Origin of the sequence: Microcoleus sp. LAD1_D5 (assembly GCF_036702115.1) — a bacterium.
Lineage (GTDB): Bacteria > Cyanobacteriota > Cyanobacteriia > Cyanobacteriales > Microcoleaceae > Microcoleus.
In genome coordinates this window covers 33957-76985 of sequence record NZ_JAUBSA010000027.1, presented here as the reverse complement: position 1 = coordinate 76985, position 43029 = coordinate 33957, and the positions used below count along the sequence as shown (strand labels likewise).

Here is a 43029-nt window from a genome sequence, read left to right as displayed (position 1 = left end):
CTTTTATCAACGGGGGATGAGGGCTGTAACTCAGATTAGGTCTAGCTCTTAGCTCTCTTTGTCACCCCCCCAGGTTTCATACCGTAAATCAGCAACGCCAAATACCTTTGTTGGGAACGGGCTTTTAACTCTTTCTTAATAATTGTCGAAAATATCAATTTTTATTGATGTCATAATTTTTTATACTCCGAGTTTTATTAAATAAGCTTAGGGCGTTTAAAAATCAAACAATTTTGGTCATACTTCGAGTCGTGATCCAGAGCCACAAGTTCCCATCCCTCCTCCCCCAAATGATTGACAAATAGATGCAGCGAGCCTTGTTTCCAATCTCGCTGTTCTTCACCGTTTACATATAAACTAATCAGCTTGTTTCCAAAAGGATACATATTCGCATCCACAAATAAATACTCCCACTTTTGCATAGCAATCCTTAATGTAGTTAGTTGGCAGTTGGCAGTTGGCAGTAGTTAGTAGTTATTGGTTATTTGTTGTTGGCTCTAATAACCAATGCTTTTCGGCGAAGATGCTTTTCGGCCCAATTCCCAATTACCAATTACCAATGCTTTTCGGCCCAATTCCCAATTCCCAATTCCCAATTCCCAATTCCCAATTCCCAATTCCCAGCAGTTACTGGACTGCAATTCTAGCCAAAGTAGCACCCCGGTAATAATGCAACAAAATCTGCTGGTAGCCGTATCCTTGTCTGGCCAAATTGTATGCCCCCCACTGACTCATTCCTACAGCATGGCCGAAACCTTTGCCAGCAACTTGAAAACCCGTAGGAGTTTGGCCACTGTTCCTTGGGTTCCGACCACCCCCATACTGAGGAATCACGGTAAACCGCGTACTCCTCAAATTTAAAACCCGGCGTAAATCTGCGCCTGTCATGACCCTAGAACCGCCATCTCCAACTACTTTCATCCTCAAAACGCTGCCGTAAGCGGTAGTCCGTTCTGGCTTCATCGAGATCACATTGCCCACGCCAGAAATCTTACTGCTGATTTGAGCCCGAGAAAAATTTTCTTTCCATTGGTAAACCGGCGCCCCTTGGTCGAAGTCAGGAACAGCACGCAGGTAAGGCAGAGGTTCCGTCCAAACATCCTCGACATTTTCAGTATGTCCCCCAGACGCAGAGTGGAAAGCGGCTAAAATAATTTGACCGTTGTAGGCCAGAACTTGACCAGCGGTTGCATCGACTGCGGAATAAGTGCCAGAAGATTCTGTTTGCAATCCTTTGTAAACCTGCGAATACTGAGTGCTGTCCACGTCGTAAAGGTCGGTTTCGCTTTTCAGGCGCTGGTGGATAGCGTAGGAACGGGCGGCGACTGCTTGGGCTTTCAAAGCCTCTTGAGGCCAATTGCCACTCATCTCGGCGCCGAGAACGCTGTAGAGATATTGTTCGATATTGACGTAGTTGATGGCAGTCAAGCCTCCTTTTTGGGGAACTAGAAGCGTGCGTCCCCGATACCAACGATCGCCAATCCAAACATAACCGTTCCCCGTCGGCTCGATCCAAACTTGATTGGCGGCCCAGCGACCGATCGCCACTGTTCCCGATCGAAATTGAGCTGACTGAGAACTGTTTGCCGACAGTTCGCCCAAATTACGCCCGCTACCGTCGCGGATTGCAGCCTTAGTAGAACTGCCGACTTTTACCTGACTTGCCCCGTCTTGTACCGCAACTCGCAAGATCAGCGCAGCCTGTGCTGGGGCTACCATTACCAGCCAAAACAACAGCGAAATCCCAAAGTAGCGTTTTTTTAATGTCGAAAAAACGGAAGCAAAAAATACTCCTGACTGCATTTGAAAATTTTCCTCCTGTGCTGTATGAGTTTAAGAATTTTTAAGGGAAGGCAAGGGAAAAAGGAAGGGGAACGGAAGAAACAAAACGTTAGAATTGGGTGGATCGCTCTGTACGCTTGTCAAAAATGATTTTAGCGAAGAGATGTTCCCAGGAACAGCGATTTATCCCGGTTCCTGCCTGCGACTATTTCCTGAATGGCGGATTGACCGCACTCTGGATATATGTAACATATTTTTTAACTTTAATTGAGGTGATTTGACTCTTGCAGATTACATTTCTCGGAACAAGCTCCGGCGTACCCACGCGATCGCGCAACGTTTCCAGCATCGCCCTCCGCTTGCCCCAGCGAGCGGAACTCTGGCTGTTTGACTGCGGCGAAGGAACTCAGCACCAGTTTCTCCGCAGCGACCTCAAAGTCAGCCAACTAAGCCGCATTTTCATCACTCACTTGCATGGCGACCACATTTTTGGCTTAATGGGTTTGCTGGCTAGCTGCGGTTTGGCGGGGAATGTCAAGCGCATCGACCTTTACGGGCCTCCGGGACTTGAAGAATATTTGCAAGCTGGTGTTCGCTATTCTCAAACTCATTTTTCTTACCCGGTTAAGGTACACAAAATTCACGAGGGAGTCATCTATGAAGATGACGAATATATTGTTAGCTGCGGCCCTTTGAAGCACCGAGTTACTGCTTTTGGTTATCGAGTAACTGAGAAAGACCGTCCGGGACATTTTGATGTTGAAAAAGCAAAGGCTGTGGGCATTCCTTCCGGGCCAGTTTACGGTCTATTAAAACAAGGAAAGACGGTAAAGTTAGAGGACGGGCGACAGTTTAAAGGTACTGATTTTTGTGGTCCGGATCAAATCGGGCGCAAGTTTGTTTATTGTACTGACACGGTTTTTTGTGAAGGGGCCGTGGAATTGGCGAAGGATGCTGATTTGTTGGTTCATGAAGCTACTTTTGCTCATCAAGATGCTCAAATGGCATTTGATCGCCTGCATTCAACTTCAACAATGGCGGCTCAAGTTGCTTTGATTGCTGGGGCGAAACAGTTAATTATGACGCATTTTAGCCCGCGTTATGCTCCCGGAAATGCGATCGTCCTGGATGATTTGCTCAAGGAAGCGCAGGCTATTTTTCCCAATACGAAAATGGCCTATGACTTTTTAACTTACGAAGTGCCCAGGCCTGTTTAAAACTAGGGTTAATCAGACCTGAGATTTGACAGCATTTTCAATAAGAGCGATCGGGCAAGGCTCTTGGGGCCCACTCCTACTCCCCACAAAAACACTGATTTCTTGTGGAACAGCCATCTTGCCTGTTACTGAAATTAGTGCAACAAAAACATTAATCTCTGATTTCTTGTGGAACAGGCATCTTGCCTCTTGCGGAAATTAATCCCACAAAAACATTAATCTCTTATGGAACAGGCAAGATGCCTGTTACGCCCTGCAATTGTCAGTAAGCACATATACCTGAGTTGTGATCGTGACCCACCTTCACCAAGTTCAATCCAAAATCTCAAATCCAAAATCGAGCGATCGCCCCCGACGACTCCTTCTTCTGAGCCAATGGTTGCTACAATCGGGGAGGGTATATGTTGTGGCTAACACTACAGCCCGTAACCCTGAAAGCTAATAGCTAAATTATTAAAAATCTGCCTCTCCTGCCATGTTTAAAAATCTGCTAGGCGATCCCAACGCGCGCAAACTGAGAAAATTTCAGCCTTGGGTAGCTGATATCAATATTTTGGAAGAAGACTTCCGCGCACTCTCAGACGACGGCCTCAGAGGGAAAACGGCCGAGTTTCAACAACGTCTGGCAAAAGCTAGCTCTCTCAACGAAGAAAAAGAGATCCTAGACGAAATCTTGCCGGAAGCTTTTGCAGTGGTGCGGGAAGCGGGACAGCGGGTTTTGGGACTGCGCCACTTTGATGTCCAACTCCTCGGCGGCATCATCCTCCACAAAGGCCAAATTGCCGAAATGAAAACCGGTGAGGGCAAAACTTTGGTGGCGACGCTGCCGGCTTACCTCAACGCCCTCAACGGTAAAGGCGTACACATCATCACCGTCAACGATTATCTCGCAAGGCGGGATGCGGAATGGATGGGACAGGTGCACCGCTTCCTGGGATTGACTGTGGGACTGATTCAGCAGGGCATGGATCAGGTGGAACGAAAGAAAAATTATAACTGCGATATTACCTACGCGACTAACAGCGAAGTCGGCTTTGATTATTTGCGCGACAACATGGCTACTGTCATGGAAGATGTAGTGCAGCGTCCTTTTAATTTCTGCGTGATTGACGAGGTTGACTCGGTGCTGATTGATGAAGCACGGACGCCTCTGATTATTTCCGGCCAGGTGGAACGCCCTAGTGAGAAGTACATCCGGGCGGCTGAGGTGGCTGCTTCCCTGAGAAAGGACAATGAAGAACATTACGAGGTTGACGAAAAAGCTCGGAATGTGCTGTTGACCGATGAAGGGTTTGGTGAAGCTGAGAATTTGTTGGGCGTTACGGATTTGTACGACCCGGCTGACCCTTGGGCGCATTACATTTTTAATGCGATTAAGGCGAAGGAATTGTTTATTAAGGATATTAACTACATCGTTAATCCCGATCGCGAAGTCGTGATTGTGGATGAGTTTACCGGCCGGGTGATGCCGGGAAGGCGCTGGAGTGACGGTTTGCACCAGGCGATCGAAGCCAAGGAACGGGCGGAAATTCAGCCGGAAACTCAAACGCTGGCGACGATTACTTATCAGAATTTCTTTTTGCTTTATCCGAAGCTGTCGGGGATGACTGGGACGGCAAAGACTGAGGAGACGGAGTTTGAGAAGATTTACAATCTGGAAGTAACACTGATTCCCACTAACCGGATTACCAGCCGTACTGACCTTTCGGATATGGTGTACAAGGCGGAGGCTGGGAAGTGGAATGCGATCGCCCAAGACTGCGCGGAAATGCACGAGATCGGTCGGCCGGTGCTGGTGGGCACTACGAGCGTGGAAAAGTCGGAGTTGCTGTCGCGGCTGCTGCTAGAACGGAAAATTCCTCACAATTTGCTTAATGCTAAACCGGAAAATGTGGAGCGGGAATCAGAAATTATCGCTCAAGCCGGACGCAAAGGTGCTGTGACGATCGCGACAAACATGGCGGGACGCGGTACTGATATTATTTTGGGCGGTAATTCTGAGTACATGGCGCGCCTGAAGTTGCGGGAGTATTTTATGCCCCGGATCGTGCAACCCGAGGATGAGGACGGATTTTCGGTGGTGCAAGTACCGGGTATTAGTGGTCGCCCCGCACCTCAAGGTTTTGCCCCGACTACGAAAAAGGTAAAGTCTTGGAAAGCTTCGGCGCAGATTTTCCCGACGCAGCTATCGAAAAATGCCGAGCAAATGCTCAAGGCGGCCGTGGAATTGGCGGTGAAAGAGTACGGGGAGCGATCGCTCTCGGAATTGCAAGCCGATGATATCGTGGCTATAGCTTCGGAAAAAGCACCGACAAAAGACCCGGTAATTCAAAAATTGCGGGAAGCTTACAATTTAACTCGCAGCGAGTACGATGCTTTTACCAGCACCGAACACGATGAAGTCGTGCAGCTGGGAGGGCTCCACGTCATCGGTACAGAACGCCACGAATCGCGCCGGATCGACAATCAGTTGCGCGGCCGGGCGGGACGCCAAGGAGACCCTGGTTCTACCCGGTTTTTCTTGAGTTTGGAAGACAATTTGCTGAGGATTTTTGGCGGCGAACGGGTGGCTGGTTTGATGAAGGCTTTCGGTGTTGAGGAAGATATGCCGATCGAATCTGGAATGCTAACTCGTTCCCTCGAAGGCGCTCAGAAAAAAGTCGAAACCTACTATTACGACATCCGCAAGCAGGTATTTGAATACGACGAAGTGATGAACAATCAGCGTCGAGCAATCTATGCAGAACGCCGCCGAGTATTGGAAGGTTTGGACTCCAAAGAACAGGTAATTAAGTATGCCGAACAGACGATGGACGACATCGTGGGAGCATACATAAATCCCGATTTACCTTCGGAAGAATGGGAACTCGACAAACTTGTGAGCAAGGTGAAAGAATTTGTTTATCTGCTCGCTGACATGACACCGGATCAGCTAGAAGATTTGTCAGTTGAGGAAATTAAAAGTTTCTTGCACGAACAAGTCCGCAATGCTTACGACATGAAAGAATCGGAAGTTAATGCAATCCGAGCTGAATTGATGCGAGATGCGGAACGGTTCTTTATTTTGCAGCAAATTGATACTTTGTGGCGGGAACACTTGCAACAAATGGATGCTTTGCGCGAGTCTGTAGGGCTGCGTGGTTACGGCCAGAAAGATCCGTTAATCGAGTACAAAACTGAAGGTTACGAGCTGTTTTTGGACATGATGACGGATATCCGCCGCAATGTGGTTTATTCGCTGTTCCAGTTCCAGCCGCAGCCGGCAATGCAAGTTTCGCCAGAGATGGTTTAAAAATAGTTAACAGTTGACAGTTGACTGCAACTGGTTGCCAGTCTTTTTCTGGGAACCAGTTGCACATTTGAGATTAAACCCAATCTTCTTGATCGCTTTTTTGTTTCCTGTAAACTTCACCTTTGGCGTGAATTTTACGAGTTTGTTCGTAAAGTGTTTCTTCCGTATGATTCCATTTTTGTAGGACTTTTTTTAAGTCGGATTGAATATCTCTAGCGCCGGGAAAGCCTCGGTAGCGAATTATTAATCTTGCTAATTCCGATAAATTGTAGTCGGTTGCTTCTCCTGCTAATAAAGTATTGACACTGGCTCGATCGCGCTTGTATTGCGGATGCTGCTGATCTTGAGTTTTTGCTACTGAATCCATACTATTTATGTTTCCCAATCATCTGAAAATCTTGCTACAAGCAACCGCCACCCAAAAGCGCGGACATAAATAACTATCATGAATAGAGTCTTAAATCCGCGCTTCATAAACGGTTTAATTCGGGTATCATAACTGTCAACTGTCAACTGTTTAAATTGTCGCTTCAGTCATCCCCAGAAATTTTTGTGTTTGTTCAGCAATACCAAATAGTCGATCGCCGTGACAAAAGATTTCCCAGGCGCGAATTCCCATAAAACCAATACCTGCCACCGCCAAGGGCATCGCTGCGGCACCTAAAAGCGCGGCAATGGGGGGAAATATCATGCACAGTGTTAAGAGAATGCCAGTAATAACACCGCCAGCAATGCCAGCTTTGGCGGTGGCAGTGGCGACTTGTTCGACTAACTCTGACTGCGTAATTTTGCCTTCAACGCACAATAGCGAGTTTTCTAAGATAGAAAATATTAACTCAATTACTGCTGCGGCGATCGCCCCTTTCATTGCAGCCCCAACGATTTCGGCAACTGCTGCTTTAAACGCTGCATCCGCTAAAACTTGCTTAGCGACTGCTAATTCTGCGGCAGTCATGTCTGCACCACCGCGAGCACGATTCACCCAAAAATATTCAAAAATCCCGTTAGCAGCTTCGCTTCCGCCTCCATTGACGTGCGCTTGGATGTGACTCCAATCTTTATCTTGACAGAAGTTGCGAATTGCTTCAGGGCCTTGGGCACGAATTTGGGCGGGTATGGATTCAAATACTTTTGCTGCTTCTTGAACGTTTCGGATGCCGTCACGTACCCCAGCCCTAGCAAATTTAAATTGCAAATTTGTTGGCAGGTTCTCAAAACGGATGTTATGTGCTATTTTAAAAGCTTCTTGAGTGGCGATCGCCCCGGCACTAACCATTGAACTTGGCGCTGATTGTACCCACGCCGTTAATACAGTTGCACTTTCCTCAAATTTTGCATCAATTTGGTTGCCTAAGTTTTGGATATCGGCAACAGTTTCTTGTACTTTAGCCGTGAGGAATTCGAGCGGATTATGGTTAATTTCCATGTGGTTCCAGCTTGCATCGTTAATGATTGAATTATTTTGACTATAACATTCCTCTTCAGTAAGTGTTATTGCTTACTGAATTGCTTCTCGCTTCTAAGTCAGGCTGTAAATTTAGAGCTTTTTTTTGATAAAATAAACCTTCATTGATTTGTCCTTGCTGTTCCAAACTTTTGCCTAAATTCCAATAAGCGACTGCTAAATCGGGTTGAAGAGCAATAGATTTTTGATAGTAAGTTATGGCGTCATCGAGCTGGCCTTGTTTGTAAAACATACTGCCCAAATTAACATAGGCTTCGACAAAATTAGGATCAGATTCGATCGCCTTGGAGTAGGCGCGAATCGCCGCGTCTATTTTGCCTTGGGCTTGCAGGATATTGCCTAGAGTTTTGTAGGCGGCGGCGAAATTGGGTTGCTGGCGAAGTGCTTGGTAACAGGAGGCGATCGCCTCTACATATTTCTGTTGCGTATAATAAATTTCTGCTATCTTGTTGAGTGCGATCGCACTATCCGCTTGAATGGCTAGTAATTTTTGATATTGAGCGATCGCATCCTCAAATTTTCCTGATTTCTGGAGGGTCTCGCCCGCTGACAAATACTGCTCTGCTAACTCGGAATTTACGGTCATAGATTTTACTTTAACAGCCGATACTACTTTACCACAAGTGTTAGTTAGCAACCACGATTTCGAGGGATATTCTGACTATTTGAGATTTTAAATTTGTTTATGTACCGGAAGGCGGAAAAAAATAGTATGATTATTTTGAACCAGCATCAACGCTAATTGCAGAGGAAATCTCATGGCATCACTAGCAGGAAAAGTGGCAATTGTGACTGGTGCATCGCGGGGAATTGGACGCGCGATAGCCCTCCGATTATCCCAAGAAGGCGCATCAGTTGTCGTCAACTACGCCAGAGGATCTGAGCAAGCAAAAGAAGTTGTGTCAGCGATTGAAGCAGCAGGCGGCAAAGCATTGGCCGTGCAAGCCGATGTCAGCAAAACCGCAGAAATTCGCGATTTGTTCGATCGCACTCTGGAAACCTATTCACAAGTCGATATTTTAGTCAATAATGCAGGAGTAATTCTTTACAAACCTGTAGCGGAAGTTACCGAAGCAGAGTTTGATAATCTTTTTGCAATTAACGTCAAAGGCACGTTTTTTGCTTGTCAAGAAGCTGCTAAACGCATGGCAGACGGAGGAAGAATTGTCAATTTTTCCAGTTCGACAACGGCGATGCTACTGCCAACTTACGGGGCTTACGTGGCGACAAAAGGCGCGGTGGAACAGCTAACTCGATCGCTGGCTAAGGAATTGGGCGATCGCCAAATTACAGTTAATGTGATTTCTCCGGGCCCAACGGATACAGAACTCTTTACAGTCGGCAAAACCGCCGAACAAATACAAAGATTTACTCAAATGGCTGCTTTGGGAAGACTCGGAAAAGTTGAAGATATTGCCGATGTGACGGCTTTTTTGTGCAGCGAACAAGCGCGGTGGATTACCGGACAAAATATCCGCGTTAACGGCGGGACTGCCTAAATATATACTTTAGTCAGCTTGGAGTGGATAAAAGTTTGTATACCAGCAGCGCTTTCAATCGCCGATTATAAGAATCCCCAACCACAATCTTTGATTTTGGTTGGGGATTCTTATAATTTTATAGCGCGGACAATCGAACAAATTAAGGAGACAGTCGCCACACCTTAATCGTGTCGTCAAAACTGCCACTGATCAGAGTTTTGTCTTGAGGATTAAAAGCCAAATCCACCCAGGTAGAATGACCCTTCAGCGTGTCCGCGATTTCGCCGGAACTCATGCGCCACAACTTGATAGTCCCGCTCAAATCGGCGCTGGCGAGTTTGTCTCCGTCGGGAGTGAAAGCCAAGGATTTAACCTTGTCGGAATGGCCGATCAAAGTCCGCAGCAAAAAACCGTTGGGCTGCCCGGAGTGATTATTTGCGCTGATATCCCACAGCTTCACCGTCTTGTCCCAACTGCCACTGGCGAGAGTTTGACCATCCGGGCTGATGGCCAGAGACCAAACCGCCTCGGAATGACCCCAAAGAGTTTCTTTCAATTCCCCAGTCTGCCAGTTCCACAGGTTGATCTTACCGTCGCTGCTGCCGATCGCCAAAGTTTCTCGATCAGGACTGAAAGCCACCGACTGCACCTCGTCAAAAACCCGATTGAGAGTTTCCAACTCGGCCCCGCCTTGGGCTTCCCACAGCTTCAAAGTTTTGTCCTTACCGACACTGGCCACAGTCCGGCTATCGGGACTGAAAACCACCGAGAACACGCCGTCTGTGTGTCCGTCCAAAGTCCGAATTAACTTGCCCGAATAGAAATTCCACAATTTAATCGTACCGTCAACGCCACCACTGGCGATCGTCCTGCCGTCGGGACTGACAGCCACCGACCACACCGGCCCCAAATGTCCTGCTAAAACCTTGAGCAGCTTGCCGTGACGCTTGTGCCGCAAGTGAATTGTGCCGTCGTTATTCCCGCTGACTATCACGCGGCCCTGGGGAGCAACTGCTACCGCCCAAACCGGGTTTTTGTCTTGATCCGCCAGAGTCCGCACTGCCGGCCGGGACTGCGATGCCTCACCGTTGAAATCCTGCATCGGGGGCGGATTGAACCGAATTTCGGGAATGCTAGAAACAGGCTCAGAAGAAGTGAAAGCCTGTGGTACTGGAGAGGGCAAGCGAGAACCCAGCACTACGGACAGCAGGGCAACCGCAGTTCCTCCCCACATGGCCAAAGTCCACTTGGGTTTGCTGAGAATCACGTCTACCGGTGCCGGGCCGTATTTCATGTCTGTGAGAATTGCCTCGGTCGATCGATAGCGTTTTGATGGTTCTCGCTGCACCATTTTATCCAAAATGCGGCCGAGTCGCGCCGAAACTGGTACTTTCAAATAATGTCTCCAAGTCCAACTTTCGGCTTTGATGTCAAACAAATCAAAGGGCGACATTCCTGTTAACAAGTGAATGCAAGTGACGCCCAAACTGTAGATGTCGCTGCTCTTAATCGCTTGACCTTTAATTTGTTCCGGGGCCGCGTATTCCGCAGAACCTGTCACCGTTTCTGTTTTGAGAGGCCCGCTATTAGCCGGAATTGCCGCGCCGAAATCGACTAAAACTAGCCCAGAGGCACTTTCTTGGGACACGGAATGTAAATCCTCTTTCCCTGCCAAAGCTGGGGATGCTTGGGGAGTTTTGCGGTGAATAATATTCGACGGTTTGATATCTCCGTGAATCAGTTGATTTTCGTGAACAAATTGCAGGACTGGCAACAATTCGCTCAGCAGATACCAAATTTGAATTTCTTTAACAACACCTTTTTCTGAAAACCGATCGGCTAAATTACGGCCTTCGATGTATTCTTGCACTAAATACTGGCAGCCTTCGAGTTCAAAAGATGCCAGCAGTTTCGGTATTTGCGGATGTTTCCCCAACTCGTCGAGAACTGAGGCTGAGCCGCGAAATGTCCGGTTTTGCTGTGTGCGACCGTCGGCGACGGCTGCGGGCGCGCAGAACTGTTGAATGACGCAGCGGGGTTGCGAAGGTTGGTCTTCATCGACTGCTAAGAAGGTGCGGCAAGTGAGACTTTTACCGAAGGTGTGAAAGACTCGGTAGCGACCTTTTAGCAGCAAATTCGACTCGCAACTTTTGCAGACTGTCGCGCGATCGAGATTTTGGGGATTCTGGCAATGGGGATTGGTGCAGTAACTCATTTGTCTTTCCGCTGGAGACCCCCGTCCGACATTATTGCTGGTGGGGGAGGAAAGCGGGGCGGTGCGTGCCGCTTCCTGTGGACAAATTAAATAATTGGAATCTTTGCTTGATCATAATTGTTTCCCAGATTTTCGCCACAATTGCTTCGGTCGATCGCGCGTAAATTATTGCTGACTTTCCTGCGAGCGAGGTTTAATAGGTCGATCGTACGGGCGGGCAGGATGCCCACCCCACAAGAAAATCATTCTAAAGAACAGGCCGGAAAGCCTGTTCTTTAGAATGGTGCAATATCTCAGTTGTTACCGAATTAAGCTATACTGTCATTGCGAATACTTGCAGTGCGATCGCACTGCAAGTATTCGCGAGGTCTTGCCAAATATCGGCGATTCTTTCTTCTATGGAGTGAATCTAAAATTTCCCATTTCCCATCTCAAATCGACTAACCGATTAAAACTTAGGCAAATTTTGCCAAACTAACTACTAACTTTTAACTATTACTTATGCCCTTAATTCGCGTACCCAAATCTTGGGAGATTCTCAACCCACAAATTACCCCAGAAACAGCCTTTATTAACCGCCGCCGCTTCATGACAAATTTAATTGGCGCCGGCGTGACAGCTTCGCTGCTGCCACTGACCGGCTGCCAAAGCAATGCTAGCTCAAAAACAGCTTTGGATCAAAGCTCAACCCAAGCATATTCGGAATTGAGCCGGAATCCCGCCTTTGCAAAAGTCGATCGAGCGATTACCGACGAAGCCTTAGCTACAAAATACAACAATTTTTACGAATACGGCGGCACAAAATCTATTTGGCAAGCCGCTCAAGCTTTGCCAACCGAAAACTGGAAAGTAGAAGTAGGCGGTTTAGTAAAAAATCCCCGCACTTATGATATTGACGACCTCTACAAAAAATTTCCTATCGAAGAACGAGTTTATCGATTTCGCTGTGTAGAAGCCTGGGCGATGGTAGTTCCTTGGGTCGGATTTCCCATGAAATTACTGATGGCTGATGTCGAACCGCAATCGAACGCTAAATTTGTTCGCTTCACCTCATTTTACGATCGCAAAATAACTCCCGGCCCCGGTTTGATGTCGCAATTTTATCCTTGGCCTTATACCGAAGGCCTGCGAATTGAAGAAATGGCGAACGATTTAGCATTTTTCGCCACAGGCTTGTATGGCAGAAAGCTACCAAAACAAAATGGTGCGCCGCTGCGGCAAGTGATTCCTTGGAAATACGGTTTTAAGGGCGCGAAGTCGATCGTCAAAATTGAATTTGTCGAACAACAGCCCGCCACTTTTTGGAATACAATCGGCCCCAACGAATACGCTTTTGAAGCAAATGTCGAACCAGACAAACCGCACCCCAGATGGTCGCAGGCCAGCGAACGCATAGTCGGCCCCGGTAACAGTTGGTCGTGGGAAACTCGCCCAACTTTGCCCTATAACGGTTACGGCGAATATGTGGCGGGTTTGTACAGTTAATTGACGGATTTCCCCTCGTTGATAGGCTCTGCCTAGGAACGCAGATCCGGAGGCTATGCTTCCCTATTTCTGCGAGGCAGAGCCTCGGATTCAGGCATTCCCAGGCAGAGCCTGCGAACGAAAAATTGAAATTACATCAGTCTTGATCTGCGTCCCTCAAACTCTTCAACTCTCTGCCAAACTCTTTCTAGCAAATCTGGTGCGCTAACATCAAACCATTCAATTTCAGGATACGCTCGAAACCAAGTCCGCTGTCTCTTCGCAAATTGCCTCGTGTGCAAAATTGTTAATTCTTTAGCTTCTTCAAGCTTAATGTCGCCCGCCAAATATTGTTTGATTTCCTGGTATCCCAGCGTGTTCAACAGTGGCAAGTCGCAGCCGTATTTTTTACACAAATATTCTACTTCAGCTATCCAACCGCGTTCTAGCATTTGTTCGGTGCGCTGTTTGATACGATCGACCAAAACATCGATCTCGCAATCCAACCCAATTTGTAAAATAGGATAATTGGGAGGATTTTCGCCCTGCTGTTCGGAAATAGGGCGACCGGTCGCATAAAATACTTCCAGTGCTCTTAAAGTTCTTACTGGGTCATTGAGGTGAATTTTCTCAGCGGCAGAGCGATCGACTTGCTGCAACATGGCGTAACATTGAGATTGTCCGAGTTCCGCAAGTTGCGATCGCAATTCGGGCATCGGTGCTACCCTCGGAATTTTTAAACCCCTGACTACAGACTTAATATATAAGCCCGTCCCACCAACCAACAACAGCGGCTTAGAAACAGGAAAATCAACCGCAGCAATGATTTTTTGAGCTTGCTGCTGGTAGTCTGCGAGTGTTAGAGTTTCGGTCGGATCGCAGATGTCAATTAAGTGATGCGGTACAGAAGTGCGATCGACCGCCGTGGGTTTTGCGGTTCCGATGTCAAATTCGCGGTACACTTGACGAGAGTCCGCACTCAGGATCGAGGATTGCAGTCGCCCCGCCAAAGCCAAAGCCACTCCCGACTTCCCCGTCGCCGTCGCCCCGCAAATCGTAATTAATCTAGGCATAAGCTGTCGCACATTTAAAAAGCATCTTTAATTTCCCGATAAAAACCGTCAAATCCCCGAATCCTCTCTTCCTCCGCTGATTGACGGCGCTACGCCTCGAAAATCCCAAAGCCATCTCAAAACTATTCCCCTCCGTCCCCCCGATAAATTTCCCTTCAGAAAGCCCTAGCATCGCCTTTAACGGTTTTGTGCTATAATTTTAGGAGTTTTCCTATTTTATAAGCTTTCGGGGCTTTAGGCCTCATTATTGGAGCTATTTTTGTATGACCAGCAGCTACAGCGCCGACCAAATTCAAGTTCTCGAAGGTCTCGAAGCAGTCCGCAAACGACCGGGGATGTACATCGGTACCACCGGCCCGCGAGGACTCCACCATTTAGTTTACGAGGTTGTTGACAACTCGATCGATGAGGCGCTGGCTGGCCACTGCACCCACATCGAGATTGACATCAACGCCGACGGTTCCGTTACCGTGACAGACGACGGACGGGGCATTCCGACTGGCATCGTTGCCAAGACTGGCAAATCGGGAATAGAAACAGTAATGACTGTACTCCACGCCGGCGGTAAATTTGGCGGTGGTGGCTACAAGGTTTCTGGAGGATTGCACGGTGTAGGTATTTCTGTTGTTAACGCGCTGTCCGAGTGGGTAGAAGTGACAGTTTGGCGCGACCAAAAAGAACATTTACAGCGCTACGAAAGAGGCAATCCAGTTACTGAACTTACTGCCAAGCCCAACAAAGGCACTCGCACTGGCACTTCAGTTTCTTTTTTGCCAGATACTCAAATATTTAGCACTGGTATTGAATTTGATTACACTATACTCGCTGGGCGCTTGCGAGAATTGGGTTACTTGAATGCGGGCGTGAAAATTACGTTTAGCGACCACCGTTTGGAACTGCTCAAAAGTAGCGAACCTCGCATCGAAACATACTGTTACGAGGGTGGAATCAAGGAATATATCGCCTACATGAACCGCGAAAAGCAGCCTCTGCACGAAGAAGTGATTTATGTGCAAGGCGAACGCAATAACGTGCAGATAGAAGTGGCTTTGCAGTGGTGCGTCGATGCTTTTAGCGACAACGTTCTAGGTTTTGCTAACAACATTCGGACGATCGACGGTGGCACGCACTTAGAAGGTTTGAAGGCTGTTTTGACGCGGACGATGAATTCGATCGCCCGCAAGCGCAACAAAATCAAAGAAAACGAGCCCAACCTCGCCGGCGAAAACGTTCGCGAAGGTTTGACAGCAGTGATTTCGGTCAAAGTCCCAGACCCGGAATTTGAAGGCCAAACTAAAACCAAGCTAGGCAATACAGAAGTTAGGGGAATTGTCGATTCCTTGGTTGGCGAAGTATTGACAGAATATTTAGAGTTTCGGCCCCAAGTAGCTGACGCTATTTTGGAAAAAGCAATTCAGGCATTTAAGGCCGCTGAAGCCGCCCGCCGTGCCCGCGATTTAGTGCGCCGAAAATCCGTCTTAGAATCGTCTCCTTTGCCGGGAAAATTAGCGGACTGTAGTTCCAGGGACCCCGCCCTGTCTGAGATCTACCTGGTGGAGGGGGATTCTGCAGGCGGATCGGCAAAACAAGGGCGCGATCGCCAATTCCAAGCAATCCTGCCTTTGCGCGGTAAAATTCTCAACATTGAGAAAACCGACGACGCCAAAATCTACAAAAATAACGAAATTCAGTCGTTAATTACAGCCCTGGGTTTGGGCATCAAAGGCGAAGAATTCGATCCGGGTCAATTGCGGTATCACCACATCGTAATTATGACGGACGCTGACGTAGATGGTGCTCACATCCGCACGCTGTTGCTGACTTTCTTCTACCGCTATCAGCGCGCACTTGTAGACCAAGGTTACATCTATATTGCTTGTCCTCCTCTCTATAAAGTGGAACGGGGACGCAATCATTACTACTGTTACAGCGATCGCGAAATGAACAATCTCATCCGCAATGAATTTCCGGCGAATGCTAACTACACCATTCAGCGGTTCAAAGGTTTGGGTGAAATGATGCCGACACAGTTGTGGGATACGACGATGAACCCAGAAACTCGCACGCTGAAACGAGTGGAGATTGAAGACGCTGCTGAGGCCGATCGCATCTTTACGATCTTAATGGGCGATCGTGTGGCCCCCCGCCGCGAATTCATCGAAACCTACGGCCCCAAACTCAACCTCCTCGACTTGGACATCTAAATTAATCCTTAGTCATTTGTCATTAGCTAACAGCTAATGGCTGAGGCCTAATGACTAAACTTTTGCGGCCCTGATGCCTTCTGCCCTTTCGGGCGATCGGGCATCAGGGCTGTTTAATTTCTCTAGGCTTTGTTATAAAAATTAATACAATCTCTCATCAAATCGATCTAAGGTAAATGCTTAGGTAAATTTTAGATTTTTGGCGCATCCATCAACTACCACAAAAATAGAAGGTTGGACAATATAGCATGAGCATCAATTTAGCGACCAAATTGCGTGAGGGAACGAAAAAGTCCCACACAATGGCAGAAAACGTCGGTTTTGTCAAGTGTTTTTTAAAAGGCGTTGTAGAAAAAACTTCTTACCGGAAGTTAGTAGGAAACCTCTACTTTGTCTACTCGGCAATGGAAGAGGAAATGGAACGCCAAAAGCAGCATCCGGTTGTTTCAAAAATTAACTTTCCTGAGTTGAATCGCAAACAAAGCTTAGAGCAAGATTTATTTTACTACTACGGTGCGAATTGGCGCGAACAAGTAGCCCCGTCACCAGCAGCTAAAGCCTACGTCCAGCGGATTCGCGAGATTTCGGCAACTGCACCGGAACTGTTAGTAGCTCACTCTTACACTCGCTACCTTGGCGATTTATCCGGCGGACAAATCCTGAAGGGAATTGCCCAACGGGGGATGAATCTTTCCGAGGGAGAAGGCACTGCTTTCTATGAATTCCAGGATATTCCTGATGAAAAAGAATTCAAAGCTAACTACCGTCAGGCAATGAATGAACTGCCGATTGACGAAGCCACAGCAGAGCGAATTGTTGACGAAGCTAATGCAGCTTTTGGCATGAACATGAAGATGTTCATGGAATTAGAAGGCAATTTGATTAAAGCTGTTGGTCAGATGCTTTTCAATACCCTGACGCGGAAGCGCGGCGGCGCCAGTACCGAATTGGCTACTGCTGATTGAGCCAACACCCATTGGCAATAATTTGAGCCTCGTTTAAGAGGAAAACTTTAAATCCTGGGGGTTTGATGGCTGCTTTGACAGTCACCAAAGCTCCGGGATTTTGCATGGCGGGCGATCGACTTTTTAACTCACAACTCAACAGTCACAACTCAACACTATCACCTTCCCACGCCACGATTAGGAGGCTCCTCGTCCGGGACAGGCAAAGAAGTTGGCCTTACTTGCCGCTCCAAATACTTGCTCAAAGCGTAAGCGATATCCCCGCGAGTCATCGGCTTCAAAGGATTAATCTTATTAGTTCCGAGTTCAACATTAACAAACCCTTCATAAAGTGCAGTAGCAATAGACTTTCTAGCCCAATTAGGAATTTCCCCTGCATCTGGATACTTAGCTAAAATCTCGGAAATGCTGGGGTCTGGAAACTGAAAAACCCCGTAAGCTTGAGCAAAAATCGCCAAAGCTTCAGCGCGAGTCACCCTTTGATTTGGGAAAAACATTCCGTCGCGATATCCACTCATCGTTCCCGTTTTCAAAACAGTTTGAATCGCAGTGTAAGCCCAGTAACTCTTCGGTACATCCGGCAATTCCCTATCCGGTTTCTGAGCGGTTTTCCGCCGTTCCAAACCAAAAGTTTTTACTAAAATCACCGCCAAATCAGCGCGACTGACAAGACCCTCAGCATTAAAATTGCCACTGGCATCTTTATTCATCAACCCTGCACTCACAACCCGGTCGATCGGGTCAATTATTTCTTGAGATTGAACCGCCATTGGGACTCCTTGCAGTAGGGCGATCGCCAAAAAAATACTCACTAACCTTTTCACGATTTTAATCCTTTCTCTCCCTACAACAATCATGAAAACAGCAGTAATATTTTTTCCGGTTCTATCGGTATAATTCTGTGGTTTCGGCGGTGCGCTAGATTGGGCGATTATATATCAAAATTAAAGATTTGCTTCCGGCAAAGCGCTCTGCATTTTACCCAGCCAATCAATCAAATTATCCAATTGCTTTTGGGCAGTCAAAACAGCCATACCTCGAATAGTAACCTTCCCCTTGCTGTAGACAAAACGAGCTTGCAAATGTTCCGGCAAATTAGCCTTAAGCAAATTCCAAGCAGGCTCCTCCATAGGTGTTTCCAACACAATGTGCTGCTTATTCTCCGGTTTGATCCGAGAAAAACCAATTTTTTTAGCGATTTGTTTGAGTTCGACCACACGGATAAGTTGCTGGGCTGGAAGAGGAATTGGCCCATAACGATCGCACCAATCAGCCTGAATCTGCTGTAACTCTTCTGGGTTATTAGCAGAAGCCACAGACCGATAAGCACTCATCTTTTGATCCAAATCTGCGATGTAATCAGCAGGAATAAACGCCGTCAAAGTGAGGTCGATTTGCGCGTCCTCCACTTTCGGAATTTCCTGACCCTTAATTTCCCGAATAGCCTCCTCTAACATTTCCGCATACAAATCAAAACCGATCGCCTCCATTTGACCCGACTGTTCAGTACCCAAAACATCACCCGAACCGCGAATTTCCATATCTCGGACAGCCAACTGATAGCCCGAACCCAACTGCGCGAACTCTTGAATTGCCCGCAGCCTCTGCCTTGCAGCATCAGAAAGTTGGTTCTGCTTGGGATAAAACAGCCAAGCATGAGCTTGAATCCCCGCGCGTCCCACCCGTCCCCGCAACTGGTAAAGCTGACCCAAACCAAACCGCTGCGCGTCTTCAATTAAAATGGTATTGACTCGCGGAATATCCAAACCCGACTCAATAATCGTCGTGCACACCAAAATATCGAAATCTGCCGCGCTGAAAGTCAGCATGATGGATTCTAGTTCCGACGCCTCCATTTGACCGTGGGCGATCGCAATTCTGGCAGACGGAACCATCTCCTGCAACTGAGCGGCCAACTCATCAATCCCCTCAATCCGGGGCACCACGTAAAACACCTGACCACCCCTGTCCAACTCTTGACGAATTGCCGATCGCACCGTTTCTGCGTTATAGGGAGCCAAATGCGTCTGAATCGGGCGCCTGCTGGGAGGCGGAGTCGCAATCAAACTCATCTCGCGAATCCCCGACAGCGACATATACAAAGTCCGGGGAATCGGCGTTGCTGTCAGAGTCAGAACATCTACCTCGGTTTTGAGAGCTTTAATCGCTTCCTTTTGCTTAACTCCAAACCGCTGTTCTTCATCCACCACCAACAAGCCCAAATCCCGAAATTTAATCGCTTTGCTCAAAACAGCTTGAGTACCGACAATCACATCTAATTCCCCAGTCGCCAAACGCTTGTGAATTTCCCGGCGCTCGGTTTCAGTGCGAAACCGATTGAGCAAACCAACTTCGATCGGATAAGGGGAAAAACGCTCCGAGAGCGTGTGATAGTGCTGTTGGGTCAAAATCGTCGTCGGCGCGAGCAAAGCCACCTGCTTGCCCGCCGTAACCGCCTTAAAAATCGCTCTCAGAGCCACTTCTGTCTTACCAAAACCGACATCGCCACACACCAAGCGATCCATCGGTCGATCGCCCTCCATGTCGCGTTTCACATCCTGAGTTGCCTTCAACTGGTCCGGCGTTGGCTGGTAAGGAAAAGAATCCTCTAATTCTTGTTGCCAAGGCATATCAGGAGGAAAAGCGTAACCTGTTTGTTTAGCTCTTTTAGCATAAAGATTCAGCAAATCCACTGCCAATTTTTTAACAGCTTTGCGAACCTTTGTTTTAGTTTTTTCCCAAGTTTGGCCTGTCAGCTTGTTTAGATCCGGTACTTTATCGCCTACAGTCCGAAACCTCGACAAAGCGCCCAATTGATCTGCGGCCACTCTCAGAGTACCGTCAGCGTATTGAATCAATAAATATTCGCGAGTTTCGCGATCGATCGTCAAACGTTCCAACTTGATAAATTTACCCACTCCATGCTGGCGGTGAACCACATAATCACCCGGGCTTAATTTATTCGGGTCTACTTGCTTAGAAGCAGCGCGGCGGCGTTTGCGGACGTAGCTAAAAGTAGCAAGAGAATGCTGACCATAAAATTCCCGATCGGTAATTAACACAATCCGAAAAGTCGGCAGAATAAACCCTTCCAATTCTGCCAGTCCGCTGTACTTCAAAGCCACCGGAATGTGCTGCAATTGCAACTTGTCGATCGCCAAATAATCGCGTGGATTCACCACAAACTGAGCCGGACAGTCGTGTTCCGAAAGCAGAGAAACAGAACGGCTGGGTTGAGCAGAAACCAGGAAAATAGTAAAACCCCGATCGCGCTCTTCCCTGAGCATTTGAGACAGCTTCGCAAATTGGTGAGGCATCACCGGCACAGGTCGAGAAGCCAAATTAATCGCAGACGGTAGCTGGTCGCCCTCCGCAGAGCTTTGAAGTTTTTTAGCCGTAGAATCTTCTGCCAATTCAGAAAGTTCTAGCCTATCGAAAGCTGCGACATCTGCCATAGATTCAGCAAAAGTGCGGTGAATTTTCGGAACTTTCAAATTAGAAATTGGCAAATTTTCTGTTCCCGCCTCCGCAACTTCCGATTCCCGATTGCAATTATTCCACTGTTCCTGTGCATTCTCAAACCAGCGGTCGCTGTGAGCTTCGCACCCTTGCGGTTCGTCAACAACAACTAAAGTATTTTCTGGCAAATAATCCAACAAAGATGCGGGTTTTTCAAACGCTAAACCCAACAGCCGGCGGACAAATTTTTCGGTTTCATTTTCTGTGTCAACAGAGCCTAAGTGGTTAATTTCGTCAAGCTTCTTTTCGGCTAAAACTGCTTTAATAATGGCGTTAAAATTAGTAGGAGTTAATATTAACCGATCTACCTTATCGAGCGATCGCTGCGAAGACGGGTCAAACTCCCGAATTTGCTCCAAATCATCCCCAAACCACTCCAGCCGCACCGGCAACTCCGCCGCTACCGGAAACACATCGACAATATCGCCCCGGCGGCTCCACTGGCCCTCCATTTCCACCAGAGTCACCCGATCGTACCCCATCGATACCAGTTGACGATCCAGTATCTTCGAGTCTTGAACCGCACCTCGCTTCAGCGTCAGACAATAGGGTTTAAAAGCAGCAGGCGGCGGCAAGTGAGACTGCAGAGCTCTTTCGGTAGCTACAATCGCGAGCGGCTTAGAATTAGCGTTTGTTTCTTGTTTTTCGACCAAATCCGCCAGCACCTGCATTTGCCCCCACGTCATTTCGTTCTCGTCGGAGTAAGATAGCTCGTAGGGTGAAGCCTCCGAAGTCGGGTAAAAATGTACGGTTTGCCAGCCCATCGCCTCTAAAGAGGCAACCCAGCGGCCGGCTTCTTCTAAAGTAGCCGTTACTGCCAATAAGTTTCGCCCCTCTTGCTGTGCGAGGGCGGAAGCTACCAAAGCTTTAGGCAAACGGGCGATGCCGGAGAGTTGCACGTAGCGATGGCGCTTGAGCTTGTTGAGGAGTTCTGTTGCTAGGGGCGATCGCCCTAGGGTACGAATTATTGAAGAGAAAGTCATGCGCTTTTAATTTTAATCCCCGATCGGCGAAGGCTCTTTCCCTTTGCCTGTTAAGGAGATTGTACGACAAACATCCATGATTGTGGCGATCTGCTGTTGACGCCTTGGAACTTAACTGGGGATAGATTTCTCCTTTAATATCTCGATCCTGCGATCGCGATCGAGCCAGTTCCGTTAATCTAGTGACAGGTTTAGAAAAAATTTCGATTTTGCGATCGAGATTCGCAGCTTCCAGACCTCTCCTGTGACTGCACCCAAAGACGGATACCAGCCCCCGACTCAAGTTGTGAAGATCGAAGAATTTTAGACATTAGGGAAATCCCCCAGATACTGGCTGCGGAGTCAATCTAAAATCTAAAATCTAAAATCTAAAATCGACTAACCGGGCAGAGCGCTTCGCCGTTACTACCGAAAATTTTAGAAATGTCCCCAAGTACCGATATTCTGATTGTTCTCCTGCTAATTTTCCTCAATGGCTTGTTTGTGATGTCAGAGATGGCCATCATCTCTGTACGGAAGGTGAGACTGCAACAGATGGCCAACCAAGGTTCAGCCAATGCCCGCGTAGCCTTGGATCTGGCTAATGCCCCCAATCAGTTCTTGCCGACAGTTCAAATCGGGATTACGATGCTGGCCATTCTGTCGGGCGCTTTCGGAGAAACGACGATTTCTAGAAGAGTAGAGCCTGTGTTGCGCCTGATTCCTGCCCTCGCGCCCTATTCTCAGACGATCGCCTCAGTAGTAGCAGTTTTAACCATCACTTATCTGACCTTAATTATTGGCGAACTGGTGCCGAAGCGGCTAGCGCTCAACAACCCGGAGCCGATCGCTTCTAGCGTAGCAATTCCCATGCGAATGCTCTCAAAAATTGGCGCTCCTGCGGTTTATCTGTTAAGTCATTCCACTGACTTAGTGATGCGGCTGATGAGGATAGCCCCCTCGACAGAACCGCAAGTTACAGAAGAGGAAATTAAAGTTTTAATCGAGCAAGGCACCGAAGCCGGAACCTTTGAAGAAGCCGAACAAGACATGGTAGAAAGAGTGTTTCGTTTGGGCGATCGGCGAGTCAGCGCCTTAATGACCCCGCGTCCCGATCTTACCTGGCTCGATCTAGATGATTCAGTGGAAGAAAACCGCCAAAAAATGCTCGGCAGTGGTCATTCTCGGTTTCCCGTGTGTCAGGGAGGGCTAGACAACGTTGTCGGTTTAGTACACGTTACTGATATGCTGTCTCGGACTTTAACTGGTCAACCCCTGGACTTAAGCGCTTCTTTACGACGACCGTTATTTGTACCGGAAAGCACGCGGGGTTTAAAAGTATTAGAACTTTTCAAACAATCTAGCAATCAAATTGCCTTGGTAGTAGATGAATACGGGGTAATTCAAGGATTGGTTACAGTCAACGACATTTTAGTCGAACTCGTTGGCGACTTTCCCTCAATAGAAGATGCTGACGAGCCGGAAGCCGTGCAGCGCGAAGACGGTTCTTGGCTGTTAGACGGAATGCTAGCAGTCGAAGATTTTTTTGAGCTGTTTGGAATCGAAGAGTCAGCAGAACACAAAGGAAGTTACCACACAATGGGCGGCTTTGTGATTACTAATTTGGGCAAAATTCCCACAGCAGCCGAGCATTTTGAGTGGAACGGTTTGCGCGTGGAAGTAGTCGATATGGACGGCAACCGAGTTGATAAAATCTTGGTAATGCCGATCGACTCAGCGGGCGATCGACATAGAACCCAACCAAAAACCTAAAATTTAAACTCAGCGGTAAGGTGCGCTAGGCGCACCCTACATCAACCATTCAGCGGATATTTCAGACCTACTTCTTTTTGCTTCTAGCCTCATCTTTCCGCAAAGATTCCAGAATAGAACGACCTACATAATTGCTGAAAACCACCTCTCCAGCTTGATTGTAGTGGCAGCAGCTATCTACATAAACAGCCTCTTTAGTCTTATCAAAAACATTGACAGCATTCACTAGATTGATATTATTTTTTTCCAAATTCGGAAACTTTTTGAAAAGAGCCGGATATCCAATTTGCACAGATTTAGCATAAGGAGTCTCCTTGTTAAAAGCAATCTGCTTTTCGGCTTCACCAAACACCCTTTTCGTCTGATAATATTGATTAGGCTGAAGAACATGAAAATAAGGTACATTACTAGCAGACAGAACTTTGTGCATAAAAATTGAACTTTTCACCCAATTCTGGGCCATTTGTTCAAAAGCTAATGAATCCTGTAAAACCGACTTATTAGTATTGATGTAAATAACGCTGCCAGTGTCATCTTTTTTTTGTTGAGTCCGTTCTTTTTCAAACTTAATGACATCGGTTTTATAGTTATTGACTAGATTTTGAACGTAAACCGAAGTCAAAGCATCGCACGCAGCGAAAGAACAGTTTTGCAAACTTGACAAACCCTGATTAATCCTAGCTTTATTTTCTTTAATTCTGATAGTTGCTTTCATCGCTTTTGTAGAAAGGCTATTATTCGCCAAGCTAGTCAGCGGCAAAATATGCTGAATACTTGGCATCGCCAAATCGACTTGATTTTTATTGTTTAAGTTAGAAAGTGCTACTTCATTAAAACCATCTATATTGACGACTAGATCCAGTTCTTGCCCTAAAGCCAAAAAATAGTTTAAAATTAATAATTGCTGGGGTTGTTTGTAGCCTCCCGTAGCAAAAGACAAAATTACAAATTCTTTATCTTTCAAACCGGGAACCTGCTTGAGGTATTGAGGTAAAATTTTGTTTTGAACTTCAAATACTGCATAATTAGAAGCCACAGAACCGCCAAAAACTCCGACAATAAATTGATTTTTCTTGGTTTTTTTCAAAGGGTAATCGTAAGGAGAGATAAATCCGTAATTGTTAACTTTAAAACCAGGGCGAAAATCGGGGCCTGGTTGTTGAATAAAGCCCAAAAAAGGATGAAACCTTTCAACAATAGACTGATTCAGCCGCACTCCTTCTAAGTTAATTCCTAAATCCGACTTATTTTGCACCTTTTCTCTAGTATAGAAAAATTGCTTATGCTTGACAAAATACCATCCCAAAGAACCGACTTCGAGGAAAACCAGTAAAAGCACTAAATTAATCAAAGTTATCTTGAGAAATTCTTGTCCTTTTTTGAGGGATTTAAAATCTTTCATAAACCTCTATTTCGACTCTCTTACTACTTTAATAATGGAACTAGAAACATAGTTAGCTAATACTTCCTCTCCCACTGAATTATAGTGGCAACAGGCATCTTTGTAAACAGTTTCTTTTGTATTGTCTAAAATATTCACTGCGCTAAAAATATTAACCCCAGCTTTTTGCAAATCATCGACTTTGGACAACAATACCGGATAACCTTTTTTCACCCCTTCAATGTAAGGACTCTTCGGGTCGATCGCGATTTCGTTCTCCTTGGCGGTAAAGGCTCGCTTGGTGGGATAATACTGGTTGGGCTGGATAAAGTGAAAATATTTTATCTTTCTACTGGATAAAATTTGATTCATGCCGATCGACGATTCGTACCACATCGATGCCATTTTGTCAAAAGCAGCGGCATCCGGCAAAACAAAGTCAGCTTTGGGAATGTATACTATACCGCTATTTGCCGTGTCTGGGTTGGATTGTTTTACTTGCGAATCGTACTTGACAACTGCTTGCTGGTAATTGTTGACTAATTGTTTCACCTGTAGCGAGGTAACAGCGTGACACAAAGCAAGTTGACAAGTTTGCAATTTGTCGATACCTGCTTTCAATTGTTTTTTGTTTTCGTTAATTTTCACGATCGAACTCATCGCTTCCGGTGACAAGTTGTTGTTGGCTAAACCAGTCAGAGGCTGTATGTGCTGAACGCTGGGCATTCCTATTTCTACTTGGGCTTTGTTATTTAAATTTGACAGTGCTACTTCGTTAAAACCGTCAATATTGATGACTACATCTAACTCTTGACCCAAAGCCAGAAAGTAATTTAAAATTAATAATTGTTGGGGTTGTTTGTAGCCGCCGTTGCCAAAATTTAAAACAATAATTTCTTTGTTGACAAATTCTGGATAACTCTTCAATTTGTTAGACAATCTGCGATTTACGTATTCATCAACTGCAAAGTTATTCGCAACTGAACCGCCAAAAAGTCCGATAATAAGTTGATTTTTATTAGTTTTAATAAACGGATATTCGTATAGGGAAAAAAAGCCGTGTTTGTTGACTTTTAACTTTAATTTTTCATTGGTGAAGGCACCTTGTTTGAGTACATAGCCAAAAAGTGGGTGCAGTCTTTCTACGATAGATTCATCAAGCCTAATGCCGATCCTTTCAATATCTTCTACTACTTTTTCTTTGGCTTTAGTTCGGGTATAAAAAAACTGCTTTTGGTTGATAAAATAAAAAGCTAGCGACAAAGCTTCCAGACAAATAAAGGCGGTCGCCAAATTAACCGCGATTATAATTAATATGTTTTTGCCTTTTTTCAAAGCCGTTGAATCTTTCATGAAATTTGACTGATTACGGTTGTTTTTTGGGGACTTGAGACTGCTTCAAATTTTCGCACAAATTTCGGTTAATCAGGATACTAGCCAGCCGATGCCCGAGTTCATTCCAGTGACCCCCACAGGGTACAGAATTCTCAAAACCGTGGGCGCAGACTTGATATTTTTCAGTGTAACCTTGGATCTGTTCCGATAAATTCAGTACCCGAAAACCCTCGCGCGCGCCCAAATTTTCCAGCCGCCTATCGGGATAAAATAAATCCTGAATGTTGTTCTTTCTCATAAAATTTTTTCGCCTCTGGGCTTCCGGTCGAACTTGCATCGGATCGCCGATCGTCACAACCAAGAAATCAGCATTTTTCTGCACAACTTCATTCCGCATCGTCACAATCAAACCCTCTGTCACCCTCCAAGCTTCTTGCCAAGCTGCATCCTGAGGTTCCTTGAGGTTCAGGGTACTTAAAGTGGTAAAGTGTCCCGATAACTCCCGCTTTTTCCGCTCTAAGTCTACCTTTTTAATGACCTGCAGAATGCGCGAATTGTTGACGATCAGACTGGGCATTCGGTCTACAAAGGAAACTGCTCTTTCGTTGCGGTCAATGGGCGCCAGATTGCGAAAAGACATATCCGGTACTAACTTGCCGCTAGCATCATAAGCAAAAAATGGTCGGTAGCGATCGTATTCCAATTGCGGCGAATTGTTAATTATATCATTACCAATAAAAAAAGCAAGAATTACAATATCAGGACTGTAATCCCACACTTTTTTTCGCAGCATTATCAATTGTTGAGCAGTACCGTAGCCCTGCACCCCGAAATTCATGACCTCAACATTTTTGCGTCCCTTAACAGCTTCGCAGTTGCCTAACTTTCGTTCCAATTTCGACCAGAAAGTTTGTTCGACAGGTACGTGAATTGCTTCGGTGAAAGAATCACCCAAAACCGCAACCCGCAAAGTATTTGGAGGTTTGGCTTTTGTATGTTCACGATCGCGCAAACCCTCGCTATTCACCTGCACAAAACTTGCACCTTCCCCATTCCACTCCCCCGACGCACCCGGTTTCAGTTTCCAGCCCAAATTTGGATCGGAAGTGTGAAAACGAGTTGGCGCCGACTCTACGAAATCTCCTATTTTTGGATAGCCCTCAACTTTAGCAACTCGCAATCCAATTTCACCAATTACCACCCCCATCAATAAACCGCCGAGTGTCAAACCAAAATTGACACCCAAATTTTTCAACTTGCTCATTATTTCAAAACAGCGTGTAAATAAATGGAGCAATCACAGAACCCTGACTCAATACAATCAAAGCTCCCAAAAAGACTAAAGTCACAATTAACGGCAACAGCCAATACTTTTGGCGTTCTTTCATAAACGCCCACAAATCTTTGAGAAAATCTAAAGTTGCTTCAAACACTTAAAAAGGACGCTCCATACTAACTTTGGTTCTTTCTTTACTTTGGACGCGGTAAGTATCCATTTTCGGATTCAATTTTCGTCGCATTGCATCTTCGCCGAAAATCTTTTTGAGCACTCCCATCGGCCAAATTATAAGGTAAAAAACTATCCCTAAGACGATCGGCGTTTCGATCTTGTTAAGAATAAGTCCAAACCGCATCCACGCGTGATAAACGGGATTCAGCGATTTCGGCGCCACCAATCCTAGCACGATTAGGACTGCGCCGATTGCCCAGGGCCACCAAGGTAGAGAATGCCGCCGCAGTAAAGGTACTGCTAAACCGAACAGCACTGCAATCAAGCCGCCAATTAGCAGCCCGAAATCGCGCAAGCCTTTTTTATCGAGTTTTTTAATTTCGTCGCTCATTAGAAATGGGGAATTGGGAATTGGGAATTGGGAATTGGGAATTAGTTATTAGTTATTCGTTCCAACTAATAACTAATGACTAATAACTAATGACTAATGACTAATGACTAATCGAGTTCAAATTCATTTTTCCAAGCATCATCTTGTTTCCAAGGAATTTGTTCGGACTTGGGAAGCAAGTAATTTTCCAATACCAGATAGTCCATTTCGGTTCGCATGAAACAGCGGTAAGCATCCTCTGGGGTGCAAACAATGGGTTCGCCTCGGACGTTGAAAGAAGTATTTACCACAATAGAACAGCCCGATCGCTCTTCAAAATGACTGATTAAGTCATAGTAGCGAGGATTGGTTTCTTTGTGAACAGTTTGGATGCGAGCCGAGTAATCGACGTGGGTGACAGCCGGAATTTCCGATCGCGGAATGTTGAGCTTTTCAATGCCAAACAACTGCTCTTGTTCGGGACTCATCGGAATGCGGAGACTGGACTTGACAGGTGCTACCAATAGCATATAAGGGCTAGAATGGTCAATCTCGAAATAATCCGCAACTCGTTCGGCTAAGATTGACGGAGCAAAAGGTCGAAATGATTCCCGATATTTAATTTTCAGGTTCATCACGGACTGCATTTTAGCACTGCGGGGATCGCCAATGATCGATCGACCGCCCAGAGCGCGCGGCCCAAATTCCATCCGCCCCTGGAACCATCCCACCACATTTCCCTGTTCCAAAATTTCAGCCAACTGCGGCATTAATTCGGCATCGTCCAATCGGTGATAGCTGGCTTTGACTGCATCCAAATATTCGAGAATTTCTGCGTCAGTAAACCTCGGGCCCAAATAAGAGCCACGCATTTGATCGTGACAAGTTAAATGAGCAACAGACTTCGCCACAGTTGCCACCGCTGGGTTTGCAGTGAGAACTTCAGTCCTCTCCTCAACCGCTGCATTTGCAGTGACAAGTTCAGTTTTGAGGGATTCTATACTATTTGGTATCGAGTTCGCGCTCACAGTGCGAGTTTGTTCGCAATATTGGTACCAAATCGCCAACGCCGCGCCCAAAGCACCCCCAGCATCTCCCGCCGCCGGCTGAATCCAAATATCTTTGAAAATACCTTCCCGCAAGAGTCTACCGTTAGCAACACAGTTGAGAGCAACGCCGCCGGCCATACAAAGATAATCGACATCCAATTCTTTTTTAACTGTTCTGCAAAGTCGCAAAACAACTTCTTCGGTAACAACTTGAATGGAAGCTGCAATGTCCATTTCCCGCTGTGTCAATTTTCCTTCAGCTTGACGCGGTGGCCCTTCAAAAAGTTCGTCAAACTTCTTGTTTGTCATGGTTAAGCCAACTGTATAGTTGAAATAATCCATGTTCAAACGAAAAGTTCCGTCATCTTTGAGGTCGATTAAATAGTTGAGAATCTTGTCTACATACTTGGGTTCGCCGTAAGGAGCTAAACCCATGAGTTTGTATTCACCAGAGTTGACTTTGAAGCCGGTGTAATAGGTGAAAGCTGAATAAAGCAAACCCAAGGAGTGGGGAAAATCGATTTCCCACTGAGGTGTCAGTTGGTTCCCGTCTCCCAACCAAACTGAGGTTGTGGCCCACTCGCCCACGCCGTCTAGGCACAAAACGGCGGCTTTTTCAAAGGGGCTGGGAAAAAATGCCGATGCTGCGTGCGATTGGTGGTGTTCGGTAAATAGCAGAGATGGCAGTTTATTCGTTTTGCAGTTTGCTATTGCTGCCAGATCTCTTTTGAGCATGGTTTTGAGGTAAAGCTTTTCTTTGAGCCATATCGGCATGGCAGTTAGGAAAGAGCGAAAACCTTGGGGTGCGTAGGCTAAATAGGTTTCGAGAAGGCGCTCGAATTTGACTAAAGGTTTGTCGTAAAAGACTATTCTATCGACTTCCCGCAAATCTATTTGCGCTTCTTTCAGGCAATAAGCGATCGCATTCTTAGGGAATCTGGCGTCATGCTTTTTGCGGGAAAATCTTTCTTCCTGCGCTGCTGCTATAATTTCTCCGTCGCGAATTAAGGCTGCGGCGCTGTCGTGATAGTACGCCGAGATTCCAAGTATGTTCATCGCTCTCCTCACAAATCGCAATGCGTTTGCTTTTGACTATTTAGAATAGCTAACGATTATAGCTGCTTAAGTGCGGATTTGGGCGAGAGTTTTGCGATCGCCTCTAATTTTACCTGGATCGATGTCGGTGCGCCGTCCTGGGGCGATCGGGTTTTTGAGAGCATCAAGCTAGCGTCGGCCAATCCTGCGCCCCCAAGCTCTGAAGTAAGTTGCCACCGGGAATTGATAAAATTCACCTACCAACCACAGCACAATGCCTAAATGGGACAAAAAAGCTAAACCTGTCCAAGCTGCGGGCAGCCACGACAAGCGGCTGCCGGGAACCGGGGGAAAATAGTAAGCTGAAAGTCCCAGCAAGGTAGTGGGAAGGAAAATTAGACCAATAGCCGCGGCAAAGTATGGCCATCCGAATTCTACGCCTTCGAGGTGGGCTCCTATCCACTGTTTGCCGTTCCAGTGCCAAGTTACGGGCGGTTGGCGATCTGCCATTTGGAGCGATTGTCTTTCAACGCTTGCGGTATAAATGTGCTGGCAGAAGTTGCAAGCTAGGGCGTCCATCAGCGCTAGGGTGGAAATTTGGCCGGTGCGGCACACGGGACAGGGATATGTATCTTGAGGGTTGAAAGGTCGGGTTGATTTTTTGGAAATCTGCATGGATCAGGCTGTTTGTCAAGATGATTGAGAGATCTTAACAAAGTACAGAGATTATGGGTTGGCTGATGGCGGTTTTTGTATCTAGATTGTTGGTGATTTAACAGGTTTTTTCACGCTTACCTGCTCCACGGGTTAATGCCGTTTCATGGTGGATGATTCGGATTAATTGCGGTGATTGTTGCTGTAGCGAATTCTGGCTCCTGCCCAGTGAAGTTTTTCCCTCAAAGTGTTGTAATAAGAATAGTTTTCCCGCAAAATGATAAACTTGGCTTCGCAGTCTGCCCTCCGCACGTCTACGCGCTGTCCTGGCCAAATTGCAGTACCCAAAATGCCGTCTGTCCAGAGTTTGGTACTGAGTTCGTAATCTGCTAAAGGCCAAATGCTGACGACTGAACCGGGCGGGAGGACGATCGCCCGACTGGATAAACTCAAAGGGCAAATCGGAGTAACTGCGATCGCGTCCATGCCGGGATGAATAATCGGCCCGTTGGCAGATGCGGTGTAGCAAGTCGAACCTGTGGGAGTTGCCACAATTAAACCATCGCCTTGATATTGATCGACTACTTCGCCGTCAACTTCCATTTCTAGAATACAGCTCGGCATTCGATCGGCTGAAGCAGGTTTGACACACATTTCATTTAGTGCCAAAAATCGATCGCTTTCCGGTTCAAGATTAGTTCTGTTTCCCTCAAAAATCGCCGCCTGCAACATCATCCGCTTCTGCACGGCATACTTGTCTTCCGAAAGTCTGTCCCAAATCTCCTCAGTATTTTGGAAATCCTCAAAAGACTCGCTTAAAAAACCCAGATGTCCGCCCACATTCGCTGCCAAAATCGGGATGCCGTCAGCCGCCAAATTCCGCGCAGCAGCTAGGGCCGTACCGTCGCCGCCGAGCACTACCGCTAAATCAATTGGGCTGTTACTAGAAGCTAAAAACACTGGATACGGGTTATCTTTCGGCCCACTCGGCCCCATTAAAACGTGACACCCTCGACTTTCTAATTGGCGGGCACACTGTTCTGCCCACCGCTGGCTGAGGGTATCTCTGGCTTTGTGGGCGATAATTACTTGTTTTAGTTGCACAACCTATCGATTTTAGATTTTAGATTTTGGATTTTAGATTATTAGACATCTCCCATAATTCTTGTAAAGCAGGCATCCTGCCTGTTCAAAACCTGCTTTTTAGGAGATGTCTATTAGATTTTAGACTGAATCGCCACGAGCGGGACGATCGCACTGTACTCGGAAAAATATTATGCCGATGCCACAGGACATCTCCCCTCGGAGACTATCCCTCTGGTTTATACCAGTTCCAAAAAGTAATGCAATTGTTGGAAAACTCCCAACCCTTATCTCATCAGACATCTCCAATAATTATTGTGGAACAGGCATCTTGCCTGTTCTTGACAGGCTTTTTGGGAGATGTCTATCTGTCATTCCCAATTCTTTAATCGAAAATCGAAAATGGTATTATCCCTCGCTGCGGCTGGATTTGGGCCGTGGCCAGATAATGCTGGAATCGGCCGCGAGTAGGCTAGAAACTGCGCTCGCCCCAAAGCGGTTGAGGTGGCTGGGGTCAACAAAATAGTCATTGCGGCCCGGCCACCGCTGCGACAAGTCGCGGAAAGCGAAGCCTTTTTGCCGGGAGAGTTGCTGCATTCGCTGCCGGAACTGCTGTTCTGCCCGCAGGCGAGTTCCGTCTAAGTAGTCGTTGGTGAGGGGCAAATTAACGAAAATTAGGGGAATTTTGCGAGCTTTGGTAAATGCTACAACTGAATTAAAGGCTGTTGCTTGTTTGCCTCCGAGGTTGAAGTTTTCGTAGTCGCGATCGTACTGGCCTGAAACGTAAGCGCGTTCTCGATAATAAGTGTTGGGATTGTACTTGCCCGACATCGCCATGAATCCGTTGGAGTCGATCGAATCTGCCAATTGGTTGACTTGCCTCATTGCTACTGTTGTCCGTCGCGAGACTGGAATCAATTGTGCTTTTTGATTTGCTGCATCCGCTGCGATCGGTTTTAAGTCATATCTTGCAGCATTCTCAGCAACGGGCAAGATGCCCGTTCCACTAGACAGGAATTTGATTGGGGGGTGGGTGTCAGCAACGGGCAAGATGCCCGTTCCACTAGACAGGGATTTGATTGCGGGGCGGGTGTCAACAACGGGCAAGATGCCCGTTCCACTAGACAGGGATTTGATTGTGGGGAGTAGGGGTTGGGCATCTTGCCCGCCCCTTAAAGGTCGATCGACAGAGGTAAATGCTCTGCGGAAAGTTTTGTTAGCGCAGGGCTGCGGGAATCTGTAACACAGCGGAATCACATTCGGTTCATCCGACGGCAGTTCGGGGCGAAGGCCTAGGGCTAAAAGTTGGCTGCCTTCAGAATCGACGATCGAATTAAAAGTGCGATCGTCCCGGCCGCTGTTAAATCCCCGCACACCGTCTGCCCAGATAATCATTTGAGGCAAATGACCGGGCTTCAAAAGCCGCCGTAGTTGAAAGTCAACTACTTGTGCAGTGGCGCCGTTGACTGAAAAGTTAAATATTTTTAAGCCCGGACGACCCCTTTGGGTCAAAGATTGTTTTAGCTGTTTGGGATCGACGCCCTGCAATGCGCGGGAACTGCCGACAATCAAAACATCTGGTGGCCCGACGGCAGCAACGTAGGATAGGTAAAGTTCGAGTTGTTCGTTTAGCAAATCGCTGCTGAAGCTGACTGTACTGGCTTGCGATCTGGTTGCGCTCGCTTGCTGCTGGGAATAAACCAGGTTTCTCATGTACTCGATTACTTTTTTCTCAGCAAACGCCCGTCTGGGACTGCCGGGGGGAACCGCTTGCATCCAAGCGACGGCCTGCACCCACAGGGCGGCTACTTCGTCCCAGTCTTGTTTTGAATTGGCTGATTGAGCCAAATTAGAAGCTTGGGTAGCAAAGTTAACCGACTCCGTGAAGCCATCGTTTTGGGGGCATGAAGCAACGCTGAGGGATTTTTTGGATTTGTTGGGGTTTTGAGCTAACAGAGACGTTGGGGGCTGGGCTAGGACGGCAGATTCGATCGAACCCGATGGCGCTGCGGTGTTGGGCGCCTTCGTTGACGAACATCCCAAAGTTACGGCTAGCAAGGCGGTTGCGGCGCAGGTACGTTTGAGGATGCTGGTGCTGATGCTAGCAATGTAGCGGCGAATCATAAAGCTTTCAGCGATCGCGAAACATTACTAGATATTACTAATTATTCGGCGGATCGAGCAATTAGCTCAAACAGATGTTTTAACCATTCAATAAAAATTAAGGCGATCGGGCAATCGCAGCTAAGCACCTGCGCTGTTATTGCTTGTCCCATCGGCATTGCAGGCGTTTTCTGCCATGCCAGCCAAGTGTGGATTAGTGCTTTGGGATGATGAATTAAAGTGTAGCGGTTAAGTCCGGCTTGTTCGAGCTCTTGTAAAATTGCTTCGGCTTTCGGATGCAGGGTGTCGCCAGGGGGGATGAGATAGGCGACAAAATCTTCTAACATTCCAGGAAGTTGATTGTTTGGCATCAACCAAACTCCGACGCGAGGCAAGTATGGATCTGAAGGTGTGCAAACCCAGCCTTCGGGAGGGGGAGATTGCGGGATGTCTCGATAGCCGATCGAACTCAGTTTATCTTTAAGAGATTGCCACCGCCCACTTAAATTGCGATCGGCATCTACCACAATTCCCAACGTGCGTAAATTCTCTGCTTTCAATCTTTCTGGCAAGCCATTTAGCAGCGCTTCAACTCCTTCTGTACCTTCTTCTTGCGGTACTTCGACGGAAAATGTTTCTGGCAGTTGATATTGCTGGCACAAAGCCCAGATTACGTGTCGGTCATTCTTACCTTCTACCAATAACTGTTGAGGTTTTGGTTGAGGAGGTTTTCGTGCTTTTGGCATCAGCGCACCTCGATACTTTGGCGCACTGCAACGGACAATTCATCGGGAGTGTATTCAACTGCACGAATATCCTCGCCACGTCGGCTCAAGCGAAATAATTTGCCAACAGAACTATCTTCTGATTGTTCTAAGGCTTCTTGAAATGCGGCTATGCAGTCCCAACTGTGGGTAGTTGCAAAGACTTGAACGTTCAATCGCTGTGCTGTTTCAAATATCAATCGCCACATATCAGTTTGGGTTTGATAGTAAAGACCTGTATCAATTTCATCAACCAACAAAAACCCATTCTCTGATGAGACGGCTACCATTGCTATACTAAGAATTCGTTGCATACCATCTCCCATACTGCCTAGAGGAATTGGGTGATTGTGTCCTCTAATTTTAATCAAAATACCACTGTTATTAGTGGGATTACTGGTAAAACTAATACGTTCTACATCTGGTTCTAAGATTTGCAGTGCTGCTACTACGCTTTCTTCTTTGGGTGTCAGTGTTATAGCATCCCAAAGCCCAGCCATTTTGTTAAAAGTTATTGCCGTAGTTTTGATTAAATTATAATTATCTTGGCTGGCTCCAACAAGCGACAAAGAGTTATCATTTATCTCTGTTGACTGAACAGAAAGTAAACTACTAATATTAGCAATAGTCGCATCGCGCAGCAGTGAAATTTTGACTTGGGAATTTTGATTGTAGTAAGCAATTAATTCCCATGCTAAAAAGCTTGTTTCTAGTTCTTCAGCTACCGGAATTACCACTTGTTGGTTTGTAGGGGTTGCTTGGATTTTGAGTGAGAGTTGTTCTTCTTTCTGGGATTGAATATAAATACTTCGATCTGGGGTTAGTTGATGTCCGTAAAAAATATGTTCAAATTGATACTTGCTCCGGTTTACTGCTTGGCCCGATGCAAGTTGAGTTTTTATGTTGCTCATTTCACCACGGCCATTTAGTACATCAAACAAAGCTTGAATACTCTGTTGTTGGACTAATAAATAAATGGCTTCCAAAAAAGTAGTTTTACCGCTATTGTTCTGACCAACTATCAGATTAACCCTAGCTAGCTCGTCGATATGAAAATCTTTAAAACAGCGATAATTTTGGATGGTGAGATCGCGCAACATGGATTCCTCGCATATTAACTAAATTCTATCATTTCTCCGTTTAGACTAGAAACCAGTATGGGATTCGATGACTGCTTCGGCTTGCAGGGCGATCGACCTCAATTTATCCAATGTATCCTGGTTCGCACTCTCCCACAACCCCCGCTGACGAGCTTCTAGCAATCTTTCCGCCATATCTCGCAGTGCCCAAGGATTGTTTTCTTGAATAAATGCCTGCACTTTCTCATCAAAAATGTAAGCCTCTGCGATTCCTTCATACATAAAATCCTCTACACAATTTGCCGTAGCATCGTAAGCAAACAAAAAATCTACAGTTGCTGCAATTTCAAACGCGCCTTTATAACCGTGTCGCATCGCACCTTCTATCCATTTGGGATTCACAGCCCTACTGCGATAAACCCGCGCAATTTCTTCCCGCAGTTGCCGCACTTTCGGATTTTCGGGAATTGAATTGTCTCCGAAATAGGTTTCAGGATTTTTGCCTTGCAAATTGCGAATTGCTGCCGTCATTCCGCCTTGGAATTGATAATAATCATCCGAGTCGAGGATGTCGTGTTCGCGGTTGTCTTGGTTTTGCAGAACTATTTGCATTTGACCGAGGCGTTTTTCAAATGCTTCGGGTGCAGAACATCCCCATTCACTCTGTTTAACTCCTGCTACATCTCCCTGCAAATTTGAGGAACTAGAGGAGGTATAGGCGTAACTGCTCCAATTAATGTAAGCTTTTGCTAAATCGCTGTCGTCTGTCCAGTTTTGAGCTTCAATTATGCCTTGAAGTCCTGCGCCGTAAGCACCTGGTTTTGAGCCAAAGACTCGAAATTGCGATCGCCCTTGCGCCTCTTCCTGACTCAAACCTGTAGATTCCCAATACAAAATCTCTTCCTTAACTTGTGCCGCTAAAGGGTTGTTTTCTGCCGATTCGTCTAAATCTGCCACAGCTTTTACCGCACTGTCAAACAAATCAATTAAATTAAAAAAAGCATCGCGGAAAAAGCCAGAAATTCGCAAAGTAACATCAACGCGCGGCCGCCCCAAAACAGAAACTGGCAAGATTTCAAAATCTACAACCCGGCGCGAAGGGCCATCCCAAACTGGTTGAACTCCTATCAACGCCAAGGCTTCGGCTATGTCGTCTCCCCCCGTCCGCATGGTGGATGTTCCCCACACTGACAAACCCAAAGTTTTCGGATATTCGCCGTTTTCTTGGGTGTATCTTTCGATTAAAGTTTCAGCAGCAACTCTGCCAACTCTCCAGGCGGTTTCTGTGGGAATGGCACGGATATCTACTGAGTAAAAATTGCGACCGGTGGGCAATACATCTGGTCGGCCGCGAGTGGGCGCGCCGGATGCGCCGCTTGGTATGTGCCGCCCATCTAAGCCGCGCAAAAGGTTGGTAATTTCTTGGTTTGTTTGGAGGAGTGAAGGTAAAAGATAGTTATTTATCCAGTCTAATTCTTGTTGTGTTGCTTCTCCTATTGGAATATTTTTAACCGCATTTGAACGCGGATGAACGCGGATGTTTCCGATTAATTTATCTACTAATTCAGCGGCTTTTTCTTCGAGTTCTGCGGTTAAATCGCCTGCTGTGCGGTGCTGAATTATCGAGGTTGGATCGCAGGTTAAGGGGTCGAAATCGTAGCCTGAGTCTTCTGCTAGGGCGCGGGTTATGCCCGATCGCCCGTTGGTGGGATGGCGGGCGATCGCAATTATCAAATCGCGCAACTGTCTACCTTCGGGACACTGACCGAAAATGTGCAATCCGTCGCGGATTTGGGATTCTTTTAGTTCGCAAAGATAGCCGTCTGTGCGAGTGATAAATTCTGTAAATTCCGATTTATTTAGTTGTATTCCTAAGTCTTTATCTAAGTTTTCTTTGTTGGTGAGGGCGAGAATGCGATCGCGAATCATGGGCAATCTGGACGGATCTAAACTTTGGGCTTCGCAATACTCATCAATTAAGGTTTCCAACTGCTGCAAAGGCCCGTAGAGTTCGGCGCGAGTCATCGGCGGTGTCAGGTGGTCGATAATCACAGCTTGCGATCGTCTTTTTGCTTGGGAACCTTCCCCCGGATCGTTGACAATGAAGGGATAAAAATTCGGCATCGCGCCTAATGCTACTTCTGGATAACATTTGTTAGACAAGGCTATACTTTTACCGGGAAGCCATTCTAAATTGCCGTGTTTTCCGGCATGAATTATAGCATCAATTCCCCACTTTTCTCGTAGCCAATAATAGTAAGCTAGATAATTGTGAGTTGGTTCTAAGTCGGGGGCATGATAGTTCAAACTAGGGTCAATTTCATATCCCCGCGATGGTTGAATTCCCACAAATACATTCCCAAACTGAATTCCCGGAATCGGAAAAGACGTATTGTTACTTATAAAATCTTGTGCATAGCTTCCCGGAAGCCCCCATCTTTTACAAATCCCCTCCTGTACTTCCGGTGGCAAACTAGCAAAATATTCTTCATATTGTGCCAAATCCAAAGATTGATTAACAGGCCCCAATTCGCGTCCTTCCGGGTCATTGGTTACGCCAGAAGTTAACAGTTCAATTAACTCGTTGCCGCTAGCGGGGATGTTTTCAATTTGATAGCCGGCTTGCTGCATAGCTTTGAGGATTTCGACACAGCTAGCGGGTGTATCTAAGCCGACGCCGTTGGCTAAGCGGGCGTTGCGAGTGGGGTAATTTGCCAGAATTATGGCGATGCGTCTGTTGGCGGCTGGGGTTTGTTTCATCTTCACCCAATTCGCGGTTAAATCTGCTACAAATTGAATGCGATCGCCCGCTGCTACATAGCCTACTACATCTGTTTCTAATTCGCTGTTCCAAGTCTGTACCGCTTTAAAAGAAACAGCCCTAGTAATGATTTTTCCGTCTACTTCCGGCAATGCTACATTCATCGCTACATCGCGGGGCGAAAGTCCCTGAAGTTCAGTTTCCCACTCTTCCAAACCGCCACCGCTGAAGATTGCTTGCAATACGGGAACGTCTAAGGATTTTAAGCTGTTTTGTTCCGGTTCTTGACTGCTAAAACCGGAAACTGCAAAACTTGTGGTGTTGAGCAATAATTGAATTGGTTCTGATTCTTTTGGCTGGAAATATTCCAGCAATTCTATCTGCAAATCTGGTTCCCGCAGAGAAGACACAAAGACGGGAACGGGTACTAAGTTTCGCTCTGCTAGAGCTTGACAAAGTGCATCAACTGGTGCTAAGTTTCCTGATAAGTAATGAGCACGATAAAATAAAATTCCGACTTTAGATGTAGAAGTAATGTCCCCGTGTACGCAAGTTAGAGACGATTCAGTTTGCTTTTTCCAATCGTAAATTCCGACGCGGGAAACTGTTTGAGGTAGCGGCGGCTTGTAAGCAGTTTTCAGGCAAGTATCGGCGGCAAACTTGAGTGCGTTAACAAAGTTTTGGACTCCACCTTCTGTGAAGTAACGCCACAGTTTATTGACTGCTGATAGCGATACATTGGAATGGCTGATTAAATCGGGGTCGGGACTGTCTTCTCCCGGCATTACAATCAGTGCTGCGTTAGTTTTCTGCACAGTTTCCCGCAGAATCTCTAACCCGTAAGACCAATAAGAACGCCCTCCTAACAGCCTTAAGATTATCACCTCTGCGCGTTCTAAAACTTCCTCGGCATAAGTATCAATTGTTAGTTGTTGCTGCAACTGAAGCAGGTTTACTGCGCGCACTTTTGGAAATTTTGCCGGCATTTTGGATGCGGCGGCTGCGAGAGTTTGAATGTCGGTGTCAGCAGCACTAATAAATACTATTGGTGCTGGGGTTTGCTGAATAAAAATTACTCCTTCTGCTTGAGGGTTCCAACCTCCGGGTGTGGCGGCTATTTTGTGCATTAATTTTTTTTATCTTAATAAAAATAGTGAGAGAAAGTGCGATCGCCTTGAGTATAACATGACTTATACATCAATAGAGGCTAGGGCGTGTTTCCCACCCGGACATTCCCGCCCAACCGAGAGGGCGGGCACGGGGGCACCGCCCCTACATTCGGGGGGAGAATGAGCGTCAAAGTCCCGGAAATCTCAACCTATAAACTGATAAATAAAACTCCCAAAATCATGATTCCGGCCCCTAATAATCTTTGTTGAATATCTTTTTCCTTAAAAATGAAATGACCGAACAATACACCCATTAACACGCTAGTACGCTTAATCGCGATCACTTGCACTACCAAAGTTAATGTCAAAGCTTGCATTTGAAAAATCAGTCCAATAGCATTGATAAACCCCATAGCAGCTAGCATTGGTAATTCTTTGAGAATTTGTCGCCCTGGATTTGGGGTTTTGTGCAATAAAACTGGCAGTAGCAAAACACTCATTGTACCAAACAAAGAGAATATCCAAAAAATAGGGTAGGAATTTGTAACTCCTATTTTGTCAAAATTTGCGGCAATACTCCATAGTAATGCGACGATTAACATCAATTTTGGCCCGGGTTCATCCAGCAGTGCTTTGAATGGGGCTAAATATCCTTTAGATTTCTCTTTGATATTTAATAAATAAGAGCCTGCTACGATTAGTAAAATGCCAATATAATCAAAAAATTTGGGATATTCACCAACAATTAACGGTGAAGTTACCAACATGAATAATGGTGTCAAAGCTACCAGCGGTAGTGTCAGGGATAAATCTGATAGTTTGATGGCTTTGATGTAGAGGAGGGCTGTGACAGCGTTGATGCTACCTCCGATTAGTAGGGCGAGCCAAAATTGAGAGTTTAATGCCGGAATTCCTGTATAAAGTACCCAGGGAATCAAACAGATGACTGAAAAAAATGAGAAAGACCAAGCGACGACATATTCGTCACTTTTTTTGAGGTTTTGTTTGCCAAAAACGTCTTTGACGGCTTCAAAGAAAGCGGTCAAGATTCCTAAAATTAACCAAGTCAACCTAAATATGCGCTCCTGACTCGCTCGTCGTTTAGCAAATCCGCTCCAATACCTGTGAGGGTAATATTACCAGCTTCTAGTACGTAACCCCGATCGGCAATTTGCAGTGCTAAACTGGCGTTTTGCTCGACTAAGAGGATTGTAACGCCTGTGGAGCGCAGATTTTGAATAATTGCAAAAATTTCTTTGACGATCGCAGGTGCTAAACCTAAACTAGGCTCGTCTAATAATAGCAGCTTCGGGCGCGACATCAGGGCACGGGCGATCGCCAGCATTTGCTGTTCCCCACCGCTGAGGGTTCCTGCTAGCTGGCGGCGCCTTTCTGCTAGGCGCGGAAATATCTCAAATTGGCGCTCTAAATCGGCTTTTACTGCCGCCGAGTCCGATCGAATATACGCCCCTAATTCTAAGTTAGTCAACACAGTTTGCTGCGCCAAAACGCGCCTCCCTTCTGGACTGTGGGCGATTCCCAATTTCACAACTTCGTGAGCTTGGCGGCGGGTAATGTCGCGCCCGCTATAAATAATTTGTCCTTGTCGCACATTAACTATTTTAGAAATAGCTCTCAGAGTGGTACTTTTGCCCGCACCGTTGGCACCGATGAGACTGACAACCTCGCCCGCATTAATCGTGAGATTAATATTTTGTATGGCTTGAATGCCACCATAATTTACAGAAATATTCTTGAGTTCTAAGAGGATGTTTTGGGGGGTTTTGGGTGGGCTGTCGTGCATTTTCTGTGACTTGATTGTTAATAACAAAACTGTCTCTTTTCCAGCAGTCCGCCAGGGGTTGAAACTAGCTCCTAGCTGAAGTCCTCTTAAGAGGAGTGGAAGATTCATTTAAGGCTAACTATTAATTTAACTCGTTCCAAGGCGCGGGCTGGGAACGAGTTAAATTTTCTACATTTCATCTCCCAAATAAGCCTCAATCACAGCCGGGTCATTCCTGACAATAGCAGGCTCGCCCAAGGCAATAAGCTGACCGAAATGTAAGACGGCAATTCGATCGCACAATCCCATAACTAGCGGTACATGATGCTCGATCAATATTACAGTTAAATTGAATTGTTGGCGCACTTTTCGGATAAGTTCGCTTAATTTGTGCTTTTCATTGGGATTCATGCCCGCAGCAGGTTCATCTAACAGCAATATTTGCGGTTCTAATGCTAAAGCGCGGGCAATTTCTAAGCGCCTCTGGTCGCCGTAGGGCAAGTTTTGCGCTTGTTCGCCCGCGCGATCGCCCAATCCGACTAAATCCAACAATTCTAAGGCTTTTCGCTGGGTTTTGCGTTCCATTTCCTTAGACGCTGGCAAGCCGAAAATCCCTGCCAGCAGCGATAAAGCTGGATTGCCCGATCGACTGTGGATGTGGCGGGCGATCGCCACATTTTCCACAGCCGAAAGTTCCCCAAACAACCGAATATTTTGAAATGTTCGGGCTATACCTTTATTAGCAATTTGATAAGGTCGCAGTTTAGAAATATTTTCGTTTTGATAAATCAGATTGCCACTAGAGGCAGGTATCAGTCCAGTCATTACATTAAATAGAGTGGTCTTGCCAGCACCGTTAGGGCCGATCAATCCAAAAATTTCGTGTTTTTGAACTGTGAAAGATACATCGTTTACAGCAATTAAACCGCCAAAGCGGCGAGTTAATCCTTTCGCTGCTAAAACCGGATTGCTGGTTGAGAGGGTAAGGGGTTCGGAAATCATAAACAAATCATAGAATATAAGATATCTAATTATGCCTTAGACTGCGGAATGTTCTTAAAGTGCCGCTTTTTAAGCAGTATTTAGGGCGATCGTTTTCACCACAGACAAGCACCAATTTAGATCGCCCCGACTCTGGAACCAATTTGATTAGAATGTAGATACAATTATTCAAATGGCTGAGACTGCTCATTAAATATCAGGATTTTGGCCCATGACGAAGCACTACCGACAAAAATTAGTTGCCGTAATTGCCCTCTCGTTTCTATCTTTCACATCGCCTTTGCTGTTGACTGGCAATGCTGCTGCTGAAAACCTGAGCGCATCCAAGGCTAATCCCAAAGAGATTGCTTCCCTCATCGAGAAGTTAAAGACTAACGATGGCAGGGAACTTGATGCAGCTATTGAGAAGTTAGCAGAAATAGGTGAACCAGCTATCCCCGCTTTGATGGCAGCCGTGCAGGATAAGAATTTGCAAGTCCGCCGGAGTGCTGCCAACGTTCTGAGACAAATTGGTCGCCCTGCTATTCCTGCCCTTGCTAAAGCCTTGAAAAACTCAGATGCAAATGTGCGTAGGGATGCAGCCTCTGCTTTGGGGAGAATCGGTGCAGAAGCTAAAACTGCACTGCCACAGCTAGTTCCCCTGCTTAAAGACTCAGATG

The 43029-nt window shown here is 46.4% G+C and carries 33 protein-coding genes; 8 read left to right on the top strand and 25 right to left on the bottom strand.

What is annotated here, in order from left to right; translation table 11 throughout:
* Positions 1-197 precede the first annotated feature (197 nt).
* Positions 198-422 carry a hypothetical protein gene (locus tag QUA70_RS14070; RefSeq protein WP_015174403.1) on the bottom strand — a complete coding sequence of 75 codons (225 nt, stop codon included), beginning with the start codon at positions 420-422 and terminating at the stop codon, positions 198-200.
* Between the two features lie 205 nt (positions 423-627).
* On the bottom strand, positions 628-1803 hold the full coding sequence (locus QUA70_RS14065) for a SpoIID/LytB domain-containing protein (RefSeq protein ID WP_333332490.1): 1176 nt from the start codon (positions 1801-1803) through the stop codon (positions 628-630).
* Positions 1804-2066: 263 nt separating this feature from the next.
* On the opposite strand from QUA70_RS14065, the gene QUA70_RS14060 reads away from it, so the two are divergent.
* Both QUA70_RS14060 and secA read left to right on the top strand, forming a co-directional pair.
* Positions 2067-2999, top strand: coding sequence for a ribonuclease Z (locus QUA70_RS14060; RefSeq protein ID WP_333347716.1), 933 nt, complete (start codon positions 2067-2069; stop codon positions 2997-2999).
* Between the two features lie 475 nt (positions 3000-3474).
* Positions 3475-6291, top strand: a complete 2817-nt coding sequence (gene secA / locus QUA70_RS14055) for a preprotein translocase subunit SecA (protein ID WP_333347713.1) — start codon at positions 3475-3477, stop codon at positions 6289-6291.
* A 73-nt stretch (positions 6292-6364) separates the two neighbouring features.
* Here the strand turns inward: secA and QUA70_RS14050 are convergent, their stop codons facing one another.
* The 3 genes from QUA70_RS14050 to QUA70_RS14040 form a co-directional block, all read right to left on the bottom strand.
* Entirely contained in the window at positions 6365-6658 is a 294-nt protein-coding gene (locus tag QUA70_RS14050) for a DUF3288 family protein (RefSeq protein WP_333347710.1), read from the bottom strand.
* Positions 6659-6808: 150 nt separating this feature from the next.
* A complete protein-coding gene (locus QUA70_RS14045) occupies positions 6809-7717 on the bottom strand; it encodes a hypothetical protein (protein WP_333347708.1) in 909 nt (302 codons plus the stop codon).
* 55 nt (positions 7718-7772) lie between these two features.
* Positions 7773-8342 carry a tetratricopeptide repeat protein gene (locus QUA70_RS14040; protein ID WP_333347705.1) on the bottom strand — a complete coding sequence of 190 codons (570 nt, stop codon included), beginning with the start codon at positions 8340-8342 and terminating at the stop codon, positions 7773-7775.
* A 172-nt stretch (positions 8343-8514) separates the two neighbouring features.
* Between QUA70_RS14040 and QUA70_RS14035 the strand changes: the two genes are divergently transcribed.
* Positions 8515-9255 carry an SDR family oxidoreductase gene (locus QUA70_RS14035; protein WP_333347702.1) on the top strand — a complete coding sequence of 247 codons (741 nt, stop codon included), beginning with the start codon at positions 8515-8517 and terminating at the stop codon, positions 9253-9255.
* Between the two features lie 142 nt (positions 9256-9397).
* Here QUA70_RS14035 and QUA70_RS14030 read toward each other — a convergent pair whose 3' ends face one another.
* Entirely contained in the window at positions 9398-11452 is a 2055-nt protein-coding gene (locus QUA70_RS14030; protein WP_333347699.1) for a serine/threonine-protein kinase, read from the bottom strand.
* 501 nt (positions 11453-11953) lie between these two features.
* Here QUA70_RS14030 and msrP point away from each other — a divergent pair.
* A complete protein-coding gene (gene msrP / locus QUA70_RS14025; RefSeq protein WP_333347696.1) occupies positions 11954-12937 on the top strand; it encodes a protein-methionine-sulfoxide reductase catalytic subunit MsrP in 984 nt (327 codons plus the stop codon).
* A gap of 131 nt (positions 12938-13068) precedes the next feature.
* On the opposite strand, the gene miaA is transcribed toward msrP, so the two are convergent.
* Positions 13069-13989 (bottom strand): tRNA (adenosine(37)-N6)-dimethylallyltransferase MiaA, encoded by a 921-nt coding sequence (miaA, locus tag QUA70_RS14020; RefSeq protein WP_333347693.1) that lies wholly within the window; start codon positions 13987-13989, stop codon positions 13069-13071.
* Between the two features lie 263 nt (positions 13990-14252).
* On the opposite strand from miaA, the gene gyrB reads away from it, so the two are divergent.
* Both gyrB and QUA70_RS14010 read left to right on the top strand, forming a co-directional pair.
* Positions 14253-16193 carry a DNA topoisomerase (ATP-hydrolyzing) subunit B gene (gyrB, locus tag QUA70_RS14015; protein WP_333328051.1) on the top strand — a complete coding sequence of 647 codons (1941 nt, stop codon included), beginning with the start codon at positions 14253-14255 and terminating at the stop codon, positions 16191-16193.
* A 248-nt stretch (positions 16194-16441) separates the two neighbouring features.
* Complete coding sequence (locus QUA70_RS14010) at positions 16442-17158, top strand: heme oxygenase (biliverdin-producing) (RefSeq protein ID WP_333347690.1); 717 nt, start codon at positions 16442-16444, stop codon at positions 17156-17158.
* Here the strand turns inward: QUA70_RS14010 and QUA70_RS14005 are convergent.
* The 3 genes from QUA70_RS14005 to mfd all read right to left on the bottom strand — a co-directional run bounded on the left by QUA70_RS14005 (position 17145) and on the right by mfd (position 21660).
* On the bottom strand, positions 17145-17297 hold the full coding sequence (locus QUA70_RS14005; protein ID WP_333347687.1) for a hypothetical protein: 153 nt from the start codon (positions 17295-17297) through the stop codon (positions 17145-17147). The genes QUA70_RS14010 and QUA70_RS14005 overlap by 14 nt on opposite strands.
* 19 nt (positions 17298-17316) lie before the next feature.
* Positions 17317-17982 (bottom strand): S-layer homology domain-containing protein, encoded by a 666-nt coding sequence (locus tag QUA70_RS14000; RefSeq protein WP_333410459.1) that lies wholly within the window; start codon positions 17980-17982, stop codon positions 17317-17319.
* A gap of 120 nt (positions 17983-18102) precedes the next feature.
* Positions 18103-21660 (bottom strand): transcription-repair coupling factor, encoded by a 3558-nt coding sequence (mfd, locus tag QUA70_RS13995; protein ID WP_333347681.1) that lies wholly within the window; start codon positions 21658-21660, stop codon positions 18103-18105.
* Positions 21661-22083: 423 nt separating this feature from the next.
* Here mfd and QUA70_RS13990 point away from each other — a divergent pair, with 423 nt between their 5' ends.
* On the top strand, positions 22084-23412 hold the full coding sequence (locus tag QUA70_RS13990; protein ID WP_333332450.1) for a hemolysin family protein: 1329 nt from the start codon (positions 22084-22086) through the stop codon (positions 23410-23412).
* A gap of 67 nt (positions 23413-23479) precedes the next feature.
* Here the strand turns inward: QUA70_RS13990 and QUA70_RS13985 are convergent, their stop codons facing one another.
* The 15 genes from QUA70_RS13985 to QUA70_RS13915 all read right to left on the bottom strand — a co-directional run bounded on the left by QUA70_RS13985 (position 23480) and on the right by QUA70_RS13915 (position 42370).
* Positions 23480-24814 carry a hypothetical protein gene (locus QUA70_RS13985; RefSeq protein ID WP_333347678.1) on the bottom strand — a complete coding sequence of 445 codons (1335 nt, stop codon included), beginning with the start codon at positions 24812-24814 and terminating at the stop codon, positions 23480-23482.
* A 6-nt stretch (positions 24815-24820) separates the two neighbouring features.
* Entirely contained in the window at positions 24821-26146 is a 1326-nt protein-coding gene (locus tag QUA70_RS13980) for a hypothetical protein (protein ID WP_333347676.1), read from the bottom strand.
* 13 nt (positions 26147-26159) lie between these two features.
* Positions 26160-27392, bottom strand: a complete 1233-nt coding sequence (locus tag QUA70_RS13975; RefSeq protein ID WP_333347673.1) for an SGNH/GDSL hydrolase family protein — start codon at positions 27390-27392, stop codon at positions 26160-26162.
* Between the two features lie 4 nt (positions 27393-27396).
* Positions 27397-27561, bottom strand: a complete 165-nt coding sequence (locus QUA70_RS13970) for a DUF5989 family protein (RefSeq protein ID WP_190657062.1) — start codon at positions 27559-27561, stop codon at positions 27397-27399.
* Positions 27562-27969: an SxtJ family membrane protein gene (locus QUA70_RS13965; RefSeq protein ID WP_333332438.1), complete on the bottom strand. Its 408-nt coding sequence runs from the start codon at positions 27967-27969 to the stop codon at positions 27562-27564.
* A 107-nt stretch (positions 27970-28076) separates the two neighbouring features.
* Positions 28077-30053: a carbamoyltransferase gene (locus tag QUA70_RS13960; RefSeq protein ID WP_333347670.1), complete on the bottom strand. Its 1977-nt coding sequence runs from the start codon at positions 30051-30053 to the stop codon at positions 28077-28079.
* A gap of 168 nt (positions 30054-30221) precedes the next feature.
* Entirely contained in the window at positions 30222-30707 is a 486-nt protein-coding gene (locus QUA70_RS13955) for a hypothetical protein (RefSeq protein WP_333332433.1), read from the bottom strand.
* A gap of 162 nt (positions 30708-30869) precedes the next feature.
* Positions 30870-31790 (bottom strand): NAD(+) kinase, encoded by a 921-nt coding sequence (locus tag QUA70_RS13950; RefSeq protein ID WP_333332430.1) that lies wholly within the window; start codon positions 31788-31790, stop codon positions 30870-30872.
* 387 nt (positions 31791-32177) lie between these two features.
* Positions 32178-33893: a hypothetical protein gene (locus QUA70_RS13945; protein ID WP_333347667.1), complete on the bottom strand. Its 1716-nt coding sequence runs from the start codon at positions 33891-33893 to the stop codon at positions 32178-32180.
* Between the two features lie 41 nt (positions 33894-33934).
* Complete coding sequence (locus QUA70_RS13940) at positions 33935-34618, bottom strand: DUF3226 domain-containing protein (RefSeq protein WP_333347664.1); 684 nt, start codon at positions 34616-34618, stop codon at positions 33935-33937.
* Positions 34618-35736 (bottom strand): AAA family ATPase, encoded by a 1119-nt coding sequence (locus tag QUA70_RS13935; RefSeq protein ID WP_333347661.1) that lies wholly within the window; start codon positions 35734-35736, stop codon positions 34618-34620. Before QUA70_RS13935 ends, QUA70_RS13940 begins: the two co-directional genes overlap by 1 nt.
* A gap of 45 nt (positions 35737-35781) precedes the next feature.
* Entirely contained in the window at positions 35782-39603 is a 3822-nt protein-coding gene (gene cobN / locus QUA70_RS13930; RefSeq protein ID WP_333347658.1) for a cobaltochelatase subunit CobN, read from the bottom strand.
* A gap of 191 nt (positions 39604-39794) precedes the next feature.
* Positions 39795-40655 (bottom strand): EamA family transporter, encoded by an 861-nt coding sequence (locus QUA70_RS13925; protein ID WP_333347655.1) that lies wholly within the window; start codon positions 40653-40655, stop codon positions 39795-39797.
* Complete coding sequence (locus QUA70_RS13920; RefSeq protein WP_333347653.1) at positions 40652-41389, bottom strand: ABC transporter ATP-binding protein; 738 nt, start codon at positions 41387-41389, stop codon at positions 40652-40654. Before QUA70_RS13920 ends, QUA70_RS13925 begins: the two co-directional genes overlap by 4 nt.
* A gap of 168 nt (positions 41390-41557) precedes the next feature.
* Positions 41558-42370 (bottom strand): ABC transporter ATP-binding protein, encoded by an 813-nt coding sequence (locus tag QUA70_RS13915; protein WP_333347650.1) that lies wholly within the window; start codon positions 42368-42370, stop codon positions 41558-41560.
* A gap of 211 nt (positions 42371-42581) precedes the next feature.
* Here QUA70_RS13915 and QUA70_RS13910 point away from each other — a divergent pair.
* Positions 42582-43029 (top strand): HEAT repeat domain-containing protein (locus QUA70_RS13910; RefSeq protein ID WP_333410457.1); only part of this gene is annotated, 448 nt, incomplete at its 3' end.

What these genes read in the sequence shown, in the direction of transcription:
- QUA70_RS14070 (WP_015174403.1), bottom strand. Translation starts at nt 422, where the DNA reads ATGCAAAAGTGGGAGTATTTATTTGTGGATGCGAATATGTATCCTTTT.
- QUA70_RS14065 (WP_333332490.1), bottom strand. Translation starts at nt 1,803, where the DNA reads ATGCAGTCAGGAGTATTTTTTGCTTCCGTTTTTTCGACATTAAAAAAA.
- secA (WP_333347713.1), top strand. Translation starts at nt 3,475, where the DNA reads ATGTTTAAAAATCTGCTAGGCGATCCCAACGCGCGCAAACTGAGAAAA.
- QUA70_RS14050 (WP_333347710.1), bottom strand. Translation starts at nt 6,658, where the DNA reads ATGGATTCAGTAGCAAAAACTCAAGATCAGCAGCATCCGCAATACAAG.
- QUA70_RS14045 (WP_333347708.1), bottom strand. Translation starts at nt 7,717, where the DNA reads ATGGAAATTAACCATAATCCGCTCGAATTCCTCACGGCTAAAGTACAA.
- QUA70_RS14040 (WP_333347705.1), bottom strand. Translation starts at nt 8,342, where the DNA reads ATGACCGTAAATTCCGAGTTAGCAGAGCAGTATTTGTCAGCGGGCGAG.
- QUA70_RS14035 (WP_333347702.1), top strand. Translation starts at nt 8,515, where the DNA reads ATGGCATCACTAGCAGGAAAAGTGGCAATTGTGACTGGTGCATCGCGG.
- QUA70_RS14030 (WP_333347699.1), bottom strand. Translation starts at nt 11,452, where the DNA reads ATGAGTTACTGCACCAATCCCCATTGCCAGAATCCCCAAAATCTCGAT.
- msrP (WP_333347696.1), top strand. Translation starts at nt 11,954, where the DNA reads ATGCCCTTAATTCGCGTACCCAAATCTTGGGAGATTCTCAACCCACAA.
- miaA (WP_333347693.1), bottom strand. Translation starts at nt 13,989, where the DNA reads ATGCCTAGATTAATTACGATTTGCGGGGCGACGGCGACGGGGAAGTCG.
- gyrB (WP_333328051.1), top strand. Translation starts at nt 14,253, where the DNA reads ATGACCAGCAGCTACAGCGCCGACCAAATTCAAGTTCTCGAAGGTCTC.
- QUA70_RS14010 (WP_333347690.1), top strand. Translation starts at nt 16,442, where the DNA reads ATGAGCATCAATTTAGCGACCAAATTGCGTGAGGGAACGAAAAAGTCC.
- mfd (WP_333347681.1), bottom strand. Translation starts at nt 21,660, where the DNA reads ATGACTTTCTCTTCAATAATTCGTACCCTAGGGCGATCGCCCCTAGCA.
- QUA70_RS13990 (WP_333332450.1), top strand. Translation starts at nt 22,084, where the DNA reads ATGTCCCCAAGTACCGATATTCTGATTGTTCTCCTGCTAATTTTCCTC.
- QUA70_RS13985 (WP_333347678.1), bottom strand. Translation starts at nt 24,814, where the DNA reads ATGAAAGATTTTAAATCCCTCAAAAAAGGACAAGAATTTCTCAAGATA.
- QUA70_RS13980 (WP_333347676.1), bottom strand. Translation starts at nt 26,146, where the DNA reads ATGAAAGATTCAACGGCTTTGAAAAAAGGCAAAAACATATTAATTATA.
- QUA70_RS13975 (WP_333347673.1), bottom strand. Translation starts at nt 27,392, where the DNA reads ATGAGCAAGTTGAAAAATTTGGGTGTCAATTTTGGTTTGACACTCGGC.
- QUA70_RS13965 (WP_333332438.1), bottom strand. Translation starts at nt 27,969, where the DNA reads ATGAGCGACGAAATTAAAAAACTCGATAAAAAAGGCTTGCGCGATTTC.
- QUA70_RS13960 (WP_333347670.1), bottom strand. Translation starts at nt 30,053, where the DNA reads ATGAACATACTTGGAATCTCGGCGTACTATCACGACAGCGCCGCAGCC.
- QUA70_RS13955 (WP_333332433.1), bottom strand. Translation starts at nt 30,707, where the DNA reads ATGCAGATTTCCAAAAAATCAACCCGACCTTTCAACCCTCAAGATACA.
- QUA70_RS13945 (WP_333347667.1), bottom strand. Translation starts at nt 33,893, where the DNA reads ATGATTCGCCGCTACATTGCTAGCATCAGCACCAGCATCCTCAAACGT.
- QUA70_RS13940 (WP_333347664.1), bottom strand. Translation starts at nt 34,618, where the DNA reads ATGCCAAAAGCACGAAAACCTCCTCAACCAAAACCTCAACAGTTATTG.
- QUA70_RS13935 (WP_333347661.1), bottom strand. Translation starts at nt 35,736, where the DNA reads ATGTTGCGCGATCTCACCATCCAAAATTATCGCTGTTTTAAAGATTTT.
- cobN (WP_333347658.1), bottom strand. Translation starts at nt 39,603, where the DNA reads ATGCACAAAATAGCCGCCACACCCGGAGGTTGGAACCCTCAAGCAGAA.
- QUA70_RS13920 (WP_333347653.1), bottom strand. Translation starts at nt 41,389, where the DNA reads ATGCACGACAGCCCACCCAAAACCCCCCAAAACATCCTCTTAGAACTC.
- QUA70_RS13915 (WP_333347650.1), bottom strand. Translation starts at nt 42,370, where the DNA reads ATGATTTCCGAACCCCTTACCCTCTCAACCAGCAATCCGGTTTTAGCA.